The 43,560-nt window shown below is 73.0% G+C and carries 40 protein-coding genes; 23 read left to right on the forward strand and 17 right to left on the reverse strand.

The window, feature by feature from the left end:
* Positions 1 to 74: 74 nt before the first annotated feature.
* Complete coding sequence (locus ACFWEG_RS12325) at positions 75 to 2,495, reverse strand: transglycosylase domain-containing protein (protein WP_387212939.1); 2,421 nt, start codon at positions 2,493 to 2,495, stop codon at positions 75 to 77.
* A gap of 310 nt (positions 2,496 to 2,805) precedes the next feature.
* Between ACFWEG_RS12325 and ACFWEG_RS12330 the strand changes: the two genes are divergently transcribed.
* Together ACFWEG_RS12330 and ACFWEG_RS12335 are read left to right on the forward strand one after the other, a co-directional pair.
* Positions 2,806 to 3,699, forward strand: a complete 894-nt coding sequence (locus tag ACFWEG_RS12330) for an SPFH domain-containing protein (protein ID WP_387212942.1) — start codon at positions 2,806 to 2,808, stop codon at positions 3,697 to 3,699.
* The gene (locus ACFWEG_RS12335; protein WP_387212830.1) at positions 3,696 to 3,914 is read left to right on the forward strand and encodes a hypothetical protein; all 219 of its coding nucleotides are present in this window, start codon (positions 3,696 to 3,698) and stop codon (positions 3,912 to 3,914) included. Before ACFWEG_RS12330 ends, ACFWEG_RS12335 begins: the two co-directional genes overlap by 4 nt.
* A gap of 285 nt (positions 3,915 to 4,199) precedes the next feature.
* On the opposite strand, the gene ACFWEG_RS12340 is transcribed toward ACFWEG_RS12335, so the two are convergent.
* The gene (locus tag ACFWEG_RS12340; RefSeq protein ID WP_387212833.1) at positions 4,200 to 5,855 is read right to left on the reverse strand and encodes a fumarate hydratase; all 1,656 of its coding nucleotides are present in this window, start codon (positions 5,853 to 5,855) and stop codon (positions 4,200 to 4,202) included.
* A gap of 193 nt (positions 5,856 to 6,048) precedes the next feature.
* Between ACFWEG_RS12340 and ACFWEG_RS12345 the strand changes: the two genes are divergently transcribed.
* The gene (locus ACFWEG_RS12345) at positions 6,049 to 6,729 is read left to right on the forward strand and encodes a DUF1707 domain-containing protein (RefSeq protein WP_387212836.1); all 681 of its coding nucleotides are present in this window, start codon (positions 6,049 to 6,051) and stop codon (positions 6,727 to 6,729) included.
* Between the two features lie 29 nt (positions 6,730 to 6,758).
* Here the strand turns inward: ACFWEG_RS12345 and ACFWEG_RS12350 are convergent, their stop codons facing one another.
* Both ACFWEG_RS12350 and glpX read right to left on the reverse strand, forming a co-directional pair.
* Positions 6,759 to 7,121 (reverse strand): WhiB family transcriptional regulator, encoded by a 363-nt coding sequence (locus tag ACFWEG_RS12350; RefSeq protein ID WP_387212839.1) that lies wholly within the window; start codon positions 7,119 to 7,121, stop codon positions 6,759 to 6,761.
* A 196-nt stretch (positions 7,122 to 7,317) separates the two neighbouring features.
* Complete coding sequence (glpX, locus tag ACFWEG_RS12355) at positions 7,318 to 8,349, reverse strand: class II fructose-bisphosphatase (RefSeq protein WP_387212842.1); 1,032 nt, start codon at positions 8,347 to 8,349, stop codon at positions 7,318 to 7,320.
* A 192-nt stretch (positions 8,350 to 8,541) separates the two neighbouring features.
* On the opposite strand from glpX, the gene ACFWEG_RS12360 reads away from it, so the two are divergent.
* A complete protein-coding gene (locus tag ACFWEG_RS12360; RefSeq protein ID WP_387212945.1) occupies positions 8,542 to 9,075 on the forward strand; it encodes a DUF4245 domain-containing protein in 534 nt (177 codons plus the stop codon).
* An 80-nt stretch (positions 9,076 to 9,155) separates the two neighbouring features.
* Here the strand turns inward: ACFWEG_RS12360 and ACFWEG_RS12365 are convergent, their stop codons facing one another.
* From ACFWEG_RS12365 to ACFWEG_RS12380, 4 genes are all read right to left on the reverse strand, one after another.
* The gene (locus ACFWEG_RS12365) at positions 9,156 to 9,746 is read right to left on the reverse strand and encodes a malonic semialdehyde reductase (protein WP_387212845.1); all 591 of its coding nucleotides are present in this window, start codon (positions 9,744 to 9,746) and stop codon (positions 9,156 to 9,158) included.
* A 94-nt stretch (positions 9,747 to 9,840) separates the two neighbouring features.
* On the reverse strand, positions 9,841 to 10,080 hold the full coding sequence (locus ACFWEG_RS12370) for an exodeoxyribonuclease VII small subunit (RefSeq protein ID WP_387212848.1): 240 nt from the start codon (positions 10,078 to 10,080) through the stop codon (positions 9,841 to 9,843).
* A gap of 10 nt (positions 10,081 to 10,090) precedes the next feature.
* A complete protein-coding gene (gene xseA / locus ACFWEG_RS12375) occupies positions 10,091 to 11,308 on the reverse strand; it encodes an exodeoxyribonuclease VII large subunit (RefSeq protein WP_387212851.1) in 1,218 nt (405 codons plus the stop codon).
* Positions 11,309 to 11,317: 9 nt separating this feature from the next.
* Complete coding sequence (locus tag ACFWEG_RS12380) at positions 11,318 to 12,733, reverse strand: APC family permease (protein ID WP_387212854.1); 1,416 nt, start codon at positions 12,731 to 12,733, stop codon at positions 11,318 to 11,320.
* Between the two features lie 88 nt (positions 12,734 to 12,821).
* Here ACFWEG_RS12380 and ACFWEG_RS12385 point away from each other — a divergent pair, with 88 nt between their 5' ends.
* Positions 12,822 to 13,802: a 4-hydroxy-3-methylbut-2-enyl diphosphate reductase gene (locus tag ACFWEG_RS12385; RefSeq protein ID WP_387212857.1), complete on the forward strand. Its 981-nt coding sequence runs from the start codon at positions 12,822 to 12,824 to the stop codon at positions 13,800 to 13,802.
* Between the two features lie 93 nt (positions 13,803 to 13,895).
* On the forward strand, positions 13,896 to 14,636 hold the full coding sequence (gene ppgK / locus ACFWEG_RS12390; protein WP_387212860.1) for a polyphosphate--glucose phosphotransferase: 741 nt from the start codon (positions 13,896 to 13,898) through the stop codon (positions 14,634 to 14,636).
* Positions 14,637 to 14,654: 18 nt separating this feature from the next.
* Here the strand turns inward: ppgK and ACFWEG_RS12395 are convergent, their stop codons facing one another.
* Positions 14,655 to 15,227 (reverse strand): DUF6542 domain-containing protein, encoded by a 573-nt coding sequence (locus ACFWEG_RS12395; protein ID WP_387212863.1) that lies wholly within the window; start codon positions 15,225 to 15,227, stop codon positions 14,655 to 14,657.
* Between the two features lie 252 nt (positions 15,228 to 15,479).
* Here ACFWEG_RS12395 and ychF point away from each other — a divergent pair, with 252 nt between their 5' ends.
* From ychF to ACFWEG_RS12410, 3 genes are all read left to right on the forward strand, one after another.
* Complete coding sequence (gene ychF / locus ACFWEG_RS12400) at positions 15,480 to 16,568, forward strand: redox-regulated ATPase YchF (RefSeq protein WP_387212866.1); 1,089 nt, start codon at positions 15,480 to 15,482, stop codon at positions 16,566 to 16,568.
* Between the two features lie 149 nt (positions 16,569 to 16,717).
* Complete coding sequence (locus ACFWEG_RS12405; RefSeq protein WP_387212869.1) at positions 16,718 to 17,422, forward strand: carbon-nitrogen hydrolase family protein; 705 nt, start codon at positions 16,718 to 16,720, stop codon at positions 17,420 to 17,422.
* A gap of 121 nt (positions 17,423 to 17,543) precedes the next feature.
* On the forward strand, positions 17,544 to 18,662 hold the full coding sequence (locus ACFWEG_RS12410) for a substrate-binding domain-containing protein (RefSeq protein ID WP_387212872.1): 1,119 nt from the start codon (positions 17,544 to 17,546) through the stop codon (positions 18,660 to 18,662).
* Here ACFWEG_RS12410 and ACFWEG_RS12415 read toward each other — a convergent pair.
* Complete coding sequence (locus ACFWEG_RS12415) at positions 18,619 to 19,089, reverse strand: MarR family winged helix-turn-helix transcriptional regulator (protein ID WP_387212875.1); 471 nt, start codon at positions 19,087 to 19,089, stop codon at positions 18,619 to 18,621. The genes ACFWEG_RS12410 and ACFWEG_RS12415 overlap by 44 nt on opposite strands.
* A gap of 343 nt (positions 19,090 to 19,432) precedes the next feature.
* Between ACFWEG_RS12415 and urtA the strand changes: the two genes are divergently transcribed.
* From urtA to urtE, 5 genes are all read left to right on the forward strand, one after another.
* Positions 19,433 to 20,683, forward strand: coding sequence for an urea ABC transporter substrate-binding protein (gene urtA / locus ACFWEG_RS12420; protein ID WP_387212878.1), 1,251 nt, complete (start codon positions 19,433 to 19,435; stop codon positions 20,681 to 20,683).
* Positions 20,684 to 20,876: 193 nt separating this feature from the next.
* Entirely contained in the window at positions 20,877 to 21,761 is an 885-nt protein-coding gene (gene urtB / locus ACFWEG_RS12425; protein WP_387212881.1) for an urea ABC transporter permease subunit UrtB, read from the forward strand.
* Entirely contained in the window at positions 21,758 to 22,900 is a 1,143-nt protein-coding gene (urtC, locus tag ACFWEG_RS12430) for an urea ABC transporter permease subunit UrtC (protein ID WP_387212884.1), read from the forward strand. Before urtB ends, urtC begins: the two co-directional genes overlap by 4 nt.
* Positions 22,897 to 23,667, forward strand: a complete 771-nt coding sequence (urtD, locus tag ACFWEG_RS12435; protein WP_387212887.1) for an urea ABC transporter ATP-binding protein UrtD — start codon at positions 22,897 to 22,899, stop codon at positions 23,665 to 23,667. Before urtC ends, urtD begins: the two co-directional genes overlap by 4 nt.
* 5 nt (positions 23,668 to 23,672) lie before the next feature.
* Positions 23,673 to 24,368: an urea ABC transporter ATP-binding subunit UrtE gene (urtE, locus tag ACFWEG_RS12440; protein WP_387212948.1), complete on the forward strand. Its 696-nt coding sequence runs from the start codon at positions 23,673 to 23,675 to the stop codon at positions 24,366 to 24,368.
* 13 nt (positions 24,369 to 24,381) lie between these two features.
* Here the strand turns inward: urtE and ACFWEG_RS12445 are convergent, their stop codons facing one another.
* Entirely contained in the window at positions 24,382 to 24,723 is a 342-nt protein-coding gene (locus ACFWEG_RS12445; RefSeq protein ID WP_387212890.1) for a YkvA family protein, read from the reverse strand.
* 44 nt (positions 24,724 to 24,767) lie between these two features.
* On the reverse strand, positions 24,768 to 25,757 hold the full coding sequence (locus ACFWEG_RS12450) for an aldo/keto reductase (RefSeq protein ID WP_387212893.1): 990 nt from the start codon (positions 25,755 to 25,757) through the stop codon (positions 24,768 to 24,770).
* A gap of 189 nt (positions 25,758 to 25,946) precedes the next feature.
* Here ACFWEG_RS12450 and ACFWEG_RS12455 point away from each other — a divergent pair, with 189 nt between their 5' ends.
* Positions 25,947 to 27,077 carry a DUF4190 domain-containing protein gene (locus tag ACFWEG_RS12455; protein ID WP_387212895.1) on the forward strand — a complete coding sequence of 377 codons (1,131 nt, stop codon included), beginning with the start codon at positions 25,947 to 25,949 and terminating at the stop codon, positions 27,075 to 27,077.
* Between the two features lie 132 nt (positions 27,078 to 27,209).
* Here the strand turns inward: ACFWEG_RS12455 and ACFWEG_RS12460 are convergent, their stop codons facing one another.
* Positions 27,210 to 28,550: a glycoside hydrolase family 18 protein gene (locus tag ACFWEG_RS12460; RefSeq protein WP_387212898.1), complete on the reverse strand. Its 1,341-nt coding sequence runs from the start codon at positions 28,548 to 28,550 to the stop codon at positions 27,210 to 27,212.
* 208 nt (positions 28,551 to 28,758) lie between these two features.
* On the opposite strand from ACFWEG_RS12460, the gene ACFWEG_RS12465 reads away from it, so the two are divergent.
* From ACFWEG_RS12465 to ACFWEG_RS12495, 7 genes are all read left to right on the forward strand, one after another.
* Complete coding sequence (locus tag ACFWEG_RS12465; protein ID WP_387212901.1) at positions 28,759 to 29,511, forward strand: GntR family transcriptional regulator; 753 nt, start codon at positions 28,759 to 28,761, stop codon at positions 29,509 to 29,511.
* A gap of 196 nt (positions 29,512 to 29,707) precedes the next feature.
* Positions 29,708 to 29,887, forward strand: a complete 180-nt coding sequence (locus tag ACFWEG_RS12470) for an SPOR domain-containing protein (protein ID WP_387212905.1) — start codon at positions 29,708 to 29,710, stop codon at positions 29,885 to 29,887.
* A 125-nt stretch (positions 29,888 to 30,012) separates the two neighbouring features.
* Positions 30,013 to 30,426 (forward strand): (deoxy)nucleoside triphosphate pyrophosphohydrolase, encoded by a 414-nt coding sequence (locus tag ACFWEG_RS12475; RefSeq protein ID WP_387212908.1) that lies wholly within the window; start codon positions 30,013 to 30,015, stop codon positions 30,424 to 30,426.
* A gap of 257 nt (positions 30,427 to 30,683) precedes the next feature.
* Positions 30,684 to 31,094 (forward strand): ATP-binding protein, encoded by a 411-nt coding sequence (locus ACFWEG_RS12480; protein WP_387212911.1) that lies wholly within the window; start codon positions 30,684 to 30,686, stop codon positions 31,092 to 31,094.
* 196 nt (positions 31,095 to 31,290) lie between these two features.
* Positions 31,291 to 33,909: a SpoIIE family protein phosphatase gene (locus ACFWEG_RS12485; protein WP_387212914.1), complete on the forward strand. Its 2,619-nt coding sequence runs from the start codon at positions 31,291 to 31,293 to the stop codon at positions 33,907 to 33,909.
* A gap of 86 nt (positions 33,910 to 33,995) precedes the next feature.
* Positions 33,996 to 36,101, forward strand: a complete 2,106-nt coding sequence (locus ACFWEG_RS12490) for a TPM domain-containing protein (RefSeq protein ID WP_387212918.1) — start codon at positions 33,996 to 33,998, stop codon at positions 36,099 to 36,101.
* Between the two features lie 44 nt (positions 36,102 to 36,145).
* A complete protein-coding gene (locus tag ACFWEG_RS12495; RefSeq protein ID WP_387212921.1) occupies positions 36,146 to 36,856 on the forward strand; it encodes a PspA/IM30 family protein in 711 nt (236 codons plus the stop codon).
* Positions 36,857 to 37,150: 294 nt separating this feature from the next.
* Here ACFWEG_RS12495 and ACFWEG_RS12500 read toward each other — a convergent pair whose 3' ends face one another.
* From ACFWEG_RS12500 to ACFWEG_RS12515, 4 genes are all read right to left on the reverse strand, one after another.
* Entirely contained in the window at positions 37,151 to 37,921 is a 771-nt protein-coding gene (locus tag ACFWEG_RS12500; RefSeq protein WP_387212924.1) for a succinate dehydrogenase/fumarate reductase iron-sulfur subunit, read from the reverse strand.
* Positions 37,921 to 39,903: a fumarate reductase/succinate dehydrogenase flavoprotein subunit gene (locus tag ACFWEG_RS12505; protein WP_387212927.1), complete on the reverse strand. Its 1,983-nt coding sequence runs from the start codon at positions 39,901 to 39,903 to the stop codon at positions 37,921 to 37,923. Before ACFWEG_RS12505 ends, ACFWEG_RS12500 begins: the two co-directional genes overlap by 1 nt.
* 67 nt (positions 39,904 to 39,970) lie before the next feature.
* Complete coding sequence (locus tag ACFWEG_RS12510; protein ID WP_387212930.1) at positions 39,971 to 40,828, reverse strand: hypothetical protein; 858 nt, start codon at positions 40,826 to 40,828, stop codon at positions 39,971 to 39,973.
* A 74-nt stretch (positions 40,829 to 40,902) separates the two neighbouring features.
* Entirely contained in the window at positions 40,903 to 41,196 is a 294-nt protein-coding gene (locus tag ACFWEG_RS12515) for a hypothetical protein (protein WP_387212933.1), read from the reverse strand.
* A gap of 423 nt (positions 41,197 to 41,619) precedes the next feature.
* Here ACFWEG_RS12515 and ACFWEG_RS12520 point away from each other — a divergent pair, with 423 nt between their 5' ends.
* Positions 41,620 to 43,527: an ABC transporter family substrate-binding protein gene (locus ACFWEG_RS12520; protein WP_387212936.1), complete on the forward strand. Its 1,908-nt coding sequence runs from the start codon at positions 41,620 to 41,622 to the stop codon at positions 43,525 to 43,527.
* Positions 43,528 to 43,560 lie beyond the last annotated feature (33 nt).

A 43,560-nucleotide genomic window follows, 5' to 3' on the forward strand; every position in this document is an offset into this window, starting at 1 on the left:
GTCCTCCGCTGCGGGCGGAGGCCGGGGCCGTCGTCGTGTGCGGGGCCGCGTGCGCGGCGGCCCCTGGAGCGGAGTCAGTCGGCGCCGAAGGCGCCGCCGTTGTTCTGGCCCGCGTTGTCCTGACCGCCGTTGTTCTGGCCGGTGTTGGCTCCGCCGTCGGCCTGGCCCTGGTCGGTCCCGCCCGCGTCCTGGCCGCCGACGGTGCCGCCGGCGTCCTGGCCCCCGGTGTCCGCGCCGCCGGTGTCCTGGCCGCCGTTGACCTGGCCCTGGTCGAGGCCGCCGGCGTCCTGGCCGCCGTTGACCTGGCCCTGGTCCTGGCCTCCGTTGTCCTGGCCCTGGTCCTGACCGCCGTTGTCCTGACCCTGGTCCTGGCCCGGCTCGGGCTCGGACGGCGGCGGGGGCTGCGGGGCCTCCTCGGTCTTGGACGGCTCCGGGGACGGGGACTCCGACTCGGTCTCGCTGGGGGTCGGGGTCGGGGAGGGCGGCGGGGCCTTGGAGCCCTCCTTGAGGTCGAGGTCGAACTTCCCGTTCTCGGTCTTGCTGAGGGCGTCGCGGGTGTACTGCTTCCAGACCTTCGCGGGGATGGCGCCGCCGTTGAGGCGCTCGGAGGAGGCGGCGCCCTTCAGGGAGACGTGTGCGCCGTTCTTGTCCTTGTCCTCGCCGAACAGGGCGACCACAGTCGTCAGTTCCGGGGTGTAACCGGCGTACCAGGCCGAGACGTTCTCCTCGGAGGTACCCGTCTTGCCGGCGGCCTCGTAGGAGGGGTCGGCGGCGTTGACGCCGGAGCCCTCCTTGACCACGCCGGTCAGCGCCTTGGTGACCGTGTCGGCGGTCTCCCGCTTGACGACCTGGTCGCCGATGGCGTCCTTGAGCTGCCGTTCCGTGCCGAGGTGCACGACCTTCTTCAGGATCGTCGGCGTGACCAGCTCGCCGTGGTTGTCGAGGGTCGCGTAGACGCCGGCCATCTCGACCGTGCTGGCGCCCATCGTGCCGAGCACGATCGCCGGCCGCTCGGGGAAGCCGCGGTCCTTGCCGTCGACCATGCCCAGGTCGAGCGCGGTCTTCTTGGCCTCCTTCGGGGTGACGTCGACGATCATCTGCGCGTAGACGGAGTTCACCGAGTTGTTGGTGGCCGTCTGAACGGTGATGTCGCCGAAGTCCTTCTTCAGGAAGTTGCCCGGGCTGAACGCGGTGGGGCTGTTCTCGACCGGGCGGCCGCTCGTGCCGTCGTAGATCGTGTTCAGGCCGATCGGCTCGCCGTCCTGGGTCTTCGCGTCGTTCTCCAGGGCGGAGGCGAGGACGACGGGCTTCATGGTCGAGCCGGGCTGGTAGTCGGTGCGGATCGCGTTGTTCGTGAAGTGCTCGGTCGCCCCCACGCCGCCGTACATGGCCACGATCGCCCCGGTCTTCGGGTCGACCGACGTCGCCCCGGCCTGCACGATCTTGTCCTTGCTGTCCTCGCGGTCGAGCTGCGATTCGAGCTGGTCGTCGAAGGCCTTCTCCAGCTTCTGCTGCTGGCCCTTCTTGATGTTGAGGGTGACGTCCCAGCCGCCGAGCTTCTCGATGTCGGCGACCTTGACGTCGAACTGCTGGGCCAACTCCTCGTTGGCGGCCTTGATCAGGTAACCGTTCTGGCCGGCCATCCCCGCGTCCTGCTTGGGCTTGATCGGTTCCGGGAACTCCATGCCGTCCCGCTCGCTCTGGTCGAGCTTGCCGATCTCCACCATGCGGTCGAGGGTCATGTTCCAGCGCCCCAGCGCCAACTTGCGCCCGGTGGGGCTTGCGGTGGCCACGTCGTACTGGCTCGGGGCCTGGACGAGCGCGGCGAGGTAGGCGGCCTCTTCCACCCTGAGTTCGTCGACGTCCTTGTTGTAGTACGCCTGGGCGGCGGCCTGCACACCATCGGCCCGTCGGCCGTAGAAGTTGGTGTTCATGTAGCCGAGAAGGATCTCGTCCTTGCTGTACTTGTTCTCGACCTTGAGCGAGATGACGAGTTCCTTGAGCTTGCGGCTCACGGTCTGCTCGCTGGTGAGGTAGTAGTTCTTCACGTACTGCTGGGTGATCGTCGAGCCGCCGGACTTGCCCTGGCCGGTCACCGTCTTGAAGACGCCGTAGGTCATACCTTTGACGTCGAAGCCGGGGTCGTTGTAGAAGTTCTTGTTCTCGGCGGCCACGAAGGCCCAGCGGACCCGCTCGGGCACCCGGTCGAGGCCGACCGTCTCCCGGGTGGTCTTGCCGGTCTTGGCCATGACGTCGCCGTTGGAGTAGCGGTACGTGTTGCCCTGGAGCTCCAGGACTTCGTTCGAGGCGTTCTTCGGGAGGGGGACGCTGAAGTACAGCGCCACGAACCCGCCCATCGCCAGCAGCACGCAACCGAAGAACGTGCCGAGCAGGGCCTTCCAGCTCAGGAACCGGGATATGCCGGATCGCTGTGGAGCCGCGCGGCGGCGTCCACCGCGTCCCTGCGCTGCTCGTCTCGCATCCGCTCGGCCCATGTCGTGGTCGCTCCGCTTCGTGGTCTGCACGCGTTCTGCACACGGTGCACGTGGTCTGCCGGATCAGTGGTGAAAGCTAACACCGAGCTGAGGTGTACATCAGGGGCGGTGCGCAGTTCTACGTACGTGAGAATCAGCACGCCGTCTCAGCAGAACCGACGCGCAGCAGGTGCGCGCAGTTGCCTTTCGCGCTAAAGTGATATCACTTTGCTAGTGGCGACGAACGGGGACAGCCATGACCGCACCCACTTCCGCTTCCGCACCTCAGGGGCCGCGCGACGGTGCCGAGCTCGTCGAGGACCTGCCCGACATGCCCGCACCGCGGGTCAACGAGTTCGCCGCGCACAACATCGCCGGCGGACTCGCCCTGCTGCTCGGCCTCGTGGGGCTCGCGGCGGCCGTCGGCTTGGTCGTCCTCGGAGCCGGCCTCGACTCCGACGGGGCGAAGATCACCCTCATCATCGTCGGCGTGGTCCTCGCCTTCCTCGCCCTCCTCGCGATGGCCGGCCTCAACATGGTCGCCCCCGGCGAGGCCCGCGTCGTCCAGCTCTTCGGCCGCTACCGGGGCACCATCCGCACCGACGGCCTGCGTTGGGTGAACCCGCTGACCTCCCGCACCAAGATCTCCACCCGGGTCCGCAACCACGAGACCGCCGTCCTCAAGGTCAACGACGCCTACGGCAACCCCATCGAGCTCGCCGCGGTCGTGGTCTGGAAGGTCGAGGACACCGCGATGGCCAGCTTCGAGGTCGACGACTTCCTGGAGTTCGTCGCCACGCAGACCGAGGCGGCCGTGCGGCACATCGCCATCGAGTACCCCTACGACGCCCACGACGAGGCCGGCCTCTCGCTGCGGGGCAACGCGGAGGAGATCACCGAGAAGCTCGCCGTCGAACTGCACGCGCGGGTCGAGGCGGCGGGCGTCCACATCATCGAGTCCCGCTTCACGCACCTCGCCTACGCGCCCGAGATCGCCTCCGCGATGCTCCAGCGGCAGCAGGCCGGGGCGATCGTCGCCGCGCGGCGGCAGATCGTCGACGGGGCGGTCGGGATGGTCGAGACGGCCCTCGCGCGCCTGAGCGAGCAGGACATCGTGCAGCTGGACGAGGAGCGGAAGGCGGCGATGGTCTCCAACCTGCTGGTCGTCCTCTGCGGGGACCGGGCCGCGCAGCCCGTCGTCAACACGGGCACGCTGTACCAGTGAGTCCCCGCGCCGAGCGCAAGCAGGTGCTGCTCCGGCTCGACCCCGCGGTCCACGACGCGCTCGCGCGCTGGGCCAACGACGAGCTCCGCAGTGCGAACGCGCAGATCGAGTTCCTCCTCCGCCGCGCCCTCGCCGACGCGGGCCGCCTCCCGACCTCCGCGGCCCCCATCCCCCCGCGGGGACGCCCCCGCGGCGGCCCCCCGCCCGAGGAGTGACCCCCGCCGGCCTCCGGCCGGTCCGCGGCTGCGCCGCGGGAGGCCGACCGCGGCGGGAGCGAACGACGCTGCGCTGGGCACTGTGGGCTGTGCCCACCCGTGCCGCCCTGCGGCACGATTGCCCACAGCGGGGGTGACGGCCCACATCCACGTCGAGCCGCACAATAATCTCAGCCCGGCCGGCGTTTGAGGCCGCGCGGGCGCAGCCCGTGCATCCGCGGCGCAGCCGCGACGGGGGGCTTGCGGGGCGGAGCCCCGGGAGGGGGGCCCGCCCCGGCACGGGGGTCAGGACGTTCGGACGGGGATGTTGAGGATCGTCGGCGGGCCGGCCGGCTCGCGGAAGAAGTCGTTGCCCTTGTCGTCGACGACGACGAACGCGGGGAAGTCCTCGACCTCGATCTTCCAGACCGCCTCCATGCCGAGCTCCTCGTACTCGACGACCTCGACCTTCTTGATGCAGTCCTGCGCGAGCCGCGCCGCGGGCCCGCCGATGGACCCGAGGTAGAACCCCCCGTGGGCCCCGCACGCATCGGTGACCTGCTGCGACCGGTTGCCCTTGGCGAGCATCACCTTGGACCCGCCCGCCGCCTGGAACTGCTCGACGTAGGAGTCCATCCGCCCCGCGGTGGTGGGCCCGAACGACCCCGACGCGTAGCCCTCGGGCGTCTTCGCGGGCCCGGCGTAGTAGACCGGGTGGTCCTTGAGGTACTGCGGCATCTCCTCACCCGCGTCCAGCCGCTCCTTGATCTTCGCGTGCGCGATGTCGCGCGCGACGACGAGCGGCCCGGTCAGGGACAGCCGCGTCCTCACCGGGTGCTTGGACAGCTCGGCGAGGATCTCGTCCATCGGCCGCCGCAGGTCGATCTCGACGACGTCGGACTCCTCCAGCTGCTCGTCCGTGGTGTCGGGCAGGAACCGCGCCGGGTCCGTCTCCAGCTGCTCCAGGAAGACCCCCTCCGCGGTGATCTTCGCGACGGCCTGCCGGTCGGCCGAGCAGGAGACGGCGATCGCGACGGGCAGCGACGCCCCGTGCCGCGGCAGCCGCACCACGCGCACGTCGTGGCAGAAGTACTTGCCGCCGAACTGCGCCCCGATCCCGATCTTCTGCGTCAGCTCGAAGACCTTCTTCTCCAGCTCGACGTCGCGGAAGCCGTGCCCGAGCGGCGAGCCCTCGGTGGGCAGCTCGTCGAGGTAGTGCGCGGAGGCGTACTTCGCGGTCTTGAGCGCGTACTCCGCGGACGTGCCGCCGACGGTGATCGCGAGGTGGTACGGCGGGCACGCGGCCGTGCCGAGCGAGCGGATCTTCTCCTCCAGGAACTTCATCATGGAGGCCTCGTTGAGGACCGCCTTCGTCTCCTGGTAGAGGAAGGACTTGTTGGCCGAGCCGCCGCCCTTGGCCATGAAGAGGAACTTGTACGCGCCGCCGTCGGTCGCGTACAGCTCGATCTGCGCCGGCAGGTTGGAGCCGGTGTTCTTCTCGTCCCACATCGTCAGCGGGGCCATCTGCGAGTAGCGCAGGTTGAGCCGGGTGTACGCGTCGTAGACGCCGCGGGAGAGCGCGGCCTCGTCCCCGCCGGAGGTGAGCACGTTCTGCCCGCGCTTGCCCATGACGATCGCGGTGCCGGTGTCCTGGCACATCGGCAGCACGCCGGCCGCCGCGATGTTCGCGTTCTTCAGCAGGTCGAGCGCGACGAACTTGTCGTTCCCGGACGCCTCCGGGTCGTCGATGATCTTCCGCAGCTGGGCGAGGTGGTCCGGCCGCAGGTAGTGCTGGATGTCGTGGATCGCCTCCTCGGCGAGCTTGCGCAGCGCCTCGGGCTCGACCTTGAGGAACGTGCGCCCGTCCGCCTCGAAGGTGCTCACGCCGTCGGCGGTGACCAGCCGGTACGGGGTGGTGTCCTCGCCCAGCGGCAGCAGATCGGTGTACTCGAAGTCCGGCATGACGGGCAGTCCTCACTCGACGGCGGCGACGGCTGACGGCTGCGTCAGCGCGCCCACCAGCGTAGGACCTCGCGCCGGCGACGCCCTTGTGAGGTAAGGCTCACTGCCGTCGGCCCACCGCGGTCCGCCGCCCCGTCCCCGGACCGCCCACGCCCCCTAGTCGCGATCTATCGCGTTTGGGTAGGCTGGCGGGGTGGACCTCGAGAAGAAGCCTTCGCAGCCTCCGAAGCCCGTCGCGACCGGCCCCGGCGCCCTGCGCGCCTCCGACGCGGACCGGGACCGTATCGCCGACATCCTGCGCGACGCGCTCGCCGAGGGCCGGCTGACGGCCGAGGAGCACTCCGAGCGGATCGAGGGCGTCTACCGCGCCAAGACGGTCGGCGAGCTCGAACCCCTGGTCGGCGACCTGCCCGCGCCCGGTGCGCGCGGTGCGGCGGCCGGTGCCACGGGCGGGTACTCCTACGACGCGGCGGCGAACGTCCCCGCGCCCGCGGAGGACACGCTCGTCGCCTGCTTCAGCAGCTCCACCCGCGTCGGCCGCTGGCGCGTCTCCCGCCGCACGAAGGCGTTCGCGGTCTTCGGGAACGTCGAGATCGACCTCACCGAGGCGTACTTCGAGCACCAGCACGTCGTCATCGAGGCCGTCAGCGTGTTCGGCAACGTCGAGGTGCGGGTCCCGGAGAACATCACCCTGCGCGGCAACGGCAGCGGGGTCCTGGGCAACTTCGAGATCGTCGGCCTGGAGGCGGACAACCCCTCGGCGCCGGTCGTCACGGTGAAGGGCTGGTCCGTGCTCGGCAACATCGAGGCCCGCCCCAAGCGCGGCAAGCGCGTCCACGACCTGCACAAGCGGCTCCGCAAGCACCTGCACTGACGGCCCCCGCGGGGGCCGTCCGCCCGGCGTCAGCCCGCCGCGGCTATCGGGCGCGCCTTCGCCAGCTCCACGTCCCGTCGGCGGCGCCGCGCCAGCACCACCCGGCGCTCGGCCGCGGTCAGCCCGCCCCACACGCCGTACGGCTCGGGCATCATCAGCGCGTGCTCGCGGCAGTCGACCATCACCGGACAGCGCGCGCAGACCTGCTTCGCGGCCTCCTCGCGCGAGAGCCGGGCGGCCGTCGGCTCCTTGGAGGGGGCGAAGAACAGCCCGGCCTCGTCCCGGCGGCACACCGCCTCGGCGTGCCACGGACCCGCCTCGTCGTCCCGCACCGGGGTGCGCTGGGAAGGAACTGCGGAGACCTGCACGGACTGGTACGGCGACTGCAGCACGATCAACTCCTGACGACGGCTTCCCGAGCGACGAGCGAAAGGCGATGCGCCAAGCCCTACCCACTGTGCGCGCGCCTATGCACTGAGTTCGCACGCCCGCCCGGTCGTTCGGAGTGCCTTCCGGGGGCGCGCGGAACGCGAAGGGCGCCCCCCGCCGCACCGGGGGACGCCCTCGTCGACGCCGTCGTGCGGCGGGCTACTTCGCCCGGTCGAAGTCGATCGCGCTGTAGGCCCGCAGCTTGCTCAGCCGGTGCGTGGAGTCGATCTGCCGGATCGTGCCGGACTTCGACCGCATGACGAGGGACTGCGTCGTCGCCGTCTCCGCGCGGTAGCGGACGCCGCGCAGCAGCTCGCCGTCGGTGATGCCCGTCGCGACGAAGAACACGTTGTCGCCGCTGACCAGGTCGTCGGTGTACAGCACGCGGTCCAGGTCGTGCCCCGCGTCGATCGCCCGCTGCCGCTCGTCGTCGTCCTTCGGCCACAGCTTGCCCTGGATCGTGCCGCCGAGGCACTTGATCGCGCAGGCGGTGATGATGCCCTCGGGCGTCCCGCCGATGCCCATGAGCAGGTCGACGCCCGTGCCCTCGCGCACGGCCATGATCGCGCCGGCCACGTCGCCGTCGGAGATGAACTTGATCCGCGCGCCCGTCTCCCGTATCTCCTTCACGATCCCGTCGTGCCGCGGCCGGTCGAGCACGACGACGGTGACGTCCTCGGGCGTCGACCGCTTCGCCTTCGCCACCCGCCGGATGTTCGCCGACACCGGCGCGTTGATGTCGACGAAGTCGGCCGCCTCGGGGCCGGTGACCAGCTTGTCCATGTAGAAGACCGCCGACGGGTCGAACATCGCGCCCCGGTCGGCCGCCGCGAGGACGGCGATCGCGTTCGGCATGCCCTTCGCGCACAGCGTGGTGCCGTCGATCGGGTCCACGGCGATGTCGACCTCGGCCCCGGTGCCGTCCCCGACGTGCTCGCCGTTGAACAGCATCGGCGCCTCGTCCTTCTCGCCCTCGCCGATGACGACGACGCCGTTCATCGAGACGGTCGAGACCAGGGTCCGCATGGCCTTCACGGCGGCCCCGTCCGCGCCGTTCTTCTCGCCGCGGCCGACCCACCGCCCCGCGGCCATCGCGGCGGCCTCGGTGACCCGGACGAGCTCCAGGGCGAGGTTGCGGTCGGGGGCCTCCGGAGAGACCTCCAGCTGGGACGGCAGGTGATGCTCGGTCATCGAGACGCACCTTTCTGTACGACGACGGCCGGCGGGCCGTATGTGAAGGTGAGGGTGCCTAACGACTCTATCGCCCCGACGATAGTTTGAGCAGACCGGGTCACGTATGAGCGCGGTCACCTGGGGGGACGGCGTGCGGGGGGCGGGTTCCGTGTGCGGACGGCCATAAGGGACGATGGGGACGTGGCAGGTATGCGAGGCAAGCAGACGGTGCGGGACATGGTCCTGTCGATGGCCGCGATCGGCGTGGTCGTCGCGGGCGTCTACGTGTTCATCCCGCACGACGAGAGCGCCGACCCCGTCAAGCGGGTGGACTACCGCGTCGAGCAGGCGACCGCGCAGCGCGCCGCCTCCTACCCGGTCGTCGCCCCCAAGGGCCTCGGCGACGACTGGAAGGCCACCTCGGTCCGGTACGACGGCGCCGAGGGCGAGGCCTGGCACCTCGGCTACCTGGACCCGAAGCGGCAGTACGTCGCCGTCGAGCAGTCCACCGAGGACTTCGCGAAGTTCGTCGACCGCGTCACCCACGGCGCGAGGGCGACGAAGGAGACCGAGCGCATCGGCGGCGCGTCCTGGACCCGCTACGACGGCGAGAAGTACGACGCGCTCGTCCTGCGCGACGGCGGCGCCACCACCGTCGTCCTCGGCACCGCGGAGGCCGGGCGGCTCACCGAGATGGCCACCGCGCTGAAGCCCGCCGAGCCGGTCCCGACGCCCTCCTCCTGAGCGACCTTCCCGAGGCTGAGGCGTTCCGCGCGCACGCAAAGAGGCCCCCGGCGACTGCCGGGGGCCTCTTCGTCACACGCTCAGACCGTGGTGACGACCTCGTCGTACTCCAGACGCGGGGAGCGCGGGAACCACGCGTCCGGGCCCGGGCGGCCGATGTTGACGATCATCAGCGGGGTGTGGTCGTCGTCCAGGAACTCCTTCTGCACGCCGGCGAAGTCGAACCCGGTCATCGGGCCCGCCGCCAGGCCGGCCGCGCGGACGCCCACGATGAAGTAGCCGGCCTGCAGCGCGCCGTTGACCAGCGCGGCCTGCTCGCGGACCGGGCGCTCGGCGAAGAACATGTCCTTGGCCTGCGGGAAGTGCGGGAGCAGCTTCGGCAGCTCGTCGTGGAACTCGTTGTCCACCGACAGGATCGCGACCAGCGGCGCGGCGAGCGTCTTCGGGCGGTTGCCCTCCGCCATGTGCTCCACGAGCCGGCCGCGGGCCTCCTCCGAGCGCACCAGCGTCACGCGCAGCGGCGACTGGTTGAACGCGGTCGGGCCGAACTTCACCAGGTCGTAGATCGCCTGCACCTGCTCCTCGGTGACGGGCTCGTCGGTGAAGGTGTTCGCGGTCCGGGCCTCACGGAAGAGGAGGTCCTGCACGGCGGGGTCGAGAACGAGAGACATGGGGGCGCCTTCGGGGTCGCTGGTGTTCGTGGTGCTGTCTGCGGAACGACTGTAACGCACACAGGTTCAACGTTCAACCAAAACCCGGAGGGGCCTATTCCTCCTGGTCGGAGTCGGCGAGCGCCGCGTCGAGGCGGGCCCGCGCGCCCTCCAGCCAGCGCCGGCACACCCCCGCCAGCTCCTCGCCCCGCTCCCACAGCGCGAGCGACTCCTCCAGACCGACCCCGCCCGCCTCCAGCTTCCGCACGACGTCGATCAGCTCGTCCCGCGCCTGCTCGTATCCGAGCGCCGCGTCCGCCTCCGCGCCCGCCACCACCGTCTCCGACTCACTCATGGCCCCCACCCTAGGTCCGCGGACCGACAGTCACCTCGAACGGATCACCGGACGCCACCCGCGCCCGCAGCACCTCGCCGTCGGCCAACTCGTCCGCCGTCCGCACGACGTGCCCGTCCGCGTGCTGCAGCACCGCGTACCCGCGCTCCAGCGTCGCCGCGGGGGAGAGCGCGACGACCCTGGCGCGGGTGTGGGACAGCTCGGAGTCCGCCCGGTCGAGCAGGTGCCGCACGGTGCGCCGCGCCCGGTCGACCAGCGCGGAGACCTGCTCCTCGCGCTCCTCGACCATCCGGTGCGGCCGCTCCATCGACGGCCGCGCGAGCGCGTGGGCGAGCCCGCGCTCCTCCCGCTCCAGCAGCGCCCGCACGGCCCGCACCCCCCGCTGCCGCAGGTGCGCGACCCGCTCCAGCTCCTCGCCGACGTCCGGCACCACCCGCTTCGCCGCGTCCGTCGGCGTCGACGCCCGCAGGTCCGCCACCAGGTCGAGCAGCGGGGAGTCCGGTTCGTGCCCGATCGCGGACACGACCGGTGTCCGGCACTCGGCGACCGCGCGGATCAGCCGCTCGTCGGAGAACGGCAGCAGGTCCTCGACGCTGCCGCCGCCACGGGCCACGACGATCACGTCCACCTCGTCGTGCGCGTCGAGGTCCTGGACCGCGCGCACCACCTGCGGGACGGCGTGCGCCCCCTGCACCGCCACGTTCCGCACCTCGAAGCGGACCGCGGGCCAGCGCAGCCGGGCGTTCTCCAGGACGTCCCGCTCGGCGGCCGAGGCGCGGCCGGTGACCAGGCCGATCAGCTGCGGCAGGAAGGGCAGCGGGCGCTTGCGGTCCAGGTCGAACAGGCCCTCGCGGCCCAAGGACCGCTTGAGCGCCTCCAGACGGGCGAGCAGCTCACCGATGCCGACGGGGCGGATCTCCGCCGCCCGCAGCGACAGCGTGCCGCGCGGGGCGTACCACTCGGGCTTGGCGAGCACGACGACCCGCGCGCCCTCGCCGACCACGTCCGAGACCGCGTCGAAGACCTGCCGGAAGCAGGTCACGCTCACCGAGATGTCGTGCGACGGGTCCCGGAGCGTCAGGAACACCACCCCGGCGCCGGGCCGCCGGGAGATCTGCGTGATCTGCCCCTCGACCCAGACCGCGCCGAGCCGGTCGATCCAGCCCCCGATCAGCCGCGACACCTCACCGACGGGGATCGGTGCTTCCGCGGACGTGTTGAGTGCCATGGAGCAACGCTAGACCGTCCCACTGACATCGCGGTCCCCGCCGTCGGACCGGTCCGGCCCCCTGCCGCCGTCCCGCCGCCCCCACTGGGTGGCGACCACCACGAGCCCCACGCCCAGCCACCCGACGCCGACCACCTGGGCGGCCGTCGAGGCCTCGTAGATCACCGCGAGCGAGATCAGCGCGCCGAGCGCCGGCACCAGCAGGTGCTTCCACCACACGACGGGACCGCCGTTGCGGCGCACCACGAACCAGCCGATCACGCTCGCGTGCAGCAGCGTGAACGCCGTCAGCGCGCCGATGTCGACGACCGATGTCAGCTTGTCCAGGCCGTCGTCCCGGCGCGCCGCCCACACCGCCGCGACCAGCGTGATGACCGCCGCGAGGGTCAGCGCGGGCCGCGGGACGCCGCCGCCGGTCCGCGCGAGGGCGCGCGGGAGCCGGTGGTCGCGGGCCATCGCGAACAGCAGCCGCCCGGCCGCCGCCTGCCCTGCCAGCGCCGCGAAGGCCGCGCCGATCGCCTTGCTCGCCGCGACCAGGTTGTGCAGCCAGTCGCCGGCGGCCGCGTCGACCGTGTCGTAGAACGCCGCGCCCTGCCTGCCGGGGTTCTCCGCGAGGTACGCCGACGACTCCGGCGAGAGCAGCGCGGCCAGGTAGGTCTGCGCGATGAACAGCGTGCCCGCGAGGACCAGGCAGAACAGCACCGCGCGGGCCACCTTCGCCGACCCGCCGGTCACCTCCTCCGCGAACGAGGCGATCGCGTCGAACCCCAGGTAGGACAGCACCGCCACCGACACCGCGGCGAACACCGCGGACAGCGAGAACGCCGTGTCCCCCGAGAACGGCGTCAGCCAGCCGCGCACCGGCCCGTCCTGCACGAGCACCACGACCGCGGCGACCACGAACACCAGCAGCACCGCGATCTCCAGCGCGAGCACCGCGAAGCCGACCCGTGCCGCCGCGCGCACCCCCCAGAGGTTCAGCCCGGTCGTCACCACCACCGCGACCGCCGTCCACACCCACTGCGACACCGACGGCACCAGCGCGTTCATCGCGATCCCGGAGAACAGGTACGCGACGGCCGGGATCAGCAGGTAGTCCAGCATCGCCATCCACCCCGCGATGAACCCCGGCCCCTGCCCGAGCCCCACCCGGGCGTACGCGTAGACCGACCCGGCCTGCGGGGCCACCTTCACCATCTGCGCGTAGCTGTACGCCGTGAACGCCATGGCGACCGTCGCCACCACGTACACCAGCGCCACCGCGCCGTTCGACTTCGCGTCGAGCGTCCCGAAGATGCCGACCGGGGCCATCGGGGCGATGAACAGCAGCCCGTAGACCACCAGGTCGCGGAAGGAGAGCGAGCGCCGCAGACCGTCCTCCCGCGCGGGGATGCGGTCGGGGCCGGCGTCGGCGCTGTGGGACATGGGGCCTCCGGGTCGGTGATCACGTGCGGCCCCAGTCTCGCCGCCCGGCCGATCTTCCGCCCCCCGGAGGCGGCCTTACGATGGGGGCATGACTGCTGCCACTCCCGCCCGCCGTGTCCTGCTCGCCGCGCCGCGCGGCTACTGCGCGGGCGTGGACCGCGCCGTGATCGCCGTGGAGAAGGCCCTGGAGCAGTACGGGGCCCCGGTGTACGTGCGCCACGAGATCGTCCACAACAAGTACGTCGTGCAGACCCTGGAGAAGAAGGGCGCGATCTTCGTCGAGCAGACGGCGGAGGTCCCCGAGGGCTCGATCGTCATGTTCTCCGCCCACGGCGTCGCCCCGACGGTCCACGCCGAGGCCGCCGAGCGCAAGCTCGCCACGATCGACGCGACCTGCCCGCTGGTCACCAAGGTCCACAAGGAAGCCGTCCGCTACGCCAAGGAGGACTACGACATCCTCCTCATCGGCCACGAGGGCCACGAGGAGGTCATCGGCACCTCCGGCGAGGCCCCCGACCACATCACCCTCGTCGACGGCCCCGAGGACGTCGCAGGCGTCACCGTCCGCGACGAGTCCAAGGTCGTCTGGCTCTCCCAGACCACCCTCTCCGTCGACGAGACCATGGAGACGGTCGACGCCCTCAAGGGCCGCTTCCCGAACCTGCTCTCCCCGCCCAGCGACGACATCTGCTACGCCACCCAGAACCGCCAGATCGCCGTCAAGAAGCTCGCCGAGGACGCGCAGCTCGTCATCGTCGTCGGCTCCAAGAACTCCTCGAACTCCATCCGCATGGTCGAGGTCGCCCTGGACGCCGGCGCCCCCGCCGCGCACCTGGTCGACTTCGCCGACGAGATCGACGAGGCCTGGCTCGACGGCGTCGACACCGTCGGCCTCACCTCCGGCGCGTCCGTCCCGGACGTGCTGGTCGACGGCGTCCTCGAATGGCTCGCCGCGCGGGGTTACGGCGACGTGGAGACGGTGAAGACCGCGGACGAGTCCATCACCTTCTCGCTCCCCAAGGAGCTCCGCCGGGACCTGCGCGCGGAGGCGGCGGCGCTGAACCGGTAGGCCGGGCGAAGGGGGCGGGGCGCGGTCCGGCGGGTTCGCCGGCTCCCCGCCCGCCGCACGTGTGACCGCGCGGTCGGCGGATACCGTAGACGTATGCAGATCTTCGGAGTGGACATCGGCGGATCGGGCATCAAGGGCGCCCCCGTCGACCTCGACCGCGGCGACCTCGCCGCCGAGCGGCACAAGGTCCTGACCCCGCACCCCGCGACCCCCGACGCGGTGGCCGACGGCGTCAAGGAGGTCGTCGACGCCTTCGACTGGACCGGTCCCATCGGCCTGACGTTCCCGGGCGTGGTCACGCACAACGTCATCCGGACCGCCGCCAACGTCGACAAGCACTGGATCGGCGTCGACGCCGTCGACCTCCTCGGCGAGCGCCTCGGCAACCGCGGGCTGACCGTCCTCAACGACGCCGACGCCGCCGGCATCGCCGAGATGAGCTTCGGCGCCGGCCGCGACCGCAGCGGCACCGTCATGATGCTCACCCTCGGCACCGGCATCGGCAGCGCCCTGTTCATCGACGGCCGCCTCGTCCCCAACACCGAGCTCGGCCACCTGGAGCTCCACGGCCACGACGCCGAGAAGCGCGCCTCCACCAAGGCCCGCGAGGACGAGGACCTGAGCTGGGAGCACTGGGCGCGCCGCGTCAGCAAGTACCTGGCGCACGTCGAGATGCTGTTCTCGCCGGAGCTGTTCATCATCGGCGGCGGCGTCAGCCGCAAGGCGGAGAAGTTCCTGCCGCACATCGAGGGTGTCCGGGCGGAGATCGTCCCCGCGCAGCTGCAGAACAACGCGGGTATCGTCGGCGCGGCGATGGCGGCGGCGAAGTCCTGACCCCCGGCCCCCGGGCCGTCAGTCGCGCCGCGGAGCGCGGCCGACGGTCCCGGTGCCGGCCTGCCGTAGCCGGCGGTTGCGGTGCCGCCGTACCAGCACGACCCGCCTGACCAGCGCGATCACCCCCGCGAGCAGCGTCCCCCCGTACAGCCACCCCGCGTGCACGGCGAGTGCGGACAGCGTGTCCACCGGGTCCCCGCCGGTGAGGACGACGGCCCCGACGCCGTACGCGATCGGCGCGGCGACCGGCGCGAGCACCAGGTCGGCCGGCCGCACCCACAGCGCGCAGGCGGCGGCCACCGCCGGGTACAGGACGGTCATCGCCGTGCCGGTGGAGTCGAGGAACAGGTGGTCGAGGCCGGCGACGGCCGCCAGCAGCGCGGTGGCCAGCAGCCCCGCGCCGAGCCCGGTCAGCCGCGGCCGCGGCAGCCGGCGCAGGGCGAGCACGACGGGGGGCGCGGGGCGCCGGCCCGCGGGCCGGTACCGGGCGAGTCGCCGCCGGGGGCCGCCGGCCGCGCGTTCGCGGGGCGGCGGGACGGCGCCGGGGGAGGCGTCGCGCCGGGGCCTGGACGTCCTGTGCTGCTGCTCCACCGGCCCACACTAGGCCGAGCCGCCCGCCCGCCCGGCCCCGGACACGCGCTTCGGTGCGACCTCGGCGTTCCGTCCGAACCGCGCCGGTCGCCCGGGCCGCGGACCGTCCCGCGCCGCGATCTCCCGCTCGGGTGAGATCTCCGCGCCCGCGCCCCTGTACCGTGAGACGCGCAGTCGAGGTTTCCAGGGGGCGGTGAGCATGCCCGGAGCCGCGGCCCACCCCACCCCCAACCGGATCCTGAGCGGACTGTCATGAGTACCAGCATCGGAATCGTCGGTCTGCCGAACGTCGGCAAGTCGACCCTGTTCAACGCCCTGACCAAGAACGACGTCCTGGCGGCCAACTACCCGTTCGCCACCATCGAGCCGAACGTCGGCGTCGTCGGCGTGCCCGACGCGCGGCTGACGAAGCTCGCGGAGATGTTCTCCTCGCAGCGCGTCCTGCCGGCGACCGTCGACTTCGTCGACATCGCGGGCATCGTGCGCGGCGCGTCGGAGGGGGAGGGGCTCGGCAACAAGTTCCTCGCGAACATCCGCGAGTCCGACGCGATCTGCCAGGTCATCCGCGCGTTCAAGGACGACAACGTCGTGCACGTCGACGGCAAGGTCTCGCCCAAGGACGACATCGAGACGATCAACACCGAGCTGATCCTCGCCGACCTGCAGTCCGTCGAGAAGGCCGTCCCGCGCCTGACCAAGGAGTCCCGTCTCCAGAAGGAGAAGGTCGCCGTCCTCGCGGCGGTCGAGGAGGCGCGCAAGATCCTGGAGACCGGCACGACCCTCTTCGCCGCGGGCATCACCGCGGAGACCGAGCAGGGCCGCCTCCTGCACGAGCTGCACCTGCTCACCACCAAGCCGTTCATCTACGTCTTCAACGTCGACGAGGACGAACTGGTCGACGAGGACTTCAAGGACGCGCAGCGCGCCCTCGTCGCCCCCGCCGAGGCGATCTTCCTCAACGCGAAGATCGAGTCCGAGCTGATCGAGCTCGACGACGAGGAGGCGCTCGAACTCCTGCAGTCCATGGGCCAGGACGAGCCCGGCCTCGCCACCCTCAGCCGCGTCGGCTTCGACACCCTGGGCCTGCAGACCTACCTCACCGCCGGCCCCAAGGAATCCCGCGCCTGGACCATCAAGAAGGGCGCCACCGCCCCCGAGGCCGCCGGCGTCATCCACACCGACTTCCAGAAGGGCTTCATCAAGGCCGAGGTCATCTCCTTCGACGACCTCGTCACCGCCGGCTCCGTCACCGAGGCCCGCGCCAAGGGCAAGGCCCGCATGGAGGGCAAGGAGTACGTCATGCAGGACGGGGACGTGGTGGAGTTCCGCTTCAACGTCTGACGCGTCCTGCCGGGGCCGTCCGATCCGCTCGGGAGCGGGTCGGGCGGTCGGGGTCAGGGGCGGGTCCAGCCGTGGGCCCGGGCGTGAGGGGAGGAGACCCCACGGGGCCCGCGTGAGGAGGCGTTCGCGCGGCTGCCACGCTGGCGGGCATGAGGATCGCGGTGGCGCAGATGGGGTGCGTGCCCGCCGACGTCCGGGCGAACGTGCGGCGGATGGCCGAGCTGGCCGCGTCGGCGCGCGACGAGGGCGCCGAGGTTGTGGCATTCCCGGAGCTCGCGGTGACCGGGTACGAGGTCGAGGCCGTCCGCAAGGACCGGGAGCTGTGGGTCCGGCCGGACGACGGCCGGTTGGATCCGCTGCGGGCGTCCGGGGTGGCGACGGTGGTGAACTGCGCCGAGGACACCGGCGGCGAGCGCCCCGCGATCACGTCGTTCGTGTTCGGCGCGGACGGCGGGCTGGTCACGACGTACCGCAAGCAGCACCTGTTCGAGCACGAGCGCGAGGTGTTCGCGCCCGGGCGCGCGGACGGCCGCTTCGCGCTCGGCGGCCTGCGCTTCGCGCTCGCGACGTGCTTCGACAACCACTTCCCCGAGCTGGTCGCCCGGGGCGCGGCCGACGGCTGCGCGGTCCACCTCGCCAGCTCCCTCTACGGCACCGGCGCCGGCCGCACCGAACTCGCCACCGTCTACCCGGACATCGCCCGGCACGGCCTGTACGTCGCCGTCGCCAACCACGTCGGCCCCGCGGGCCCGTGGACCGGCTGCGGCCGGTCGGCGATCCACGCGCCCGGGGGCGGGCTGCTCGCGGAGGCGGACGGGGAGACGGAGGGGGTCGTCGTCGCGGACGTCGGCTGACGCGGGGGCGGCGGCGTACGGCCCTCCCTGGGGCCCACGCCCCCGGCCCGCCCGCCTACGAAACGGTCTCGATGCCCCCGGCCGTCTGCGCACCCGTCCGCCGGGCCGCAATCATGGGGGGATGGACCCGCCGCCGCTCAGCCTCCGCCGCCCCGCGTGGGTCGCGGCCGACCCGTCGGTGCTCGGGGTCGCGCTGGTGTACCCGATGCAGGGGCCGGGCGGGATCTTCGGGCCGGGGTGCGAGGCGTGCGCGCGGTTGGCGGTGGAGGAGGTCAACGGGGCGGGCGGGGTGCTCGGGCGGGAGCTGCGGCTCCTCGAGGTGGACGGCGGGGCGGATCCGCGGCGGGTCGCGGCGGAGGTGGAGGCGCTGGTCGCGGCCGGCGCGGTGCAGGGGGTCACGGGCTGGCACATCAGCTCGGTGCGGCAGGCGCTCGCGCCCCGCGTCGCGCACCGGGTGCCGTACGTCTACACCGCGCTGTACGAGGGCGGTGAGCGCACCGAGGGCGTCTTCATGACCAGCGAGACCCCCGCCGGGCAGTTGCTCCCCGCGATGCGCACGCTCGCGGAGGCGCGGAACGTACGGCGCTGGTTCGTCGTCGGCAACGACTACGTGTGGCCGCGCGCCACCGCCCGTGCGGCGCGGCGGTACGCGCGGGAGTGCCGGGGGCGGATGTGCGGGGAGGCGTACCTGCCGCTCGGCACCGACGACTTCGCCGACGTGCTGCGCCGCATCGAGCGGACGGACGCGGACGGCGTCCTGATGCTGCTCGTGGGCAGCGACGCGGTCCGCTTCAACCGCGCGTTCGCCGCGGCCGGGCTCGACGCGCGTGCGCTGCGGCTCAGCACCCTGATGGACGAGAGCATGCTGCTCGGCAGCGGCCCCGGAGCGACGGCCGACCTGTTCAGCACCGCCGGCTTCTTCGCCTCGCTCGCCGACGGCAACAGCATGGACTTCCACGGCCGTTACGCCGCCCGCTTCGGCGCCGACGCGCCCGTCCCCGGCAGCCTCGGCGAGTCCTGCTACGAGGGCGTGCTCCTCCTCGCCGCGCTCATCGAGCGCGCCCGCACCCTGGACGTCACCGCCATCGGCGCGACCGCCGACCAGGTCCGCTACGAGGGCCCGCGCGGTCTCCTCGGCCTCGACGGCCGGCACGTCCGCCAACGCATCTACCTGGCCGAGGCGGACGGCCTCGACTTCAGCGTGGTCGCCCAACTCCCCTCGCCGCAGCGCCTGGTGTGACCTCGGCGCGGTCGTCGGCCAGCGCCTCGGACAGCCGGCCGAGCAGCGACACCAGCTGAGTCTCCTCGCCGCCGTCGAGGCCGGGCACGCCCTCCGCCTTCACCGCGCGGGACAGCTGCCGACGGCGGGCGAGGCCCCGGGGGGTGAGCTGGACGAGGACGCGGCGGCGGTCGGCGGGGTCGACGCGGCGGAACACCCAGTTCTGGTCCACGAGTTGGTCCATCAGCTTGGTCAGGGTCGGCGCGGGCAGCGCCGCGTCGTCGGCGAGGGACGTCATGTTCCGCCCCTCGTCCGCGGAGAGCAGGTCGAGCACCCGCCAGGCGTCGACGGAGCAGTCGAAGGCGTCGAGCACCGCCTGGACGCGTCGCGCCGCGAGGCGCTCGGCGCGGGTCAGCAGGTGGAGCAGTTCGTGGGGCTGCCTCGCCATCGCTCTCCTCGGCTCGCGTCCGCCCGCCCGGCAGGCCGGGAGTGAGCGATGAGCCTACAGGCGATCAGGAGGCCTCCGGGAGAGCATTTCCCGTATCAGATCCTTTCCGGCGAAAGTATTCAATCGGCGATCACCGTGACGTGCCGTCACATACGCCCGGAGCATGATTACTTCCGTCGGAAACTGTCCCTCAACTGCTCCGCAACGCGACGGAAACAGTTCCGCCCCAGGCTGTGGACCACTTCAGCGACCAGCCCGGAGGCGATCCCGGAACGGCTGGGTCCAGCCACGCGCATTCCGCTCCTCTCCCGTCCGCCCCTTTCGGGGCAAGGAGGTAATTGCCATGTCCGGGCTCATCAGCAGGCGCGGTCTCCTGACCGGTATATCCGCGATCGGCGCCGGCGCCGCGCTCAGCGCCTGCGGCGCGAAGACCGGCGGTGACACGTCGAAGGCCGCCGGCGCCAAGGCGGACACCGCGGGCGACACCGTCAAGGTCGGCCTGCTCAACTCGCTCTCGGGGACGATGGCGATCAGCGAAGTCACCGTCCACAACGCGCTGCTGCTCGCCGTCAAGGAGATCAACGCGGCCGGCGGCGTCCTCGGCAAGAAGCTGAAGCCGATCAGCCAGGACGGCGCGTCCGACTGGCCGACCTTCGCCGAGAAGGCGCAGGCGCTGATCACCGACTCCAAGGTCGTCGCCACGTTCGGCTGTTGGACGTCCGCGAGCCGCAAGGCCGTGAAGCCGGTCTTCGAGCGGAACAAGTCCCTGCTGTTCTACCCCGTGCAGTACGAGGGCCTGGAGCAGTCGCCGTACATCTTCTACTCGGGGGCGACCACCAACCAGCAGATCGTGCCCGCGCTCGACTACCTCAAGAAGCAGGGCCTCACCAAGCTCTACCTCGTCGGCAGCGACTACGTCTTCCCGCGCACCGCCAACAAGATCATCAAGACGTACGCGGAGGCGAACGGCATGGAGGTCCTCGGCGAGGACTACGCGCCGCTGGGATCCACGGAGTTCGCGACGATCGTCAACAAGGTCAAGGGCGTGGGGGCGGACGCGGTCTTCAACACGCTCAACGGGGACAGCAACGTCGCCTTCTTCAAGGAGTACAAGTCCGCGGGGCTGACCGCGAAGAAGCTGCCGGTGCTCTCCGTCTCCATCGCCGAGGAGGAGGTCAAGAGCATCGGGACGCAGTACCTGGAGGGGCAGTTGACCGCCTGGAACTACTACCAGACCACCCCGGGCGCGGCGAACGAGAAGTTCGTCGCCGCGTACCAGGCCGCGTACGGCAAGGACAAGCCGACCAGCGACCCGATGGAGGCCGCGTACATCTCCGTCCACCTGTGGGCGGCGATGGTCGAGAAGGCGGGTTCCTTCGACGTGGAGAAGGTCAAGGCCGCGTCGGACGGGATCACCTTCGACGCGCCGGAGGGCAAGGTCACCGTCGACGGGGCGACGCAGCACGTCTACAAGACGGCCCGCATCGGCAAGGTCACCTCCAGCGGCCTCATCGAGGAGGTCTGGAACTCCGGCGAGCCCGTGAAGCCTGACCCGTACCTCAAGGGCTACGACTGGGCGTCGAGCCTGTCCTGAGGGGGCCTGGGGCGGCCGGCGGCGGGGGGTCCGGCGGCTCCGCCGCGGGTACCGGCCTCCGCCCGGTGGCCGCGATCTCCCCCGAGCTCTCGGCTTCGCTCGAGCAGGGGGCGCCCCCGCCGGGCCACACCTTTTCGGCCTCCGCCCCGCTCCGCCCGAAGTCCCTTCCCCGTCCCCGACCCGGAGCCGCCCCATGACGGTCATCCTCAACCAGTCCTTCACCGGCGTCAGCATCGGCGCCGTCCTGCTGCTCATCGCGCTCGGTCTGACGCTGACGTTCGGGCAGATGGGCGTCATCAACATGGCGCACGGCGAGTTCATCATGGCGGGCGCGTACACCACGTACGTGCTGCAGAAGCCGATCGAGAGCGCCGGCGTCTCGCTCCTCCTCGCCCTCCCGCTCGCGTTCCTCGTGGCGGGGGCGATGGGCGCGCTCCTCGAATGGGCACTGATCCGGCGGCTGTACACCCGGCCGCTGGACACCCTGCTGGTGACCTGGGGCGTCTCGCTGATGCTCCAGCAGCTCGCGCGGGACGTCTTCGGCGCGCCGAACGTGCAGACGACCGCGCCCGACCTGCTGACCGGCAGCGTGTCGATCGCGGGGGTGAACCTGGCGAACAGCCGGCTGTTCATCCTCGGGTTCGCGCTGCTGTGCGTGGTGGGGCTCGCGGCGATCCTGCGGGTGACGCCGCTGGGCCGCCGGATCAGGGCCGTGGTGCAGAACCGGGACCTCGCGGAGGTGTCGGGGATCGCGACCGAGCGGGTGGACCGGACGACGTTCTTCATCGGCTCGGGCCTCGCCGGCACGGCCGGCGTCGCGCTGACGCTGATCGGCCCGATCGGGCCGACGACGGGGACGAACTACATCGTGGACGCCTTCCTGGTCGTGGTCGTCGGCGGGATCGGACGGCTCAGGGGGGCCGTGATCACCGCCTTCGCGCTCGGGCTGCTGCAGTCCGTGCTCGAGTACTCGACGACCGTCAGCGTGGCGAAGGTGGTGGTCCTGGTGGGGATCGTCGCCTTCCTGCAGTGGCGGCCGCAGGGCCTGTACACCGTGCGCACGAGGAGCCTCGTATGACGACGACGAGCACACCGCCGGCGGCCCCCGCCCCGGCCGCCGGACCCCCGGCCGCGCAGGCCGAGCCGGTCCTCTCCCGCTACCGCGTCCCCGCCGCGTTCGCACTCGGCGCGGTGCTGCTGCTGGGCGTCGCCCCGCTGGTCCTCTCCGACTTCCGGCTCGGGCTGCTCGCGAAGTACCTCTGCTACGGGATCGTCGCGGTCGGCGTCAGCCTCGCCTGGGGCCGGGGCGGGCTGCTCGTCCTCGGCCAGGGGGTGTTCTTCGGCATCGGCGGCTACGCGATGGCGATGCACCTCAAGCTCGCCGACGCGGCGGCGGTGGGGGAGACCCTGCCGGACTTCATGCTGCTCTACGGCACCTCCGGTCAACTCCCGTGGTGGTGGCAGCCGTTCGCCAACCCGCTGTTCGCGCTCGCGATGACCGTCCTGCTGCCGATGGCCGTCGCCGCGCTGCTCGGCGTCCTCGTCTTCCGCCGCCGGGTCAAGGGCGCGTACTTCGCGATCCTCAGCCAGGCGCTGGCCGCCGCGCTCGCCATCTGGCTGGTCGGCCAGCAGGCCACCACCGGCGGCACCAACGGCCTCACCGACATCCAGGGCTTCTTCGGCTACGACCTGAACGACCCGGTCAACCAGCGGATGGTGTACGTGGTCATCGCCGTCGCACTCCTCGCGCTGATGGCCCTCGCCCGCCAGCTGTTCGTCAGCCGGTACGGCGAACTCCTCGTCGCCGTACGGGACTCCGAGGAGCGGGTGCGCTTCCTCGGCTACAACCCGGCGAACGTGAAACTCGTCGCGTACGTCGTCGCCGCCGGGATGGCGGGGCTCGCGGGGGCGCTGTTCGTGCCCGCGGTCGGGATCATCTCGCCGGCGCTGATCGGGATCGTGCCGTCGATCGGCTTCGTCATCGGCGCGGCGGTCGGCGGCCGGGCGTCGCTCGTCGGCGCGGTGCTCGGGGCGATCGCGGTCGCGTGGGCGCAGAGCACCCTCTCCGACGCGTGGCCGGCCGGCTGGACGTACCTCCAGGGCCTGCTGTTCGTCGTCGCCGTCGGCTTCCTGCCCGGCGGGCTCGCCTCGCTGGCGACGTTCCGGCGGTGGCGGCGTACTCCTGATCAGAAGGCCCGGACGGGAGAGAGCGCATGAACGGCGAGGGACTGACCGTCCGCGACCTGCGGGTGACGTTCGACGGCGGCGTCATGGCCGTCGACGGCGTCGACCTGGACATCCCGCCCGGTGACCTGCGGTTCCTGATCGGTCCGAACGGGGCGGGAAAGACGACACTGGTCGACGCGGTGACCGGGCTCGTACGGTCCACCGGCTCGATCCGCTTCGCCGGGCAGGAGATCACCGGGCAGCCCGTGCACCGCATCGCCCGCCGCGGGATCGGCCGCACCTTCCAGACCGCGACGGTCTTCGAGCAGCTCACCGTCGAGCAGAACCTCGACATCGCCGCCGGGGCGGGCCGCGGTGCGCTCACCCTGCTCCGGCGGCGCCGGCACCTGCCCGACTCCGTCGGCCGGGCCCTGGAGACCACCGGCCTGACCGCGCTGCGCCAGCGCCCGGCCGGGGTGCTCGCGCACGGGCAGAAGCAGTCCTTGGAGATCGGCATGCTGCTCGTCCAGGACGTGAAGCTGCTCCTGCTCGACGAGCCGGTCGCCGGGATGAGCCACGACGAGCGCGAGTCGACCGGCGCGCTGCTCCAGCGGGTCGCCGAGGACCACACCGTCGTCGTCATCGAGCACGACATGGACTTCATGAGGTCCTTCGCCCGCAGCGTCAGCGTGCTGCACGCCGGCAGGGTACTCAGCGAGGGCACGGTCGCGCAGGTGCAGGCCGACGCGAAGGTCCAGGAGGTCTACCTTGGGCGCGCGTCCGAGCCCGAGCCCGTCCCCGTCACGGAAGAGGTGTGAGCCCGATGCTCCGGATCAACGGCCTGCGCGCGGGGTACGACCGCACCACCGTCCTGCACGACGTCACCCTCGCCGTCCCCCCGGACGGGGTCGCGGCCGTCCTCGGCCACAACGGGGCCGGCAAGAGCACCCTCCTGCGCGCGGCGATGGGCCTCCTGCGGCCCTCCGCCGGCTCGGTGGTGCTCGACGGCGAGGACATCACCCGCCTCGCCCCCCACCAGCGGGTCGCCCGCGGGATGGCGTACGTCCCCCAGGGGCAGCAGTCCTTCCCCCACCTCACCACCGCCGAGAACCTCCAACTCGTCGCCGACGCCTCTCCCCGCGCGGACGCCTCCGCGATCTCCGACGCGCTCGACCTGTTCCCCGTCCTGCGCGAGCTCTCCCACCGCCGCGCCGGCCTGCTGTCCGGCGGCCAGCGCCAGCAACTCGCCCTCGCCCGCGCGCTCGTGACCCGACCGCGGCTCCTCCTCCTCGACGAGCCGACCGAGGGCATCCAGCCCTCGGTCGTCGCCGAGATCGAGTCGACGATCCTGTCGCTGGCCGCCCGCGGCGGGCTGTCCGTCCTGCTGGTCGAGCAGCACGTCGGCTTCGCCATGCGCGCGGCGTCCCGCTACTCCGTCCTGGAGGCGGGCCGGGTCACCTCCTCCGGAGAGGGCGGCACCGGCTCGGAGGCGGTCGTCCGCGAGGCCCTCAGCGTGTAGTGCGGCGGGGCGGTCAGGCCGGGCTCGACCGGCTGTCCCCGCCGACCGCGGACCGGTCCGCCGCCGTCCCCCGCGCCCGCGTGCGCGCCGCGTCCGCCGCGGAGTGCAGGGAGCGCAGGGCGAGGAGCAGGACGCCGATGTCGTCCAGGTAGACCGGGTCGGGCAGCAGGTCCACCGGGCTGACGGTGTAGACCAGCGCGCCCCAGAACGCGAGCTTGTTGCTGACGGGGATGCCCGCCTCCCGCAGCGCGGTCCGGGTCCGCAGCAGCCGCACGAGGAGCACCACCGCCGCGGCGAACGCGGCGAGGAGGAGGACGGCGGCGATCACGAGGAGAACGACGGCTTCGTTGCTCATGGGGAGCGTCTACCCCGGGCCGGGCGGCGAAGCCCTCCTCGGGCTCATCCGGCCGCGTCCAGTTTCGCCCGCTGCTCCGCGGAGAGCTCCAGCTCCAGCGCCGCGAGGCTGTCGTCCAGCTGGGCGACGGACGACGCGCCGACGAGCGGGATGATCGGCAGGTCGTGCCCGAGCTGCCAGGCGAGCACGACCTGGTTGAGCGGAGCACCGAGCTCCGCCGCGACCTCCCGGAGCGCGGCGAGCCGGGTCACCGTGCCCGGGTGGTCGAAGTCCGCCCCCAGCGGCTTCGCGTCGTTCACGTACGCCCCGCCGAGCAGCGGCGAGTACGCGACGAGCGTCAGCCCGTCCCCCGACTCCCGCACGTAGCTCAGCAGGTCGCCGCTCGCCGCTCCCTGGCCCCCGTCCACCGACAGCGGCGTCGGCAGGTCTGTCCGCGGCCGCAGGTAGCTGTGGTGGTACTGCAGCAGCTCGAACGCCGGCAGCCCCGCGGCCCGCGCGATGTTCCGGGCCCGCTCGATCTTCCACGTCCAGTGGTTGCTGACGCCGAGGAGTCCGACGGAGCCCTCCGCGACCACCGCGCCGAACCCCTCGACGGTGTCCTGCAGAGGCGTCCCGGGGTCCTCGATGTGCGCGTAGAGGACGTCGAGCTTCTCCACCCCGAGGTTCTCCCGGCTGCGGTCCACGGCCTCGCGGATCGTCTTCGGCGACAGCCCCTCGGGGTTGTCGACGTAGCCCGTCCCCGGCGCGAGCGGCCGGGCGCCCAGCTTCGTCGCGACGACGACCTCGGAGCCGACGCCGCGGCTCTTCAGCCACCGCCCGAGCAGCTGCTCGCTCGCGCCGCCCTGCCCGCCGTCCTCCCAGTACGCGTAGTTGTTCGACGTGTCGATGAAGGTGCCGCCGGCCTCCACGTACCGGTCGAGCACCTCGAACGAGGTGCGCTCGTCCGTGCGGCTGCCCATGAGCATCGCGCCCAGGCTGAGCGCGCTCACCTCGCGGCGGGTGGCGGGGTCGGTGCCGATGAAGCGGGTACGCATGGCGGATCCTCTCCTGCGCCCGTGCGGCGGACCGTTCCTCGGTCCGTCCCTGCGGGGGGCGACGGACAGGACTCTGCCGGTTGGAGCACTCTCGAAGTCAACGCCTGATGCGGCGATCGCGGACCGCGGTTCACCGCGTACCATTCGCCCACTCGTTCGCCCCGCGCGTCCCCTTGGAGCACACCTTCCGTGGCCAGTCCGCCCACGCCCCCGATACCCCCGCCCTCCGTACCCTCGCCCACGGGCCCCGGCCCGTACGGCGGGTACCGCCCCTTCCCGCCCGTCGCGCCCCACGTCCCGGTGAACGGGTTCGCGATCGCGTCCCTGGTGACCGGGGTCCTCTGCTTCCTCCCCGGGGTCGGCCTGGTCCTCGGCGCCGTCGGCCTCCTGCAGATCCGCAGGCGGCGCGAACGCGGCACGGGGCTCGCGGCCGCCGGCATGGCGCTCTCCGGCGTCGGGCTCGCCGTCGCGCTCCTCCTCGGCGCCACCGGCGCGGCGAAGGACTTCGCCGACGGCTTCCGCTACGACGTCGAGGCGGCCGCGCGGCGGGGGGCTCTCGCCGACCTGGCGGCCGGGGACTGCTACGACCCGGTCGGCAGGCAGGACGACGAGGAGGTCTCCGAGGTCGTGAAGCGGTCCTGCGCGCAGCCGCACGCAGGGGAGGTCTTCGCCGTGTTCCCGGTCGAGGGGTTCGACTCCTATCCGGGCGACGAGAAGCTGGACGCCATCGGCGCCGACACGTGCTGGGAGCGGCAGACGGCGTTCACCATGGACACCTGGGCGGTGCCCGCCGGCGTGGAGATGTACTACTTCGTGCCTCTGGAGGAGTCCTGGCGGCTGGGCGACCGCAGCGTGACCTGCGCGATGGTCGACGAGCGCGGCAGGCGGAAGGGCTCGGTCCGCGCGGACGAGCAGAGCCACGACAAGGACCAGGCGGCCTTCCTCAGGTCCGTCAACGCCGTCGACGTCGTCTCCTCGCGGATGCCGGTCGCCGACCCCGAGGACGACCTGGGCGCGAACCGGAAGTACGCCGCGGAGGTCCGCGCGGCACTGGACACCGAACTGTCCGCGCTCAGCGGGCACGCCTTCTCGCCCGAGGCGCGCAAGCGGGTCGCGGCGTACGTCGCGGAGCGCGCACGAGCGGTCGAGGACTGGGAACGCGCCGCGGACGCCTCCGACGCCGACGAGTTCTGGGCCGCCTGCGGCGAGGCCGAGGAGGCCATGGGGCTCGAGGCCGAGATCCCGGTCCGCAAGGCCCTCGGCCTGGAGCAGAAGCTGCCGAAGTGGTACACGGACCCCGCGGACGACGTCTCCGTGTGACCGGACCCCGCGGGCGCTCGTCACCTGTCCGGGCCGGGGGCTCGGGGCGGCAGGCACTCCGGCCCGCGGACGCACGCGAAGGGGGCCGGGGCGTCGACGCCCCGGCCCCCCGTCGCCGTGCGGGCGGCCGTTCTAACTCAGGCCCTTGTGGAGGGACTTGACGAGTTCGCCGTCGGGGGTGTCCGCGTCGAGCGACCAGATCATGGCGCCGCCGAGCTTGAGGCCCTTGATGTACGCGGCCTTGGTGCGCAGCACGATCGGGTCGTCGTACGTCCAGAGCGTGTTGCCGTCGAACAGCCACGCGTGCCCGCCGAGCAGGTCGCGGTGGACCTTGTACGTGCCGGAGTCCGCGAGCTTCTTCAGCTCCTCGTAGTCCTCGTAGCCCGCCGCGTACCTGGCCGGCGCGGGACCGGTCGCCGGCTGGCCGAGGCCGTCGCCGCCGCCGCTGACCCCGGTCCAGCCCTGACCGTAGAAGGGCACGCCGACGACCAGCTTGCGGGCGGGGGCGCCGCGCTTGATCCAGTCGAACACGACCTGGTTCACGCTGTAGTCGTTCCGCGCGAAGAGCGCGGACTGCTGGGCGGTGGTCTTCTCGCCGGAGACGTGGAAGTCGTAGCCCTGCAGGTTGACGAAGTCGAAGTCCTTGATGATCTTCTTGACGTCGAAGCCGGCGTCGATCTTCGCGGGAGCGGCCGGCACGTACGCCGTCAGCTCGTACTTCTTCTTCTGCTCCCTGCCGTACGCGTCGATCTGTTTGCGGAACTCCGCGATCAGCGCGGTGAAGTTGGCCTTGTCCTCCGGGCGGAAGACGGTGCCGGCGTCACCCGCCGAGCCGGGCCACTCCCAGTCGACGTCGATGCCGTCGAAGAGGCCGGCCGCCGCGCCGTCGCCGCCGCGGGCGCCGTCGACGGGCAGGTTGCCCTTGAGGTGCAGGTCGACGCAGGAGGCGACGAGCGCCCTGCGGGCCTCGGGGGTGCGGACGCTGTCGGAGAAGTTCTTGGACCAGCTCCAGCCGCCCAGCGAGATCATCACCTTCAGGCCGGGGTACTTGGCCTTGAGCTCGCGCAGCTGGTTGAAGTTGCCGGCGAGCTTCTGCTCGGCGGTGTCCGCCACGCCGTCGATGTTGTCGGCGGCGTCGATCGGACGGGCGTAGTCGGCCCAGGCGTCGGCCTGGCCCGCCACGTTCCCGGTGAAGCACTTGCCGTCGGTGCTGATGTTCCCGAAGGCGTAGTTGATGTGGGTGAGGCGGGCCGCGGTGCCGCTGGTGTCCAGGTCCTTGACCTGGAAGTCGCGGCCGTAGACGCCCCATTGGGTGAAGTACCCGACGCGCTTGTAGGAGGATTCCGCCTGCTGGCCGGACCCGCCGGACCCGTGGGACGAGGGTCCCGCCGAGGCTGTGGGGGCCAGGGTGGCGATGAGCGAAGTGGCACAGGCCGCGGCTGTGGCGAGCCTGCCGAGAAGTCTTCGGCGCATGGGCGGAAGCTATTGGTCTGGACCATGGATGGTCAAGAGGCTGTCAAGGAACGGCAGTTGGCGTGCGGTGGACCTGTCCGCGTGAGCTTCCGCTTAAACGTTCCCGCCCTGCGGGTCATCACTTCGGGTGATTGTCTGGCCCGGGCTTGCGGGCGGCAACCGACGGTTGTCACGCTGTTGCTGTCCGTCAGGTCGAGGGGAGCGTTAAGTGACATTCGGTGAGCAGCCGGCCTACCTGCGCGTCGCGGGCGATCTCCGCCAAAAGATCGTCGACGGCTCGCTGCCTCCTCACACCCGGTTGCCCAGCCAGGCCCGCATCCGCGAGGAGTACGGCGTCTCGGACACGGTCGCGCTGGAGGCCCGCAAGGTCCTCATGGCCGAGGGGCTGGTCGAGGGCCGCTCCGGTTCGGGGACGTACGTGCGGGAGATCCCCGTGCCGCGCAGGGTGGCCCGCTCCGGTTTCCGCCCGGCCGGCGGCTCGACGCCGTTCCGCCAGGAGCAGGCCGAGGGCGGCGCGCGGGGCACCTGGGAGTCCCGCAGCGAGCAGACGGACGCGAGCCCCGCCGTCGCCGAGCGCCTCGGTCTGGAGGAGGGCGACCGCGTGATGTGCACCCGGTACGTCTTCCGGGACGCGGGCGAGCCCATGATGCTCTCCACCTCCTGGGAGCCGCTCGCCATCACCGGCCGCACCCCCGTGATGCTCCCGGAGGAGGGCCCGCTCGGCGGCTGCGGGGTGGTCGAGCGGATGGCCGCGATCGACATCGTCGTGGACAACGTGGTGGAGGAGGTCGGCGCCCGCCCCGGCCTCGCCGAGGAGCTCCACGCGCTCGGCGGCGTCCCGGGCCACGCGGTCCTCGCCCTGGAGCGCACCTACTACGCCTCCGGCCGCGCGGTGGAGACGGCGGACGTGGTCGTCCCCGCCGACCGCTACCGGATCTCGTACCACCTGCCGGTGCGGTAGCGCCGTCGCGGGTCCCGCTCCCCAGGGGGGCGCGTTCTTCGGAGCGCGCCCCCCTCTCCGTGGCCGATTGCGTACCTCTTTGTGAAAACGCGTATCCGGTGCGTGAAGGTCGGGCGTACGCTCGGGCATATGCGACAAGCGCATTCGGCACGTCGGGCGGTCGACAGGCGGGGAGCGGGAGATGGGGACAGGACCAGTGACAGAGAGCTCCGCGACTCTCCCCTGGCTGGTGATCAGGCAGGACGACAACGGCAACCGCTACCGCGTGGGCCGCTACGCCACCCGCGCCGAGGCGCAGCGGGTCGCCGACGGCCTGGAGCAGCGCGGCCACAAGCAGCTCTACTGGGTGGAGCGCGTCGACGACCCGCAGCAGTGAGCCGGGTGCCGCGGCGGACGGGCGGCTCCGCGGGGGCCCGGGGCCCGCGCCCTGGTCGGGCGGACGGCAGGCTGCGCCTGGTCCGGGGCGCTTCGAGAGCCGACCGGCCCGCATAGGGTGCGCCCATGACGGAACGACGTGTGGTGGTCGGTGCGGCCCTCTACGACCGGGCGCCCGGCGCCGACGGGTGCCGGCTGCTCGCGGCGCGGCGCAGCGCGCCCGCCGAGCTGGCCGGGCGGTGGGAGCTGCCCGGCGGCAAGGTGGAGCCCGGCGAGCCGCCCGCGGACGCGCTGGTCAGGGAGTTGCGCGAGGAGCTCGGGGTGACGGCGGAGCCCCTGGAGCGCATCGCGGGGGAGTGGCCGCTGCGCGCGCCGTACGTCCTGCACGTCTGGACCGCCCGGCTGGCCGCCGCGTCCGCGGAACCGCGGCCGCTGGAGGACCACGACGAGCTGCGATGGCTCGGCCCGGACGAGGTATGGGACGTCGACTGGCTCGACCAGGACCGCCCCGCGGTCCGTGAGGCCGCCGCCCGGCTCTGACCGCGGCCCGCCCGGCTCCGGCCCGCCGCCCCGCGTGCGCCCCCCGTGCGGGTGCGCCCCCTGCGGTCTGCGCGTCCTCGCGAGGCAGGGGGGCGTGCGCCCGCGCGAGGGGCGCACGGTGCCCGTGCGGTACGCCGTTCGTGCCACTGTGCGCCACGAGGCGACCACTGTGGCGGTAGTCCGCTGTCGAAATCGGGTATGGGGCAGGTAACCCCCGCAAACCGGACAGCGTCCGCCGTAGGTCTGGAAGTGGTCGCGTGATCGAGACCGAAGGCGACCGTGCCGAGTGGACGTTCCCGGCCGAGGCGAGTGCCGTCCGCTCCGTCCGCGGCCTGGTCCGCGGCACGCTGGGCGCCTGGGAGATGGACGACTGCGCGGACGTCACGGTGCTGCTCGTCAGCGAACTCGTGACCAACTCCGTCCGCCACGCCTCCGGGCCGATCGGCGTCCGGCTGATCCGGCCGGCCAGGCGCCTGGACGGGCTCCGCGTCGAGGTCTCGGACCCGCACCCGGAGCCGCCGCGCGAGCGCGCCGCCCGCCCCGACGACGAGGGCGGACGAGGACTGCAGCTGCTGGCCTGTTCCGTGCGCGAGTGGGGTACTCGTCGAGGGGAAGCGGGCAAAACGGTGTGGTTCGAACTCGCCCCCGCCGGTGAGGAGCGGGGGTGAGGGGATCTCGGCCGGAAAGGCGTGTGATCCGAAGACGCCGTGAACATTGTGTTGCACGCGGCCGTAGTGCTGAAGTGTTCACCCGGGGCAACGCGACCGTCCGGGACGGTCGCGAAGGCCCCCGACCCCGTCCGCGAGGACGGGCTGCCGCCGAGGGGATCAGGCCCTGAGGCGGTGCGCTGGAGGGGACGGTCGCGTGAGCGAGATACCGGCGGACGTGAGGGCACACGGCGGGCGCGGGGCTGCCGTGTGGCAGGCGAGCCCGCCAGGATCCATCTACGACTACATCAAGGTGGCCTCCTTCTCGCTCGGCCCCGACGGGCGCATCGAGCAGTGGAGCGCGCGGGCCGAGGAGCAGTTCGGGGTGTCCGCGGCCGACGCCGTCGGCAAGGACCCCGTCGACGCCTTCGTCCCCCCCGAGCTGCGCGGCCGCGGCCGCCACCGGGTCGCCGAGATACTCGACGGCAAGGAGTGGACCGGCACCGTGCCCTTCCGGATGCCGCCCGGCTCAGGCGACCGGGCCGGCGCCGAGGGCGTCGCCGAGATCTACGTGATGCCGACCCGCACCGAGCGCGGCGAGAACGCCGCGGTGTGCATCGTGGTGGACGTCCGGGCCCTGCGCGGGATCGAGACCGACCTCGCCGCCTCGCAGGCGATTTTCGGCCAATCCCCGTTCGGGTTCCTCCTCTTCGACACCGAGCTGCGCGTCCAGCGCGCCAACCGGCGGTTCGCCTCCGTCTTCGGCGGCGCGACCGAGGCCCACCGCGGCCAGACCGTCCACGACTACCTGCCGCCCGCCGAGGCCGAGCGCATGGACACGGCCCTGCGCCGGGTCCTGGAGACCGGCGAGTCGGTCACCGAGCTCCAGGTCGTCGGACCCGTGCCCGGCAGCAGCGAGCGCCGCCACTGGTCCATCAACCTCTACCGGGTGCACAGCGGTTCGGGCCGCCCGGTCGGCGTCGCCGGGCTCGGCACCGACGTCACCCGCCGGCACATCGCCGCCCGCGAGGCCGCCCGCGCCCGCCGCAACCTCGCCCTGCTCAACGAGGCCGGCGCCCGGATCGGCAACTCCCTCGACCTGGAGACCACCGCCAAGGAACTCCTCGGCGTCACCGTGCCCGGCTTCTGCGACCTGGCCTCCGTCGACCTGTACCAGGGCCTGCTCGCCGGCGACGAGACCCCGCCCGGCCTCGCCGACGGCAGCGCGGAGGTCCGCCGCGTCGCCTTCGCCAGCGCCGTCTCCGACGCGCCCCTCGGCCGCGAGGAGTACGAGGGACGCGACGCGTACGACGACTCCGGCGACACCGCCGCCGGCTCCGGCGACCACGGCGGCGGCCCGCCGGACGTCCGGGTCGGGGCCGTCCACCGCTACCCGTTCAACTCGCCCGGCGCGGGCGCCCTGCGCACCGGCCGGCCCCAGCTGCTCCCCGGCGCCGACGGCGACCTCGTCCACTCCACCCTCGCCGTCCCGATGGTCGCCCACGACACCGTCGTCGGCCTCGTCCACTTCTCCCGCACCAAGGGCAGCGAACCGTTCGGCGAGCGCGACCGGGCGCTGGCCGTCGAGCTCGCCGCGCGGGCCGCGGTCTGCATCGACAACGCCCGGCTCTACCGCCGCGAGCACGAGCGCGCGCTCATCCTCCAGCGCAGCCTGCTGCCCCCCGGCGACCCCGAGGCCGCCGGCCTCGACATCGCGTGCCGGTACCTGCCCGGCAACACCGCCACCGAGGTCGGCGGCGACTGGTTCGACGTCATCGAGCTGCCCGGGCACCGCACCGCGCTCGTCGTCGGCGACGTCATGGGCCGCGGGCTGCGCGCCGCCGTCGCCATGGGCGAGCTGCGCACGGCCGTCCGCACGCTCGCGCTGCTCGACCTGGAGCCCGCCGAGGTGCTCTCGGCGCTCGACGAGATCGCCCGCGGCCTCGGCACCCCCGGCACCTCCCGGCAGAAGACCGCCCGCGCCGCGCTGCAGCCGCACGACACCGACCTCTCCGAGGTCTACCTCGCCACCTGCGTCTACGCCGTCTACGACCCCGTCACCCGCCGCGTCACCTTCGCCAACGCCGGCCACCTGCCGCCGGTCCTCGTCGAGCCCGGTGAGGAGGCGCTGCTGCTCGACGTGCCGCCGGGCATGCCGCTCGGGGTCGGCGGCGAGCCGTTCGAGGAGGTCGAGGTCGAGCTCCCCGAGGGCGCGCTCCTCGCCCTCTACACCGACGGCCTCGTGGAGTCCCGCGACCACTCCCTCGACGAGGGCCTCTCCGCGTTCCGCCGCTCGCTCGCCGACGCGGGGCGGGTCCTGGAGGACGTCGCCGACCACGTCCTCACCACGCTGGAGACCAGCCACGGCGAGGACGACATCGCGCTGCTCATGGCCCGCGTCCAGGGGCTGCCCGCGGGCGCCGTCGGCGACTGGACGCTCCCCCGCGAGCCCCGCTCCGTCGGGCGCGCCCGCGAGCTGACCCGCGGGCAGCTCGTCGCCTGGGAGCTCGAACCCCTCATCGACACCGTCGAGCTCCTCGTCAGCGAACTCGTCACCAACGCGCTGCGGTACGGCGAGGGCGAGATCCGGCTGCGCCTCCTGCGCGACCGCACCCTCGTCTGCGAGGTCTGGGACTCCGGCCTCGTCCAGCCCCGCCGCCGGCGCGCCCGCGACACCGACGAGGGCGGCCGCGGCCTCCAGCTCGTCGGCCTGCTCTCCGCGGCCTGGGGCTCGCGCCGCACCCCCCGCGGCAAGACGGTCTGGTTCGAGCTGTCCCTCCCGGACGGGGAGACCCCGTCCGAACCGTCGGTGGAGGCGCTGCTCAGCATGTTCTGACGACGCGCGGGCGCGGCCCGTGCACGGGCCGAAGGCGCGAAGCCGCCCGGTCGCGGGGGTGAGTATGTCCGCATACGCTCTCGAATGTGACGGCGACCACCAGTGCGGCCAAGCGCCGAACCCCCCGCACCCGAGCCCGCGCGGCCCTCGTCGCCGCGCTGTTCTGCCTCACCGCGCTCCCGCACACCGCGCACGCGGAGGACCCCGTCACGCTGTCGCGCAGCGGCCAGGTCACCGACGGGGTGGACGCGCTGGGCGACCGCGCCGACGAGGTGGACGCCGCCCTCGACCGGCTCTACGACGACCGCCGCGTCCAGCTCTTCGTCACCTACGTCCGCGACTTCTCCGGCGAGGACGCCCAGTCCTGGGCCGACGCCACCGCCACCCGCAACGGCCTCGGCCAGGACGACCTCCTGCTCGCCGTCGCCACGGACGACCGCCGGTACGCGTACTCGGTGGACGACGACGCCCCCCTGACGGACGACGAGCTGCGGGACGTGGCCGCGACGGCGATCGAACCCGCCCTGCGCGCGAACGACTGGGCAGGCGCGGCCGTCGGCGCGGCGAACGGCTACGACGCCGTCCTCGGCGGCGACCCCGTCCCGACCCCGACGATCCGGCCCGGCGACCCCGCCCCCGGCGGTTCGGACGGCGGCGGCGCGGGCACGGGGTGGCTGCTCGGGCTTGTCGCGGTGGCCGCCGCCGGCCTGGTCGCCCTGCTCGTGTTCAACCGCCGGCGCAGGCCCCCGGGCCCCTCCGGACCGGCCGCGGACGCCCCCGCCTGGGGCGGCAGCGTGGCCCAGCGGCAGCTCCCGCTCGCCGACCTGGACGCGCACGCCAAGCAGCTCCTCGTGGAGACCGACGACGCCGTCCGCACCAGCGAGGAGGAACTCGGCTTCGCCACCGCCCAGTTCGGCGAGAACGCGACCCGGCCCTTCGCCGACGCCCTCGCCTTCGCGAAGGGCGAGCTGACCGCCGCGTTCCGGCTGCGCCAGCAGCTCGACGACGCCGAGCCGGAGGACGACCCCACCCGCCGCCGGATGCTGGACGAGATCGTCGCCCGCTGCACCGAGGCCGACCGCCGGCTCGACGCCGAGTCCGACGCGTTCGACCGGCTGCGCGACCTGGAGCGCACCGCCCCGCAGGCCGTCGAGTCCGCCGGGGCGGCGTTCCGCGCCCTCACCACCCGCACCACCGCCGCCGCGTCCGCCCTCGCCGGCCTCCGGCAGCGCTACGCGGAGTCCGCGACCGCCGCCGTCGCCTCCAACGTCGACCAGGCCCAGGACCGGCTGGTCTTCGCCACCGAGTCGCTCAACCAGGCCCGCCAGGCCCTCGCCGCCGAGGACAACGCGCAGGCCGCGGTCTACGTGCGGGCGGCCGAGGGGGCCGTCGGGCAGGCGACCACGCTCGTCGACGCCGTCGACCGGCGGGCCGCGGAGCTCACCGAGGCCGCGGAGCGGCTGACCGCCGCGACCACCGAGACCGAGACCGACCTCGCCGACGCGCGCGGCCTGCTCGAAGGCACCGCCCAGGGCGCCTCCACCGCGGACCTGCGCGGCCGCATCGCCCGCGCCGAGGCGGTGCTCGCCGACGTCGCCGAGGCTCGCGCGGGCGGGCCCTGGGACCCGATCGACGCCCTGCGGCGCGTCGAGGAGGCCGACACCGCCCTCGACGAGGCGCTGTCCGGCGCACGCGAGCGCGAGAGCGGCGACCGGCGCGCCGCCGCCCTCTTCGACCAGGCCGCGCTCGCCGCCCGCAGCGCGGTCGACGCCGCGACCGACTACGTCACCACCCACCGCGGCGCCGTCGGCAGCCAGGCCCGCACCCGGCTCGCCGAGGCGCAGCGGCACCTCGCCGCGGCCGGCCCGCTCGCGGCCGCCGACCCCGCCGACGCGCTCGCGGAGGTCCAGCGGGCCGACGCCCTCGCCCGCCAGGCCCAGCAGCTCGCCGAGCAGGACGTGCGCGCCTACGGCGACCCGTACAGCCGCGGTCCGGCCCGGGGCGGGGTCATGGGCGGGTCCGGCGGGGCCGTCCTCGGCGGGATCATCCTCGGCGAGCTGCTCGGCGGGGGGCGGGGCGGCGGGTTCGGCGGGGGCGGGTTCGGAGGCGGCGGCTTCGGCGGCGGGCCCGGGCCCGGCAGTTTCGGCGGGGGCGGTACGCGCGGCCGCAGGGGTGGGGGCGGCCGCTTCTGAACTCCCTTCCCCCGCCGGTCCACCACTCCCGTCAGGAGCCCCTCATGACCAAGCAGAGCATCCTCGGCCGGGTCGCCCAGCTCGCCAAGGCGAACATCAACTCCCTCCTCGACCAGGCCGAGGACCCGGAGAAGATGCTCGACCAGCTCATCCGCGACTACACCGGCAACATCGCCGAGGCCGAGCAGGCCGTCGCCACCACCATCGGCAACCTCCGCCTCCTCGAACAGGACCACCGCGAGGACGTCACCGCGGCGGGGGAGTGGGGCGGCAAGGCGCTCGCGGCGTCCCGCAAGGCCGACGAGCTGCGTGCCGCCGGCAACGCGGCCGACGCGGACAAGTTCGACAACCTCGCCAAGGTCGCGCTCGGCCGTCAGCTCGCCTCCGAGCAGGAGGCGGCCGCGGCCGAGCCGAACATCGCGTCCCAGACCGCGGTCGTCGACAAGCTCAAGGCCGGGCTCGACCAGATGAAGCAGAAGCTGGTCGACCTCAAGGCCAAGCGCGACCAGCTCGTCGCGCGCGCCAAGACCGCGGAGGCGCAGAACACGATGATGGACGCGGTCAAGTCCGTCAACGTGCTCGATCCCACCAGCGAGCTGGGACGCTTCGAGGACAAGGTCCGCAGGGAGGAGGCGCGGGCGCTCGGGCAGCAGGAGCTGGCGGCGTCCTCCCTCGACGCGCAGTTCGAGCAACTCGACTCGCTCGGCGACCAGTCGGAGATCGACGCGCGCCTCGCCGCGCTCAAGTCCCCTTAGCGCGAGGGCGCGTTGCCCCTGCGGGGCAGGGGTCCACCGTGGCGGGCGCACACGTCGCTGCGCTGGGCACTGTGGGCTGTGCCCACCCTTCCCCGAGCTCTCGGCTTCGCTCGAGCAGGGGATACCCCACTCGCCCTGCGGCACGATTGCCCACAGCAAGCCCCCCCTTTTCAGCCCGGCCGGCGTTTGAGGCCGCCGGGCGGAGCCCGGTACGCGCCGCAGGCGCACAGCCGCCCGGCGAGGGATTCGGGAAGGGGCGGGGTGGGGGAGAGGAACCGGGGCGAAGTCCCGGAGTCAGGCGTTGCGCCGGCGGATCTTGGAGCCCAGCCAGACGAGCGGGTCGTACTTGCGGTCCGCCGCGCGCTCCTTGAGGGGGATCAGCGCGTTGTCGGTGATCCGGATGCCCTCCGGGCACACCTCGGTGCAGCACTTGGTGATGTTGCAGTACCCGAGCCCGTGCTCGTCCTGCGCGGACGCCTTCCGATCGACCCCCGCGGAGGCCGCCGCGTCCAACGGATGCATGTCCAGCTCGGCGATCCGCATCAGGAACCGCGGCCCGGCGAACGCCGCCTTGTTCTCCTCGTGGTCGCGGACGACATGGCACACGTCCTGGCACAGGAAGCACTCGATGCACTTGCGGAACTCCTGCGACCGGTTCACGTCCTCCTGCGCCATCCGGTACTCGCCCGCCCCCACCCCCTCCGGCGGCACGAACGCCGGGACCGAGCGCGCCTTCGCGTAGTTGAAGGACACGTCCGTCACCAGGTCCCGCACGACCGGGAACGCCCGCAGCGGCGTGAGCGTGATCACCTCGTCGCGGGCGAACGTCGACATCCGCGTCATGCACAGCAGCCGCGGCCGCCCGTTCACCTCCGCCGAGCACGACCCGCACTTGCCCGCCTTGCAGTTCCACCGCACGGCCAGGTCCGGCGCCTGCGTGGCCTGGATGCGGTGCACGATGTCGAGGACGACCTCCCCCTCGTTCACCTCCACCCGGAAGTCGGCGAGCCCTCCGCCCTCCACGTCCCCGCGCCACACCCGGAACGCCGCCTCGTAACCGCTCATCAGGAGATCTCCTCGTCCGCGAGGTACTTGGCGAGCTCGTCCTTCTCGAAGAGCGCCAGCAGGTCGGCCCGGACGGGCTCGGTCGTCTCCCGCTCCAGGTCGATCTGGCCGAGGACGGGATCGTCGGCGGCCGCCGTGCCGTCCCGCGCCGCGAGCCGGCACAGCAGGTTGATCCGCCGCCACGCGCGGTCCATCCCCGGTCGGTCCTCCCGGGTGTGGCCGCCCCGCGACTCGGTCCGCTCCAGGGCGGCGCGCGCCACGCACTCGCTGACGAGCAGCATGTTCCGCAGGTCGAGTGCGAGGTGCCAGCCCGGGTTGAACTGCCGGTGCCCCTCGACGCCGGCCCGCCGCGCCCGCACCCGCAGCTCGCCGAGCTTCTCCAGGGCCTGCGCCATCTCCGCCTCCCGCCGGATGATGCCGACCAGGTCGTTCATGGTCTGCTGCAGCTCCTGGTGCAGGGTGTACGGGTTCTCCGGCGGCGTCCCCGGCCCCCCGGCCTCCGGGGTCCCGCCACCGGATCCCGCACCCGCGCCGGGTCCCGCCTCCGACTCCTCCGCGCTGAACGGCCGCAGCGCCTCCGCCGCCGCCGCGTCGACCTCCGCGTCCGCCGCGACCGGCCGGTCCGCCGCGCCGGCCGCGTACTGCGCCGCGTGGAGCCCGGCGCGGCGGCCGAAGACCAGCAGGTCGGAGAGCGAGTTCCCGCCGAGCCGGTTCGAGCCGTGCATCCCGCCGGCCACCTCGCCCGCCGCGAAGAGCCCGGGCACGCCCCGGGCCGCCGCGGTGTCGGAGTCGACGGAGACGCCGCCCATCACGTAGTGGCAGGTCGGCCCGACCTCCATCGGCTCGGCGGTGATGTCGACGTCCGCCAGCTCCTTGAACTGGTGGTACATCGACGGCAGCCGCCGCCGGATGGTCTCCGCGGGCATCCGGGTGGAGACGTCGAGGAACACCCCGCCGTGGGGCGAGCCGCGCCCCGCCTTCACCTCGGCGTTGATCGCGCGGGCGACCTCGTCGCGGGGCAGCAGTTCGGGCGGGCGCCGGTTGTTGTCGGCGTCCTCGTACCAGCGGTCGCCCTCCTCCTCGGTCCGGGCGTACTTCTCCTTGAAGACGTCCGGCACGTAGTCGAACATGAACCGCCTGCCCTCGGAGTTCCGCAGCACCCCGCCGTCGCCGCGCACCGACTCGGTGACGAGGATCCCCTTCACCGACGGCGGCCAGACCATGCCGGTGGGGTGGAACTGCACGAACTCCATGTTCACCAGCGGGGCGCCGGCGAGCAGGGCGAGCGCGTGCCCGTCGCCGGTGTACTCCCAGGAGTTGGACGTCACCTTGAACGACTTGCCGATGCCGCCGGTGGCCAGCACCACCGAGGGCGCCTCCAGGACGAAGAACCGCCCGGTCTCCCGGTCGTAGGCGAAGACGCCCGCCACCCGCCCGTCGTCGGACTTCAGCACCCGGGTGACCGTGCACTCCTGGAAGACCCGCAGCCGGGACTCGTGGTCGCCCGTCTCGGCGAAGTCCTCCTGCTGGAGGGAGACGATCTTCTGCTGGAGGGTGCGGATCAGCTCCAGGCCGGTCCGGTCGCCGACGTGCGCGAGCCGGGGGTACTCGTGGCCGCCGAAGTTGCGCTGCGAGATCCGGCCGTCGCGGGTCCGGTCGAAAAGCGCGCCCCAGGTCTCCAGCTCCCACACCCGGTCGGGGGCCTCCTGCGCGTGCAGCTCGGCCATCCGCCACTGGTTGAGGAACTTGCCCCCGCGCATGGTGTCGCGGAAGTGGACCTGCCAGTTGTCGCCGGAGTTGACGTTGCCCATGGACGCGGCGATCCCGCCCTCGGCCATGACGGTGTGCGCCTTGCCGAAGAGCGACTTGCAGATCACCGCCGTGCGCGCGCCCCGCTCCCGCGCCGCGATCGCGGCCCGCAGCCCCGCCCCGCCGGCCCCGATCACGACCACGTCCCACGGCTGCCGGTCGACCACTGCCATCGGTGAGGACCTCGAATCCTGAGAGTCGGATGTGGACCGGCACGGGACGGCCCGCACCAGCGGCGGGTCAGAACAGCACCGGGTCCGTGAACGCCCCGGTCGCGAGCAGGTAGACGTAGAGGTCGGCGAGGGCCACCGAGACGAGCGAGGCCCACGCCAGCTCCATGTGGCGGGCGTTGAGCTTCCCGACCCACCCCCACAGCCGGTAGCGCACCGGGTGCTTGGAGAAGTGCTTGAGCCGCCCGCCGACGATGTGCCGGCAGGAGTGGCAGGAGAGCGTGTAGGCCCAGATCAGCGCGATGTTCGCGACCATCACGAGCGTCCCGAGGCCGACATGGCCCCACTCGTACGACGGATCGCGGAAGGCGAGCACGGTGTCGTAGGTGAGGATCGCGGCGACGGGCACGGCGGCGTAGAAGAAGTACCGGTGGATGTTCTGCAGGATCAGCGGGAAGCGGGTCTCGCCGGTGTACTTCCTGTGCGGTTCGGCGACCGCGCAGGCGGGCGGGGACGCCCAGAACCCGCGGTAGTAGGCCTTGCGGTAGTAGTAGCAGGTCAGCCGGAAGCCGAGCGGGAAGACGAGGACCAGCAGCGCGGGGGACAGGCCCCACCAGCTGCCGAACAGCTCCCAGTTGGGCCCGCCCTTCATCGGCGCGCAGTTCTCCGCCAGGCAGGGCGAGTAGAACGGCGAGACGTAGGGCGCCGCGTAGTAGTCGGCGTTCGAGAACGCCCGCCACGACGAGTACACGACGAACGCGAGCAGCCCGGCGGCGGTCAGGGCGGGCTGCGCCCACCACCGGTCGGTGCGCAGGTGCCGGGCGGCGATGGCGGCGCGCGCGGCCCCGCGCACCCCGCCGGCGCCCGGGCCCGCGCCGGGTGGTTCGCCGGGTCGGGTCTCCGGTCGGGGATCGGTACCTGTGGACAACACGGGCTCCTGGGGCCGGTCGGCGTACGGGGGCGGCGGGGCGGGGCCGCGCGGGCGCCGCGCGGCCGCGGTTCCTACGGGGCGCGCCGGTCGCGCGCGCCGAGCCCCTCGTCGTCGGAGTCCGTCCACAGGGCGCTGTCGTAGGGCGTGTCCGGGACGGTGATCAGGCCGGGGTCGAGCCGGGCCGCCGCGGCCAGCTCCGGCACGGCGGCGCGCAGCAGCGCGAGGCTCTCCTTGAGGCGGTCGGCGTCCTGGCGGACCCGGCGGATGTCCAGGCCCGGGCCGACCTGCTGCTCCAGGCGGCCGACGGAGCGGCCGAGCTCGTCCAGGCAGCGGTGGACGGCGGTGAGATCGTCCTGCAACGACACGTGCGGACCTCGCAATCCGGGCAGGGGGTGCGCGGGGGCGGTGCGGTGCGACGCGGAGGATCGTGCGTCTGCGAGTGTCGCGCGTCACACTCGCGCTTGGGAAGACGCGTGCGCCGATCCCCCGCCCCGTACGCACCGCGGGCCCCCCCGCGGCCGTCCCCGCGCCCCCGGGCGCCGCGGGAGCGGACCCGGCCGCCCCGCCCCGGCCGCCCCGCCCCGGTCCGGAGCGCCCCCGCCGCCGGGTGCCCCCGCCGCCGGGTGCCCCCGCCCCGTCGTGCCGCCGAACGGGTGCATCCCTCGCCGCCCCGCGCCGTGTCGGTGCGCCTGCGTCCTGCCGGGCGCTTTCAGTGAAAGGCGATACGTGTGATCAACGCAGTAATCCCCCAGACGTGGACGCACCGACCCTTACGGAGGTAATCGGTCATGGCTCGCAGACTCCGATCGGCCGCCCTGCTCGCCAGCGGAGCGCTGGCCCTGCCCGTCCTGCTCACCGGCTGCGGTGCCGACGACGAGGCGGTCGCCAAGCCGGTCGCCCCCGACCTCGCCGCCGCCCCGCGCGGCAAGGTGGCCGACGGCGGGACCGTCCGCTGGGCGGTCGACCAGACGCCGCGGACGCTCAACGCCTTCCAGGCGGACGCCGACCCCGGCACCGCCCGGGTCGCCGGCGCGGTGCTGCCCGCGCTGTTCACCCTTGACGCCAGCGGCCGGCCGCAGCGCAACGCCGACTACCTGACGACCGCCGGGATCGTCGAGCGCGAGCCGAAGCAGGTCGTCCGCTACCAGCTCGACCAGCGCGCCACCTGGAGCAACGGCCGCGACATCACCGCCGCCGACTTCGCCGCCCAGTGGCAGGCGCTCTCCGGGAAGAACACCGCGTACTGGACCGCCCGCAACGCCGGCTACGACCGGATCGGGAAGATCGAGCGCGGGGAGTCGGAGAACGAGGTGCTCGTCACCTTCGACAAGCCCTACGCCGACTGGCGCTCGCTGTTCACCCCGCTGTACCCGAAGGAGGTCATGGGCAGCCCCGAGGCCTTCAACGAGCGGTCCCGCACGGCGCTCGCGGCGACGGCCGGCCCCTTCACCACCCGGAAGGCCGGCGGCCAGGTCACCCTGGTCCGCGACCCGCACTGGTGGGGCGACCCGGCGAAGCTGGACTCGATCGTCCTGACGAAGGTCGCGCCCGGCGCCCGGGCCGACGCGCTCGCCGCCGGCAGCGTCGACCTCGCGGGCGTCGGCGGCGCCGACGCCGAGCGGATCGCCGACGACAAGGCGCTGCGCGCCTACCAGGTCCGCAAGTCGCTGGAGCCCGCCTACACCCAGCTCGCGCTCAACGGCACCAGCGGGCCGCTCACCGACGAGCGGGTGCGCCGGGCCGTGGCGCAGGCCGTCGACCGCAAGGCCCTGGCCGAGATGGTCCTCGACCCGCTCGGCCTGCCCGCGCAGACGGTCGGCAGCCACCTCGCCCTCGCCGGCCAGCAGGCCTACTCCGACAACAGCGACGCGCTCGGCAAGAGCGACCCCGGTGCCGTGCGGGCGCTGCTCGCCGAGGCCGGCTGGAAGGCCCCCAAGGGCGCCGCGGACGCCCCGGACGCGGACGCCGCCGCGGGCGGCGAGGCCGACGGCAAGGCGGCCGACGGCGACACCGCCCTCGTCGCCCCCGCCCGCGACGTCGCGGCCCTCAGCGCCGCCCTGCGCCGCCAGGCCGACGCGTTCGCCACCGACGAGAGCCGCAAGAACGGCCGGGCCGGCGCGTACGCCCCGCAGGGCACCCCGGCGCCCGGCAGCGTGCCGTACCTCGTCACCAAGGACGGCAAGCCGCTCACCCTGCGCCTGGTGCTGCCCACCGGGCCCGGCACCGAGTCGCTCAACGCGGTCGGCGAGAAGGTCGCCCAGATGCTCCGGGAGGCCGGGATCAGCACGGAGACGGACAAGGTCTCCGGCGCCGGCTACTTCAAGGACCACATCGCCGCCGGCGACTTCGACCTCGCCCTCTACTCCTGGCCCGGCTCGGCCTACCCGGCCACCGACGCCCGCCCCATCTACGCCAAGCCCCGCCCGGCCGCCGACGGCTCGCTGACCGTCGAGCAGAACTACGCCCGGGTCGGCACCGACCACATCGACCAGCTCTTCGCCGAGGCCATCGGCGAGCTGGACGAGGGCGACGCGGCGAAGCTGCTCGGCAAGGCGGACGCCCGGCTCTGGGCGGCCGCCGGCTCGATCCCGCTGTACCAGCGGCCCGAACTGGTCGCCGCCAAGGAGAAGCTGGTGAACGCGGGCGCGTTCGGGATGTCCAGCCCGCGCTATCAGGACATCGGTTACCTGAAGTAACCACTGGTGGAGCAGGGAAGCGCGGGCCCCGGC

The organism is Streptomyces sp. NPDC060194, assembly GCF_042728285.1.
Lineage (GTDB): Bacteria > Actinomycetota > Actinomycetes > Streptomycetales > Streptomycetaceae > Streptomyces.

What these genes read in the sequence shown, in the direction of transcription:
- ACFWEG_RS12325 (WP_387212939.1), bottom strand. Translation starts at nt 2,495, where the DNA reads ATGGGCCGAGCGGATGCGAGACGAGCAGCGCAGGGACGCGGTGGACGC.
- ACFWEG_RS12330 (WP_387212942.1), top strand. Translation starts at nt 2,806, where the DNA reads ATGCCCGCACCGCGGGTCAACGAGTTCGCCGCGCACAACATCGCCGGC.
- ACFWEG_RS12340 (WP_387212833.1), bottom strand. Translation starts at nt 5,855, where the DNA reads ATGCCGGACTTCGAGTACACCGATCTGCTGCCGCTGGGCGAGGACACC.
- glpX (WP_387212842.1), bottom strand. Translation starts at nt 8,349, where the DNA reads ATGACCGAGCATCACCTGCCGTCCCAGCTGGAGGTCTCTCCGGAGGCC.
- ACFWEG_RS12360 (WP_387212945.1), top strand. Translation starts at nt 8,542, where the DNA reads ATGCGAGGCAAGCAGACGGTGCGGGACATGGTCCTGTCGATGGCCGCG.
- ACFWEG_RS12365 (WP_387212845.1), bottom strand. Translation starts at nt 9,746, where the DNA reads ATGTCTCTCGTTCTCGACCCCGCCGTGCAGGACCTCCTCTTCCGTGAG.
- ACFWEG_RS12370 (WP_387212848.1), bottom strand. Translation starts at nt 10,080, where the DNA reads ATGAGTGAGTCGGAGACGGTGGTGGCGGGCGCGGAGGCGGACGCGGCG.
- xseA (WP_387212851.1), bottom strand. Translation starts at nt 11,308, where the DNA reads ATGGCACTCAACACGTCCGCGGAAGCACCGATCCCCGTCGGTGAGGTG.
- ACFWEG_RS12380 (WP_387212854.1), bottom strand. Translation starts at nt 12,733, where the DNA reads ATGTCCCACAGCGCCGACGCCGGCCCCGACCGCATCCCCGCGCGGGAG.
- ACFWEG_RS12385 (WP_387212857.1), top strand. Translation starts at nt 12,822, where the DNA reads ATGACTGCTGCCACTCCCGCCCGCCGTGTCCTGCTCGCCGCGCCGCGC.
- ppgK (WP_387212860.1), top strand. Translation starts at nt 13,896, where the DNA reads ATGCAGATCTTCGGAGTGGACATCGGCGGATCGGGCATCAAGGGCGCC.
- ychF (WP_387212866.1), top strand. Translation starts at nt 15,480, where the DNA reads ATGAGTACCAGCATCGGAATCGTCGGTCTGCCGAACGTCGGCAAGTCG.
- ACFWEG_RS12405 (WP_387212869.1), top strand. Translation starts at nt 16,718, where the DNA reads ATGAGGATCGCGGTGGCGCAGATGGGGTGCGTGCCCGCCGACGTCCGG.
- ACFWEG_RS12410 (WP_387212872.1), top strand. Translation starts at nt 17,544, where the DNA reads ATGGACCCGCCGCCGCTCAGCCTCCGCCGCCCCGCGTGGGTCGCGGCC.
- ACFWEG_RS12415 (WP_387212875.1), bottom strand. Translation starts at nt 19,089, where the DNA reads ATGGCGAGGCAGCCCCACGAACTGCTCCACCTGCTGACCCGCGCCGAG.
- urtA (WP_387212878.1), top strand. Translation starts at nt 19,433, where the DNA reads ATGTCCGGGCTCATCAGCAGGCGCGGTCTCCTGACCGGTATATCCGCG.
- urtB (WP_387212881.1), top strand. Translation starts at nt 20,877, where the DNA reads ATGACGGTCATCCTCAACCAGTCCTTCACCGGCGTCAGCATCGGCGCC.
- urtC (WP_387212884.1), top strand. Translation starts at nt 21,758, where the DNA reads ATGACGACGACGAGCACACCGCCGGCGGCCCCCGCCCCGGCCGCCGGA.
- urtD (WP_387212887.1), top strand. Translation starts at nt 22,897, where the DNA reads ATGAACGGCGAGGGACTGACCGTCCGCGACCTGCGGGTGACGTTCGAC.
- urtE (WP_387212948.1), top strand. Translation starts at nt 23,673, where the DNA reads ATGCTCCGGATCAACGGCCTGCGCGCGGGGTACGACCGCACCACCGTC.
- ACFWEG_RS12445 (WP_387212890.1), bottom strand. Translation starts at nt 24,723, where the DNA reads ATGAGCAACGAAGCCGTCGTTCTCCTCGTGATCGCCGCCGTCCTCCTC.
- ACFWEG_RS12450 (WP_387212893.1), bottom strand. Translation starts at nt 25,757, where the DNA reads ATGCGTACCCGCTTCATCGGCACCGACCCCGCCACCCGCCGCGAGGTG.
- ACFWEG_RS12460 (WP_387212898.1), bottom strand. Translation starts at nt 28,550, where the DNA reads ATGCGCCGAAGACTTCTCGGCAGGCTCGCCACAGCCGCGGCCTGTGCC.
- ACFWEG_RS12475 (WP_387212908.1), top strand. Translation starts at nt 30,013, where the DNA reads ATGACGGAACGACGTGTGGTGGTCGGTGCGGCCCTCTACGACCGGGCG.
- ACFWEG_RS12495 (WP_387212921.1), top strand. Translation starts at nt 36,146, where the DNA reads ATGACCAAGCAGAGCATCCTCGGCCGGGTCGCCCAGCTCGCCAAGGCG.
- ACFWEG_RS12500 (WP_387212924.1), bottom strand. Translation starts at nt 37,921, where the DNA reads ATGAGCGGTTACGAGGCGGCGTTCCGGGTGTGGCGCGGGGACGTGGAG.
- ACFWEG_RS12505 (WP_387212927.1), bottom strand. Translation starts at nt 39,903, where the DNA reads ATGGCAGTGGTCGACCGGCAGCCGTGGGACGTGGTCGTGATCGGGGCC.
- ACFWEG_RS12520 (WP_387212936.1), top strand. Translation starts at nt 41,620, where the DNA reads ATGGCTCGCAGACTCCGATCGGCCGCCCTGCTCGCCAGCGGAGCGCTG.